Source organism: Caballeronia sordidicola (assembly GCF_000729995.1).
GTDB classification, from domain to species: Bacteria; Pseudomonadota; Gammaproteobacteria; order Burkholderiales; family Burkholderiaceae; genus Caballeronia; species Caballeronia sordidicola_A.
The window spans coordinates 1-53,654 of record NZ_JNFG01000033.1; the positions used below are offsets into that span (position 1 = coordinate 1).

Genomic DNA, 53,654 nt, shown 5'->3' on the forward strand with positions numbered 1-53,654 from the left:
GATCGAAACGTGATCAAATCGGCCGCATCGCTCGCCGTCCCCGGGTGAAAATCGGCGGCGCTCACACATATGCATTCGATGTCAGTCGCTCACCACCCCAATTTCTATCTGCCGCGCAGACTCCTAGGACTAAGTAGTCACGGCCACCATGTGTGCGTGGAATCCGCCCGGCCGCGCCCGATGGATTGGGAGGAGTCGGGCTGCGAAGCCTGCCCTGTTTCGGTATGCTTTCTCTTCGCTCTAACTCCCAATATGTGAACACATCAATCACATATTGAATAATCCAGACACCCGGCTCTAAAATCCGATCACAGCCAAAACAGCTTCACACGCGTCCCAGGGTTTTCCCTTGCACCGTGTGGAACGAAAAAAGCACTCGGAGACAAGTCATGCCAACGTCCGCGACATCAGCGCAATCAGCGCGCTCGCATCTGCACTCGCTTCCACGTGTCTCGCACTCCTTATCGATGATTCCCCGCGTTGTAAGTTGCGTGCCATCGGCCCGATAACTCGCGTCGTGAACGAACGCTCAATCATTCTCAAGCCGCGAACATCGAGTGCCATGACCAAGACCCTGAATCCCATCATCGAGCATGAATTGTCGATGGACCGCACAGCCGGCAGCACGGCGGCGCCCGAGGCAGAAGCAGCAAACGAAGCGGCCGAGCCGAGCGAAGCCCAAGCATCTGCCGCAGCACTACTCGATCTCACGCCGCAGCAAGCCGGCACGCAAACCCTGCTGCGCGGCCTCGCGATTCTCGAAGCTGCAGCAGGCGGCGCGCGCGATCTGCGCAGCATCGGCGCGGCGCTCGGGACGACGCGCAGCACGACGCATCGCCTGGTGAGCTCGCTGGTGCAGGCGCGCTATCTGCGCCAGGTCGGCGGCGGTTATTTGCTCGGCCCCAAGCTGATCGAACTCGGCACCATCGCGCTCGAACAAATGCCGCTCACCGCGGTCGCGCGTCCGCATCTGCAAGTGCTGGCCGAGCACACGCACGACACCATCCACCTCGGCGTGCGCGACGGTGACGACGTCCTCTACATCGACAAGATTCCCGGCACACGCGGCCTCGAAATGCGCTCGCGGGTCGGTCACCGGATGCCGCTGGCATCGACGGGAATCGGCAAGGCGATGATGCTCGACCTGCCACCCGAGACGTGGAAGAAGCTGGTGGAAGCGTCGCATCGCGTGCTCGCGAAGGTGAGTTTCAAGCCCGATCACCAGCCGGATATCGATACCTTCATCCAGCGCATGACGCGTTATTCGCAAGGCGGTTTCACCTTCGATCTCGAGGAAAACGAAGCGTCGATTCGCTGCGTCGCGGCGCCGGTGCGCGACGCGTCGGGGGCGATCGTAGCGGCGCTGTCGGTGGCGAGCACGATTCCCTACATGCCGTCCGAGCGCATGGAGGAACTGATTCCGGTCGTGCAGCGCGAAGCGCGCGCGATCTCGCAAGAACTCGGCTGGCGTGTCCCGCAGCCCACAACGCGCAGGATCAAACGATGACGCGGATCGACACATCGGCCGAGACGCAACCTGCCCGCGCCGAAAAAGCGCCGCCGGCTCTGATAGCACTCGACTGGGGCACCACGGCGCTAAGAGCCTATCTCCTCGACGCAAGCGGCGCGGTGCTGGATACGCGGGCATCGTCGGCGGGCATCATGAATTTGCCGAAGCCCGCAGCGGAAGGCGGTTTCGACGCCGTATTCGATGCAACCTGCGGCGCATGGCTCGCCAACGATGCATCGCTTCCGGTGCTCGCGGCGGGCATGGTCGGCAGCGCACAAGGCTGGTTGGAAGCGCCGTACGTGTCCACACCCGCCGATCCCGCCGCGCTGGTTGCGGGCATCGTGCGCGTGACGACGCTCAAGGGTGTCACCGTTCACATCGTTCCGGGTGTGCTTGAAGATGGCGCGTTGCCGAACGTGATGCGCGGTGAAGAAACGCAGATCTTCGGTGCGCTCGCCAGCGACGCCACGCTCGACCAGCAACCGCACGGCGGACTGATCGGCTTGCCGGGAACGCATGCGAAGTGGGCGGTTGTGTCGAAGGGACGGATCGAACGGTTCTACACGTTCATGACCGGCGAGACCTTCGCCGCGCTTCGCGATCACACCATCCTCGGCCGCACGATGCGCGCAACCGACAAGCACGATCTGGACGCGTTTATTCGCGGCGTCGATACCGCCAAAAACGATGGCGACGCCGGTTTGCTCGCCACGATTTTCAGCACCCGAACGCTGGGACTGACCGGGCAACTGCAGCCGGAGCAACAAGCGGATTACCTCTCGGGCCTGTTGATCGGCCACGAACTACGCGGTCTTAACGAAGTGCTCGCGCGTGAGCAAGCAGAGCTCGCGGGCAAGGCATTAAGGCTGATCGGCAACGATGCGCTTTGCGAACGATATCGCTACGCGCTCGCCCGCTTCGGTTGCCACGATGCGCGGACCGTCGCGCATGCGACCGAGCGCGGTTTGCATCGGATCGCGCTGCAGGCCGGTCTGATCCCGGCGAGCTCAAGCGCAACTAATTAGGAGCAGGACCATGGCAATCGATATCAACCTTCCCGCGCCCTACGCGCCACACGCCGGCCTCGCCGCTGCGTTCGAACTGTGTCCGCTGATCGCGATCCTGCGCGGCGTGACGCCGGCGGACGCCGCTGACCACGGCCGCGCGTTGTACGAAGCGGGTTTCCGGATCATGGAAGTGCCGTTGAATTCGCCGCAGCCGTTCGACAGCATCGCGGCGATCCGTCAGGTGCTGCCCGCTGACGCCATCGTCGGGGCGGGTACGGTCCTGCATCCGGATTACGTCGCGCAAGTGAAACAGGCTGGCGGCGAGTTGATCGTGATGCCGCATAGCGATGGCGATGTGGTCCGCGCCGCGAAAGCGCAAGGACTTGCCTGCGCACCGGGTGTCGCCACGCCGAACGAAGCGTTTCTCGCGCTGAAGAACGGGGCGGACGTGCTGAAGATGTTCCCCGCCGAGCAGCTTGGCTCGCACGTGGTGAAGGCGTGGCGCGCGGTGATCGCGGCGCAAGTGCCGCTCGTGCCGGTCGGCGGAATCTCGCCGGACAACATGGGGCCGTTCCTCACCGCAGGCGCGAATGGCTTTGGTCTCGGCTCGGCGCTCTACAAGCCAGGTCAGACCGCAGCAACCACGGCATCGCACGCGAAGGCGTACATCAATGGACTAGCCGTGGCGCGAGGCCAGAAGAAATGACCCGGCTCGCAGGCAAGGTCGCGGTCATCACCGGCGCCGGGCGTGGCATCGGCGCGGCGATTGCCAGTGCGTTCGTTCGTGAAGGCGCGGCCGTGGTGTTGGCGGAACTCGATATTGCATTAGCGCGTGAAACGGCAGCACGGATCGGATCGGCGGACAACGTGCTCGCGGTGCAAACCGACGTGACGCGAAGCGCATCGGTGCAGAACGCGGTCAGCGAAGCTGAAGCGAAGTTTGGCCCGGTCGACGTGCTGGTGAACAACGCGGGCATCAACGTGTTTTGTGATCCTCTGACCATGACCGACGACGACTGGCGCCGCTGCTTCGCCGTTGATCTCGACGGCGTCTGGAACGGTTGCCGCGCCGTGTTGCCGGGCATGGTCGAACGCGGGCGCGGCAGCATCGTGAATATTGCTTCTACGCACGCGTTCAAGATCATCCCGGGTTGTTTTCCGTACCCGGTGGCGAAGCACGGCGTGATTGGATTGACGCGGGCGTTGGGTATCGAATACGCGGGGCGGCAGGTGCGCGTGAATGCGATTGCGCCGGGTTACATCGAGACGCAACTCACGCACGACTGGTGGAACGAACAGGCCGATCCGGCCAAAGCGAAACGGGCAACGCTCGATCTGCAACCGATGAAGCGCATCGGCCAGCCGGAGGAAGTGGCCATGACCGCCGTGTTCCTTGCATCTGACGAAGCGCCGTTTATCAACGCGAGTTGCATCACGGTGGATGGCGGGCGCTCGGCGCTGTATCACGACTGAACAGGTAGACGGAAACGCCCAGGATAAGCAGCAAAGGATGACGCACTGGCCGTGGTGCGAAATCACTACAACAAGACGCGGCCAATACCTTCGTACCAACTAGACAGATCAAGTCAGGAGACAGACCATGAAACGCAGAATGTTCCTCACCCTCGTTGCCACGGCCACGGCAGCCAGCGCGACCTTGTTCACGGCGCCGGTGGCGCAAGCCGCCGATGACGTCAAGATCGGCTTCCTGGTCAAGCAGCCGGAAGAACCCTGGTTCCAGGACGAATGGAAGTTCGCCGAAGCGGCGGCCAAGGAAAAGGGCTTCACACTGGTGAAGATCGGCGCACCGTCGGGTGAAAAGGTGATGAGCGCGATCGATAACCTCGCCGCGCAAAAGGCCCAGGGTTTCGTGATCTGCACGCCTGACGTCAAGCTCGGACCGGGCATTGTTGCAAAGGCAAAAGCGGCCGGACTGAAGATGATGACGGTCGATGACCGCCTGGTCGACGGTTCGGGCAAGCCGATTGAATCTGTGCCTTACATGGGCATTTCGGCGTTCAACATCGGCAAGCAGGTCGGTGATGGAATTGCTGCCGAGATCAAGAAGCGCGGCTGGAAGCCGGAAGAAACGGGCGCTATCGACGTGACGTATGAACAGCTTCCGACCGCCCATGACCGCACCGCTGGTGCTGTAGAAGCGCTGGTTGCATCGGGCTTCCCGAAGGCCAATATCGTGATGGCGCCGCAAGCCAAGACCGATACCGAAAACGCCTTCAACGCAGCGAACATCGCGTTGACGAAAAACACCCAGTTCAAGCATTGGGTGGCGTTCGGCCTGAACGACGAGGCCGTGCTCGGCGCAGTGCGTGCTGCAGAAGGCCGTGGCTTCAAGGCGGACAACATGATTGGCGTGGGCATCGGCGGCTCGGATTCGGCGTTGAACGAGTTCAAGAAACCGAACCCGACCGGCTTCTACGGCACGGTGATCATCAGCCCGAAGCGTCATGGCGAGGAAACGTCGGAACTCATGTATACGTGGATCAAGGACGGCAAGGAACCTCCGCTCGTGACGCTGACCACCGGCATGTTGGCGACGCGTGACAACGTAGGCGAAGTGCGCGAAAAGATGGGCCTGGCATCGAAGTAAGGCTGTTCCGTAGTGCAACACCACGGACCGCGGCGTGCCGACATGAGGCGCTGCGGTCTGCATGAAACATAAGGAGGCGATGTGTCAGCGACGCTGCGTTTTGACAATATCGGTAAGGTTTTTCCAGGCGTGCGCGCGCTCGACGGCGTGTCGTTCGACGTCAACGCCGGCGAAGTGCACGGCTTGATGGGCGAGAACGGCGCGGGCAAATCGACTTTGCTGAAAGTGCTGGGCGGTGAATATCAGCCGGATTCCGGGCGTGTCCTGATCGATGGAAACGAGGTGAAGTTCGCTAGCGCGGCCGCATCGATTGCGGCGGGTATCGCGGTGATTCACCAGGAGTTGCAGTACGTGCCCGATCTCACGGTCGCCGAGAACCTGCTGCTAGGTTCCTTGCCGAACACGTTCGGCTGGGTGCATAAGCGCGAAGGGAAGAAGCATGTCCGCGAGCGGCTCTTGCAAATGGGTGTCGATCTCGACCCGAACGCGAAGCTCAAGAAGCTTTCCATCGCGCAACGGCAGATGGTGGAAATCTGCAAGGCGCTGCTGCGTAACGCACGCGTGATTGCGCTCGATGAACCCACGTCGTCGCTGTCGCATCGCGAGACGGAAGTGCTGTTCAAGCTTGTGCGCGAGTTGAAAGCGGACAACCGCGCGCTGATCTACATCTCGCACCGCATGGACGAAATTTACGAGCTGTGCAATACGTGCACGATTTTCCGCGATGGCCGCAAGATCGCGTCGCACGCGAATCTGGCCGAGGTTCCGCGCGATACGCTCGTGCAGGAAATGGTCGGGCGTGAAATTTCGGATATCTACGATTACAAGCCACGCAAGCTCGGCGATGTGCGCTTCGCCGTGAAGAATGTGGAAGGTCACGCGCTGCGTGAACCGGTGAGTTTTGAAGTGCGCCGGGGCGAGATTGTCGGCTTCTTCGGGCTCGTGGGCGCGGGGCGCAGCGAACTGATGCACCTGGTCTACGGCGCGGACCATAAGAAGGCCGGCACGATCATGCTCGATGGCCAGCCGATCAAGGTTCGCAGCGCGGGCGAAGCGATCAGGCACGGCATCGTGATGTGTCCTGAGGACCGGAAAGAAGAGGGCATCGTGGCCATGGCTTCGGTGTCCGAGAACATCAATATCTCGTGCCGCCGGCATTACCTGCGCGCCGGGCTGTTCCTGGACCGCAAGAAAGAAGCTGCCACCGCCGACCGTTTCATCCAGTTGTTGAAGATCAAGACGCCGAGCCGCAGGCAGAAAATTCGCTTCCTCTCCGGCGGCAATCAGCAAAAAACCATTCTGTCGCGCTGGCTCGCAGAGCCGGAACTGAAAGTCGTGATCCTCGATGAACCCACGCGCGGCATTGACGTGGGCGCGAAGCACGAGATCTACAACGTGATCTATCAACTGGCCGAACGCGGCTGCGCGATCGTGATGATTTCGTCCGAGTTGCCGGAAGTGCTGGGCGTATCGGACAGGATCGTGGTGATGCGGCAAGGGCGTATCGCGGGCGAATTGCCGCGCGGGAACGCGACCGAAAAATCAGTGCTGAATCTTGCGCTGCCTGTGCAATCCGAACCGACTGCGCAGGCAGCCTGAAGTAAAAAAGTGGAGATGGAGGACATCATGGAAGTCAGGGAAAACATTACCAACACGCTGGTGCCGGCAAAGAACGACAAGCAGAGATGGTGGCAGCAGATCACCGAATACAGCCTCGTCGTGATCTTCGTCTTGATGTTCATCACGATGTCGCTCACGGTCGATCACTTCTTCTCCATCGAGAACATGCTCGGCCTGGCGTTGTCGATTTCGCAGATCGGCATGGTCGCTTGCACGATGATGTTCTGCCTCGCCTCGCGCGATTTCGACTTGTCGGTCGGCTCCACGGTGGCGTTCGCCGGCGTGCTCTGCGCGATGGTTTTGAACGCCACGGGCAACACGTTTATCGCGATTATCGCGGCGGTGGCAGCGGGTTCGGCCATCGGCTTTGTGAACGGCGCGGTGATTGCGTACTTGCGGATCAACGCGTTGATTACTACGCTGGCTACCATGGAAGTGGTGCGCGGGCTTGGGTTCATCGTGTCGCATGGGCAGGCGGTGGGCGTATCGTCGGATACGTTTATCGCGCTCGGCGGCTTGACCATGTTCGGTGTCTCGCTGCCGATCTGGGTCACGCTGGCGTGTTTCATCGTGTTCGGCGTGCTGCTGAATCAGACCGTGTACGGGCGTAATACGCTCGCGATCGGCGGTAACCCGGAAGCGTCACGGTTGGCTGGTATCAATGTGGAACGCACGCGCATCTGGATCTTCCTGATCCAGGGCGCAGTGGCCGCGCTGGCCGGGGTGATCCTGGCGTCGCGGATTACGTCGGGACAACCGAACGCCGCAGACGGCTTCGAGCTCAACGTGATTTCCGCGTGCGTACTCGGCGGCGTGTCGCTGCTCGGTGGCCGCGCCACCATCTCGGGCGTGGTGATCGGCGTGTTGATCATGGGTACGGTCGAGAACGTGATGAACCTGATGAACATCGACGCGTTCTATCAGTACCTCGTGCGCGGCGCGATCCTGCTCGCCGCGGTGCTGCTCGACCAGTTGAAGAATCGCGGTTCACGGGACTAAATTCGCGCGACTAAATTCACGCGACTAAATGAGAGGTTAGGGACAGATGGCTAGTTCAGTCGATAAAACCTTCGCACGCTATCCGAGCCTCGCCGGCAAGGTAGTGCTGATTACCGGCGGCGCGACGGGTATTGGCGCCGCGTTCGTCGAGCATTTCTTCGATCAGGGCGCGAAGGTCGCGTTCTTCGATATCGATACTAACGCCGGTGAAGCGCTCGCCGATCAGCTCGGCGCGGATCTGGCCAACGGGCAATCCCGGCCGATGTTCCTGCGCGTGGACCTGACGAATATCGACGCGTTGCGCAAAGGCATTGCCGATGTACGCACCACGCTGGGGCGCATCGGCGTGCTGGTGAACAACGCGGCGAACGACCGGCGCCACAAGATCGAGGACGTGACGCCGGAGTCCTACGACGCGGGGATTGCGGTGAATGTTCGCCATCAGTTCTTCGCGGCGCAGGCAGTGATCGACGATATGAAGCAGCTCGGCGGCGGGTCGATCGTGAATCTCGGCTCGATTAGCTGGATGCTTAAACAGGGCAATTTTCCGGTTTACGTCACGGCGAAATCGGCCGTGCAAGGCATGACGAATGGCCTCGCGCGGGATCTCGGCCCGTTCAATATCCGGGTGAATACGCTCGTTCCGGGCTGGGTGATGACGGAAAAACAACGCCGCTTGTGGCTCGACGAATCCGGCAAGCGCGCGATCAAAGAGGGCCAGTGCATTGATGCGGAATTGCTGCCCGAGCATCTTGCACGGGCAGCGCTGTTCCTGGCATCGGACGACAGCAGCATGATGACCGCGCAGGAAGTGGTCATCGACGGGGGCTGGGCATGAAAGCGCATCTGCTGGTCGACAGCAAATGCGCGCTGGGAGAAGGCGCGACGTGGTGCGCCGACACCGGGCGTTTTTACTGGACGGACATTGAAGGCAGGCGTTTGTGGCGCTACGACCCGCGCGATGCCAGCCGCGTTTCGTTCGACATGCCGGAACGGCTTGCATGCTTCGCGTTATGCGCCGATGCTGACGTGCTGCTGCTCGGTCTTGCTTCGCGGCTGGCGTTTTTCGATCTGGAGACTGGCGCGATCGAAACGATCATGCCGGTGGAAGCCGATCTGCCGACGCGCATCAACGACGGTAAATGCGACCGTCAGGGGCGTTTTGTGTTCGGGACGAAACACGACGTGGCGAAGGCGGAGAAGATTGGCGGGTTTTATCGGTTGAACCTGGATTTGTCGCTCGAGCGTTTGCCGCTCGGCGATTGCGCGATTTCGAACAGCATCGCGTTCAGCCCGGACGGCTCGCGCATGTATTACTGCGATTCCCCGGAGCGCCTGATTCGCGCGTGTGATTACGATTCGTTTGCCAACCAGCGCGTGTTTGTTGAGCTTTCGGACGCAAGCGGCGAGCCGGATGGTTCCGCGGTTGATCGCGATGGCGGCCTGTGGAACGCGCAGTGGGGCGGCAACCGCGTGGTGCGTTATGACGCCGATGGCCGGGAAACGGCGCGTATTGACGTGCCGACGGCGCAGCCGAGCTGCGTCGCGTTCGGTGGCGCGCAACTCGGCACGGTGTATATCACGAGCGCTCGAGTCGGATTGGACGCGGACGCGTTGCAGGACGATCCGCACGCGGGCGCGGTGTTTATTGCGACGCCGTCGGCAAGGGGTATCGCCGAGCCGGTGTTTCGCGGGTATAGCCGGACGCGCTGAGCAGGCACGCGCTTAGCAGGTAGGCATGGCGCTCCACGCGTCGCGCCGCAGGTTTGCGTATCAAGTTGCAAGCAAAAAACGAGGCGGCGTGCACGACGCGCTGCCCGCAGCTTCCCGGGCACGCTGGAGCCTCAGGCCAGGACCACGGGATTGATCGCCTCTCGTTCGGAGTCAGCCATATGACCGTTGCCCGCTCAGCAGGAAGCTCCACGCCACCACCGGCGTCGTCCCGGCCAGCAGTGCCGACCCGCCGCTCCAAGCTTGCCGCTGCAACGGAACCGCCGATTCGCCCGGGGCCGGCCACATCGGTCGTCGCGATGGGCGGTCCAGGCGTCAACGGTTGCATCACCCTCGCCAACGCACAACTCCGCCTCGATATCGCGCCGGCTCTCGGCGGCGGCATCACCCGTTTCGACTGGCGCAGCGATGGCGCGCTCGTGCCGATCTTCCGGCCGTGCCTCGCGCCGAGCGCGGCTACGGATCCGAATGAGCTCGCGTGTTATCCGCTGCTGCCGTATTCGAATCGCATCGGCGGCGGGCGGTTTCAGTTTCTCGGCCGCGGTGTCGATGTGCCGTGTAACCGGCCCGGCGAGCCGTTGCCGCTGCATGGCGACGGCTGGCTTGGCGCGTGGGACGTGGCGTCGGAGAATTCGACGCATGTGCGCTTAACGCTTGATCGCCGCGATGGCGCGCCGTATTCGTACACGGCGAGCCAGTCGTTCACGCTCGAAGCGTCGACGCTCGTGGTGACGCTTTTTGTCGAAAATACCGGGCGCGAAGCGTTGCCGTTCGGGCTGGGATTGCATCCGTTCCTGACCCGCGAAGCCGATACCGAGTTGTCCGCCGCAGCCGATGGCTTGTGGCTCTGCGGCGACGATTTCCTGCCGATCCGTCACGTTCCGGCGCCGCCGGCGTGGCAATTCGGCGTGGCTTACCCCATGCCCGCCGCGATGGTGAATAACGCGTTCACCGGATGGAGCGGGCGCACGAGCGTGATGTGGCCGAAGCGGCGCTTGTCGCTGACCATTTGCGCCGATACCGATTACTACGTGCTCTACGCACCGGCTGGCCAGAATTTCTTTTGTTTCGAGCCCGTCGATCACCCGATCAATGCTGTGAATCTGCCCGGTGGGGGCGCCGCGAACGGCATGACGGTGCTGGCACCGGGAGAAAGCCTGACGCGGGAGTTCAGCTTTACCGTCGAAAGGTCGGGGGAAGCCAAGCGGCGTGGGCGGCCGAAGCAGCCCGCGGGGCAGAAAGCGCGCAAGACGGCTGCGACGATGCGGTGAGTGGTCATAGGCGCGCGAGACGCGGGCGAGGGCGGTGCGGTGAGGCTGTCATTGAGCGCGCATCACTTGGGCGAGGGTGAGGGCGCGAGCGCGGCTATGCGTTAGCTGTTAGCGGTGAGTCCTTAGCCGCGCGTCCAGTAACAACGCCGCGCCGCGTTAAAATACCGGATCGCTTATTTGCCCTCTCGCCCCGGATGCCCATGTCGTTTATCGAATCGCTCAATGCCGCCTGGTCGCGGACCCAGTCTTTGCTCTGTGTCGGGCTTGACCCGGAACCTTCACGGTTTCCGGGTGCATTGAACGGACGTGCTGATTCGATCTTCGACTTTTGCCGCGACATTGTCGACGCTACGGCGCCGTATGCCTGCTCATTCAAACCGCAGATCGCGTATTTTTCGGCGCACCGTGCCGAGGATCAACTCGAGCAGCTGATAGCGCATATTCACGCTGAGCATCCCGGGTTGCCGGTGATCCTGGATGCCAAACGCGGTGATATCGGCAGCACCGCCGAGCAATATGCAATCGAAGCGTTTGATCGATATAAAGCCGATGCCGTCACGGTTAATCCGTATATGGGGTTCGATTCAGTTCAGCCGTATCTGGAACATGACGGGAAGGGCGTGATCGTCTTGTGCCGCACGTCGAATGCCGGTGGCTCGGATCTGCAGTTTCTTAACGTCGATGGAACGCCGCTTTATCAGATCGTGGCGCGGCTCGCCGCCGAGAAGTGGAACGCGAGCGGACAGTTGGGACTGGTGGTTGGGGCGACTTTTCCGCGTGAGATCGAAGTCGTCCGTTCGATTGTTGGGGAGATGCCGCTCTTGATTCCGGGCATTGGCGCTCAAGGCGGTGACGTTGAAGCAACGGTCCGTGCCGGGCGCGATTCTTCAGGTAAAGGCGGGATGCTGATTAATTCTTCGCGCGCGATTATCTATGCCGGTAAGGGCGATGATTTTGCCCATGCTGCGGCCAAAGCGGCGCGCCGGACTCGCGACGCTATTAGTGCGGTGAGTTGATGTTGCCGCACGCTTAACAGTGCCGGTCTCGAATCAGCACGACCGGCAGCGACCCATTGGTCCTTCGCTTTCCGCGAAGCGGTCGCTCATCCTGCCTGCATTGGATTAGCCTCCGCTTCTACGCAGCGGTCAGCATCAATCTGAAGCCTGATAAGCGCATGCCGTTGGCCGCGACCGACACCCTATGCTCTCACTTCGACGGGTCAGGAAGCGAGCGGCGCCGAATGGTTTTGCTTTTGTCATGTGGTCAAAATGAAGAAGCCCGCGATGCCGATTGGCGTGTCGCGGGCTTGGTACTACGCGTGCGGTTTTTGCGTTACGCGAACGACATTTCAAGACTGATGCCTGAATAATTGACGCGTGGTGCGACCTCGCGGCCATCGCCCTTCTCGAAGTACACAATGCCGTACCTTTCCATTGTCTTAAGCGTGCGCGAGAGGTTGGACTTAGCCCGTCCAGACGTCTCAGCCAGCTCCGTCAATGAAGCCGGGTTCGTCTTGGCGATCAGCGCGAGCAACGCCTGATTCTTTCCCGACAGCACCTGTGCGAACGACTCAGGCGACGAAAACCAGATTTTCGGCTCGTCGGGAGACGGCTTGTATTCGCCCCGCGCGATTGCCATCGTCCGCGCCTTGAATTGCTCCATCGGGGCAATCCCGACTTTCAGGATGTGTTCGTTAATCATCGCTCTCGCTCCTTTCCTTCATCAATGTTTCGACTTCGGTCCAGAAGTCTGCAAGCAACGTCGCGGCATCCATGTAATCGTAAAACCGGATGCGCTCGCCGGCGTGCTTGTGGTCGTACTCGATTCGCGTTCTGGCACCCGGGCCTGAACCCTCCCGGATCGGATGTGCGTTATCAAATCCCAACAGGCGAGTACCGTTTTCGTCATGCAGCGTTAGCGAATACTTCAACCCGTGCGGGCGCTCCGTTGTTGCGTCGATTCGCGCTACTTCAAATTTCACCCAACAACACCCGGTGTCGTCGACGGTGTACATCACGCCGTCAAACTCGAGCAGGGTGTCCAAGCAGGGTGTCCAGGCTGTGGTCTCGGTCTGTCATCAAATATATAGGTTATCATCAGATGACAACAAAGACAAGGAACTCACCGGTTACCGGGAAAAACCGGGCGTGTGCGCGGCCCTGATGCGCGATTTGCCTCGTTTCCTCGCTAGGACTGCAAGGCCTTGAATGCAGTGCATGTTTCCTGAACTCGAAGCGCTACATTTGAACTGCGCGCTCAATCTCCTCAAGCGCGGCTTCCATCGCATCTCCGCTCGTGCAATCCACAACCCGCCGCCCTTCGATCCCCCTCAACCACGTCAGTTGCCGCTTGCATAACTGCCGCGTCGCGAACACGCCTTTATTGCGCATCGTCGGGTAATCGATTTGCCTGTCCAGATATTCCCAAGCCTGCCGATACCCCACGCATCGCATCGATGGCATCGCCGGCGATAAATCCCCGCGCGCCCGAAGCCGTTCTACTTCTTCCAGCAATCCACTTTCGAGCATCAGATCAAACCGTTTTTCGATCCGCTTGTGCAGCACGCTTCTATCCGATGGCTCTAGCGCAACCGGAACGAATTCAGGTGCATTTTCCTGCGTCTTTTTCGGATCTTTCAATATGGCAGAGAGGGGTCTGCCGGTCAGCATGAACACTTCCAGCGCGCGCTGGATTCGCTGCGAATCATTGGGCGGAAGCCGGGCCGCTGTCTCAGGGTCGATTAAAGCCAACCGCGCATGCACCGCAGGCCAGCCATCCCGCGCCGCTTCCGCGTCGAGGTCAGCACGCATCTCAGGATTCGCTTCCGGCAAATCATTTAATCCGCGCGTCAAAGCCATGTAATACAACATCGTGCCGCCGACCAATAACGGGATTCGGCCGCGACCTTCAATCTCCGCCACCAGCTTCAAAGCGTCATTCCGAAACTGCGCCGCAGAATAAGCTTCAGTCGGATCGATGATATCGATCAGATGATGCGGCGCCAGTGCGCGTTCTTCCGCAGTCGGCTTCGCAGTACCAATATCCATTCCGCGATAAACCAGCGCCGAATCCACGCTGATAATCTCCACCGGAAAGCGCTGCGCAAATGCCAGCGCAGCCGCCGTCTTCCCCGATGCCGTCGGCCCCAGCAAACAAGCAATACGCCGCGCGCTCATTGGCCGCGCATGAAAAGTCGATCGAGATCGCCGAGCGTCAACTGGAACCAGGTCGGGCGGCCGTGATTGCACTGGTCGCCGCGCTCGGTGGCTTCCATCTGGCGTAACAGGCCGTTCATTTCGTCCAGCGTCAGCCGACGGTTTGCCCGGACCGCGTGATGGCAGGCCAGCGTGCCCAGCAATTCATGCTGGCGCTCGGTCAATACCCGCGAGCCGCCGTACGCCTGCAAATCCGAAATCACTGCACGCGCCAGAGACTGCAAATCGGCATCTTTCAGCAGGGCGGGGACTGCGCGGATCGCAATCGAACCCGGCGACAGAATTGCCAAGTCGAATCCCAACGCGTCCAGTACTTCGCGCTCTTCCTCGACCACGCCCATTTCAACAGCATCGACGGTCATCGTCACCGGAATCAGCAGCGGCTGCACCGCGATTGCCCGGTCAGCCAGCGAGTTCTTGAACTGCTCGTACAGGATCCGCTCGTGGGCCGCATGCATGTCCACGATGATCAGTCCCTGCGCGTTCTGCGCCAGCACGTAGATGCCATGAATCTGGCCCAGCGCGAAGCCCAGCGGCTGCTCGTCAGCAACGATATCCGGCGCACCCGGCATTGAGGCATAGAGCGGCGCGCTGGCCTGGTTCGGCGAGTAGGCGTCTGTCGTGCCCACGCCAGCGGCAAGCGTCGTGCCCTGGGGCATGCCGGCGTTCACGTCGCGGCGGCCGAACAACGCGTCGTACAGCGCCAGCGGCTGCGCTACCGGCAGATTGCCCTGCGTCATCCGCGATTGCCGCAGCCAGTTCGTGCCGTTGTCGGCCTTCTGCGACGATTCGCCAAGCACGCCTGCGCCCGCATAAGGCCGTGCACTAAACGATGCGATTCCCGTCGGCTCCAGTTGCGCGGCATGACCACCAGCCGTCGTTTCCGGCGATGCCCCCGCGTTGCGCGCCAACGCGCGCTGCACGGCGTGAAACACGTACTGATGGATCGAGCGTGAATCGCGGAAACGCACTTCGATCTTCGACGGATGCACGTTCACATCGACGGATTCCGGCGGCAGATCGAGAAACAGCACATACGACGGATAGCGGTTGCCGTGCAGCACATCCTCATACGCGGCGCGTACGGCGTGCGTCAGCAGCTTGTCGCGCACGAAGCGGCCATTGACGAAGAAGTACTGCTGGTCGGCGCGGCCGCGGCTCGCCGTCGGCAGGCCGGCGCAGCCATACACGGCCAGTGGTCCCGCGCGTTCGTCGAGCGGCAGATGCGCGGTGGCGAAGACATCGCCGAGAATTTTCGCCACGCGCGTGGACGGGTCCGACGCGTTCCAGTGCTCGACGGCCTTACCGTTATGAATCACCGATATCGCGATGTCCGGCCTTGCCAGCGCGACGCGCCGGATCACTTCCAGGCAATGCCCGAGTTCGGTTTGCTCGCTTTTCAGGAATTTGCGGCGCGCGGGCGTGTTGAAGTACAGCTCGCGCACTTCCATTGTCGTGCCGATAGTCCCGGCCGCCGGCGAGATCGCGCCGGTCTGGGCGTCGATCCGGGTCGCATGCGCGCACGCCGCCGTCCGGCTGGTGATGAAAAGCTCGGCCACCGATGCAATCGACGCCAGCGCTTCTCCGCGAAACCCAAGCGACGCCACGGCTTCCAGCTCGGCAAGCGAGCGGATCTTGCTGGTGGCGTGGCGCAACAACGCCAAAGGAAGTTCGGCGGGAGGAATGCCGCAGCCATCGTCGACGATCATGATGCGCTTCACCCCGCCTTCGTCGAGCGTGATCCGCAAGCTCGACGCGCCGGCGTCCAGCGCGTTTTCGAGCAATTCCTTCACCACGGACGCCGGCCGTTCGACCACTTCGCCCGCTGCGATCTGGCTGATCAGCTGGTCGGGCAACTGCTGAATGGCGCGCGGCAAGCGCCCGGCGGGGGCGGGGGAGTGGGATATCGTGTCGGATGAATCGATGAGATCGGGCATGCCGAAATTATAAAGCTTCGCGCCGGTGAACGATTTCGCGGCCGTCCGGTCTCGTACTACGCGTTGGCCAGGTGGGCTGTTGTACGCGTTCCGAAGCGGCGCAAAAAGGCCCGAATAGCGTTAAATCCAGCCAATGAACCCACGCTCCGCCAATTTTCCGACGTCGAGTTCGGTATCATGGCGCGACTGTTTTTATCGCAACGTCTTTGCAACGATGTGCCGATGCATGCACGTTGCCGCTCCAAATTTCCTGCTAATTCCATTCTGATCGAGGCCCGCTTTTGGATACGCTGCTGTCATTCCTGAGTCTTATTCTCCATATCGACAAATCGCTCGGTTTTTTCATCCAGCATTACGGCGGCTGGGTGTACGCGGTGCTGTTCCTGATCGTTTTCTGTGAAACGGGGCTCGTGGTGTTTCCGTTCCTGCCGGGCGATTCGCTGCTGTTCATCGGCGGCGCGTTCGCGGCAAGCGGATCAATGGATCTCGGCGCGCTGATCGTGCTGTTGCTGATCGCGGCCATCCTCGGGAACACGGTGAATTACTGGATTGGCCGCGCGATTGGCCCCAAGGTATTCGATACCCACATTCCCGTGCTCGAACGTTTCCTCGATCGCGAAGCGCTCCGCAAGACGCAAGGTTTCTACGCGCGGCACGGCGGCAAAACCATCGTGCTCGCGCGCTTCGTGCCGATCGTGCGGACGTTCGCGCCATTCGTGGCAGGCGCATCAGCGATGAAAGCCTCGCGTTTTCAATTGTTCAACATACTCGGCGCACTGATCTGGGTATTGCTGCTCGTGTTGCTCGGTTATTTCTTCGGCAATATCCCGTTTATTCGCCAGTACCTGAACGTGATCGCGCTGGTCGGCGTGTGCGCGGCGATCGTGCCCATTGCGCTGGGCGCATTGTGGAAAGTCATGCGGCGTAAAGCGGGTAATTGAGCTGGATAGAGTTGGATTGATCGGTTCGAAAGCGCTTTCGAAGTCGCCGGGCCGGCACTTTGAAAGCGCGTATATCACGGGCACGGTACTCGGCCCGCTGGCGTCTTCGCCGCCAAAACGTAAAAGGTTAGAATGCCGAATTGTCGGCTCGGTGGTTCGATTATCGAGATGAACGATTCCGGCGTTTCGTGAACAAACGTTAATGTTTTATGCTGGCGAAGGTTGGCGAGGTCTTATAGCTGATGTTGGAACGAACAAGAAGTGGAGTGGGAGCGGCGTGTCACTTGCGTCGTCTCAGGCTGGCGGTGGTGGTGCTGGGTGTCACGGCGCTACTCGCCGGCTGCGGAATTTTTGGCTGCGGCGGCAGTGCAACGAACGGCGGGGCTTTCGGCGGATGTGGCGCCGGCATGCGGTTCTGAGCGCCTGGATGCAGCCCGGAAATATCGATAACAGGAAGTCAGGGAAAACGGCAAGCATGGCGGTATCGCGTTCAGATAATTCAGCATGGGCCGTCAACGGCCGCGGGGGAGTGCTCAGCGCGCTCGTTTCTATTGGCGTGGCGGTATCCATCGCCGGTTGCTCGACGGCGATGACGCCCGCGCCCATCGTCGAGCAGTCGACGGGCGGCACGAGCTCGCCTTCGTCGATCTCCACTACGCCCCCGGGCGCCGGGTCAGTCGCGGGACCGGTCGCCATCGCGCCGCCGGTGCAGGCGGATGCCGGGCCGGGGTTTTATCGCGTGAAGCCGGGCGATACGCTTTATGGCATCGCGCGCGCGCAAAAACAGCGTCCGTCCGATCTTATCAAGTGGAACAACCTGCCTGAAAGCAAGCAGGTCAACATCGACCAGTTGTTGCGCGTGGCGCCACCGGGCAGCACCGGCACGGCCGGCAACAGCGACGACTGGAGCAAACAGGCTGCGGCGTCGGCGGCAGCGTCGAAAGCCGGGCCGCCGATCATTGGCGCACCTGCGACGGCGAGCAATAACGGTCCCGCGCCTGACACCAGCACGCCTCAGATCAATTCGAAGGGCGCGTGGCTCACGTGGCCGGCAGAAGGCGACGTGATCACGAAGTTCGGCGAGGGCGGCAGCAAGGGTATCGATATTGGCGGCAAGCTCGGCGAACCGGTGAAAGCCGCGGCGGCGGGCCGAGTCGTCTATGCGGGCAGCGGTCTGCGCGCTTATGGGCAGATGATCATCGTGAAGCACAGCAACGACTTCCTGACCGCGTACGCACACAACGGCAAGCTGCTCGTGAAGGAAGGCGATACCGTCCGCCAGGGCGCGACCATCGCAGAAATGGGGACGGGGCCGAGCAACAAGCCGTTGCTTCACTTCGAACTGCGCAAGTCGGGGCAGGCTGTGGATCCGGTGCCGTCCCTGAAGAAGGCCGGGTGATGAGCACGGCACGCACGGCGCATGCAACGGGAGCCACGCTGACATGAAAAGGCTCCTGCTCGCTGCCGCGTGCGTGTCCGCTGTGCTGCTTGCCGGCTGCAACGACCAGCAAAACGCGGACGCCATGAACAAGCTCAAAGCGTTTTTCAACGCCGTCAAACCCGACACCTTGCTGCTCAAGGACCTGACGCCGGGAGTCACGACCGAGGCGCAGATTCGCGACCAGATGGGCGAACCGGAAACGGCTCGAACCTTCACCGACGGCTCGAAGCGCCTCGAATATCCGCGCGGCCCGGCGGGCACGAATACCTATTTCGTCGATATCGATGCAAACGGCAAGTTCACCGCCGTCACGCAGGTCCTGACGGCGGAGAACATTGCCAAGGTACGGCCCGGCATGACGCAGGACGAAGTGCGGCGCTTGCTGGGCAAGCCGACGACCATCGCCGAATATCCGCTCAAGAAAGAGCGTGTGTGGAGCTGGCATTGGGAGGAGGGCGGCGTGACCCGCGACGCTATGTTCAATGCGCATTTCGGCCCCGATGGTATTGTGACGACCACGTCGCGATCGGAAGCATTAGGCGGTGGCAAGCATTGAGCTGCGCGGCGGGGCGTTTCAATATCGGCAGCCATACTGATGGATCATCAAAAATCAAAACGCGCGCTTGAGTACGAGGGGTTGATGGCGCTTGCGGCGCGTCATCGCGCAGAGCGGGCGGTAACGTTTGAGACACTCGAAACGGCCGACGCGGGCTGGCAATGCGGCCGCGGACATGCATGGGACGATGGCTTGAGCGCCGCGCAGAACGTGCGCTGCATGAACTGCGCGTCGCAGCGCCGCGAGCAACACACGGCGCGGCTGAAGGCGCTGGCAGAGGAGCGGGGTGGACGGTTGTTATCGGCGAGTTACGTCGATGCCATCACGCCATTGCGATGGGAATGCGCGTTCGGGCATAGCTGGGATGCGCAAGCGGACATTGCCACGCGACGCTGGTGTGCGGAGTGCAGGCGTAGAGGCGTGTACGACGCCCCGACACCGTATCGCACAGAAGAAGCGATTGCACGCGACGGCCATTGACTCTGGCCCTACGACGCCCACGCCCACGCGCAAAATTATTTTCGATTTATCCGGAATAGACGGGAAAAAAATGGGTTCGCCCTAGTACCAACCCGTTAAACACTCTGGAGTCGAAAATGAAAAAGATCGCCCTGTTCGTGATGTCCGCTGCTGTACTCGCATCTTCAAGTGCATTCGCCCAGGCTCAAGGCCTGACCCGCGCGGAAGTCCGCCAGCAACTCGTTGAAGCGCAACAAGACGGCTCGCAACTTGTCAGCAACGCGTCGTATCCCGATGTGGCTCGCATTTATACGAATCAGGTCGCGCAATCCAGGCAGGGCACATCGGCCTATGGTGGCGTGGTGGCGGGTTCGAGCGTGAGCTCGTCGCATTTTGCGAATGTCGGCAGCCCGAGTCATGAAACCTGTGTCGGGCCGTACAGCTTCTGCAACATCTATGCGGGTTCGTGATGGGCGCGTGGACGACTCGTTCATGGTTAGTTTGAGCCGCTCGCACGAATTATCGTAGTAGGATCAGTTGAGGGACGGTGTCGGAGTCGCACCATACGATCGCGTTTTGTCCGTGGTTCGTACCTAGTTGTTTGGCATCACTAAGTGTCAGGCCAAGGACCAGGAAGCTCGGCTCACCCGGCCATGTTCCCGACGGATGCTCGCCGAGTCCCTCGATGAAGCGTAGCTTCATAAGGCCAAGCTGCTCGGCAAGCGTAGCTTGTCGGACCGCGTTGACCGTTGCAGCGGTCAATGTGCTGAACGGATTCGACGCGGTGATAAACGCGCTGCAGTCGACGCCAAAAGCCCGATGAAGTTTGGCGAGATCGGGATTGGCGTGGCCTATGTGCAGCGTCGTCGGGGCATCACCCAGGACACGATATTGCGTTTCCATATAAGCCCGGCGCGTGTCCGGGTCGATGACCGATTTGAACTGCAAAGCAATCTCCTTGCTCCAGGGTGAACGAAGGCCGGGCATGTGATTGCCCCCGACTTGTGCGACACACCCGACTGCGTTCTGCAGAAATCGTATCAGACCGCATCGCGCGCCGTTGCGTGCGCGTTTTCGCGTCGGGCGTTCGATACAAACTCCGGATCTTCAAAGGTTCCGCCCTCCATTGTGAGCGCTGCGGAGCAAGCGGCACCGGTGCGATAAGAGCAGTTCTGTTCCCTACCGTTGGTTCGGTGTGAAAGTCCCGAGTCAGGGCGTCCACCCAGCTAGCGCGCATCTCGGAAAAATCTCACGCGAAATATGTAGGATATACTTTACATGCGAGGTGCCGCGTTTTCTCCCGTTCCGCCGCAGAGGCAAACATGCAACTTTACGAGATTGGTCAGTCAGTCGCCAAACGGCGGGCGGAACTCGACCTGACGCAAGCGCAGCTCGCGAAGCTTAGCGGGCTCTCCCGGTTCACGGTCAATCAGCTTGAAACCGGTAAGGTGAAGGACCTTGGGATCAACAAACTTATTCCGTTACTCAGCGTTCTTGGGATCGAACTGACGGCAGGTCCGCGGCCTGATCAAAAGGGGCTGTTCAAAGCATCGGTGAGCGCCAATGCGAGCTACAAGGGAAAACTGACGGAAGGCCAACTCGTTCGCGCGCTAGCGACGGGAAAGATACCCCCTGGCTACGAGCCGCAGGTATCCGTCATTCTTGACGAAGTGCCTGTGCCCGTCGTCGTTAAAGCCGTTGAGGAGGCGGCCAGATCATCTGGCATCGCGCCAAAGAAGATCTGGAAAAATCTCGCGACCTGGTCAAAAGAGCTGCATCTCTACCGGAGGGTGTGGGAATGACGACAGCCTATTCGCCTCATTCGCTTCCGGCCGGGCCGTGGCTAAGCCTGCTGGGCCACGCGTTCACGCTTATCGATGAAATCGCTGAACACGGCCGGGCTGATCCCTTCTGGACCTTCGGTGGCGGCACGGCGCTTATGCTGCGATACGGCCATCGGCTTAGCAAGGACATCGATATTTTGTCCCCGATCCGCAGTATCTGGGCTTCGTGAATCCGCGCATCAGCGACGTTGCTTCAGACATCACGACTGAGTATGAGGAGCATCCGCAATTCGTGAAGCTGCTTCTGCCTGAAGGCGAGATCGACTTCGTTGTTTCTCTGAATCTGACCGACCCCGGATACGATCAATGGACCCTGCTCGATCGCCCGGTGAAAGCGGAGACGGCTGCTGAAATCGTAGCGAAGAAAATGTGGCATCGAGGTGATCGTGCGACCGCGCGTGATCTCTTCGACCTCAGTCTCGTGATTGAGCGTGACCCGGCAGCATTGCTGGCGGCTGGCGAATTCCTGATCCGCCATCGAGACACCTTTCTCGATCAGTTGGCTTCGCGTGACGTGTTTATCCGTCAGGGGTTCTCAGACATTGAGACGCTGAACTACACGCCCACCTTCGACTATGCCGTTACTCTCGCGACTGAATTTTTGCGAGCGATTCCCGGGGAAGAACCGCTGCACAAACCACGATTGCGCCGACGTTGATTGAATGCTTTTATTGCGCTGAGAGCCGCAAAAAAGACTGCGATCGTGATTGATGGCGCGCTGGAGGAGCCGACCGACTTGCTCATCACGATAGAAGAACAATCGGTTCGCTGACGGCGAATCATGATGCAACGAGCGCGCTGTGAGTGTGCAGTAGCCCGAACCCAGATCACGAATCTTAGTTCCGCTTCCCCAACGAGAAAAGGGCTCAGCTTGCGCTGAGCCCTTCATGTCTTTGGTAGGCCGTACGGGATTCGAACCTGTGACCAACGGATTAAAAGTCCGCTGCTCTACCAGCTGAGCTAACGACCCAAAGAGCCGAAATTATAGTCACATGGACCACAAGTTGTCAACGGAGCGTAAAAATGCATCGCATCGTGGAACGGAGAAAATGCATAAGAAAAGGCCCGTAGCAACCACGCTACGGGCCTTTTCAACGAGAGGCGCGAATTCCAGCTTCGCTTACTTCACTTGCGACATCTTGCTTTCAGCCGACTGCGCGGCTTCCGTTCCACCGTACTGCGAGATGACCTGATCCAACGTCTTTTTCGCGGCGGCTTTCTGACCCTGCTCGATCTGGTTGTTCGCGATTGCGAGCAGCGCATCGGCCGCCCGCGGATGCGTCGGGAAATTCTTCACCAGATTTTGCCAGGTTGCTGTCGATCCCTTGTAATCACGCAGAGCATACTGCGCGTTGCCCAGCCAATATTGCGCGGTCGGCTGGTACGGACTCTCCGGATACTTGGCGACAAACGTCTTGAACGACGCAGCAGCATTCTTGAAGTCGCCGTTACGGAACTGCGTCGATGCCGCGTTGAACGATTCAGTCTCGCCGGGCTGCACCGTCCCTTGCACGCCATCCACCGTCTGCTGCTGCGGTTCGAACTTCTTCAGCCGGCCATCGAGGTCGGTGTAGTAGTCCTTTTGCTGCTTCTGCACCGTCGTCAATTGGTTGGCCAAGTCCTCATTCTGACCTCGAAGCGTAGCGACCTGCTGATTCAACTGGTCAAGACGATTCGATTGATCGAGGATCGTGCGCTGAGCGGCGGACAACTGGCTAGCCAGACTGTCCGTTTTCGTGCGCAAATCGAGCACGGCTTTACGTGCTTCATTGTCGTCAAACAACGCCGCGTGCGCCGACCCGCCGACCACGGCCGAACCTAACAAACAAGCAACTGCGACCGCGCGCAGCGAGGGGAAGCGATACAACATACGGCGACTCACCCGTGACAGGTTACGTTACTGTTGATAAGCGAGGTCAGCGCGGCGATTCTGCGCCCACGACGACTCGTCATGCCCGGTTGCCTGCGGCTTTTCCTTGCCCAGACTCACGGCTTCCATCTGCGAATCAGCCACGCCCAGCAGCGACATCGCGCGACGCACAGCTTCAGCACGCTTCTGGCCCAGCGCCAGGTTGTACTCGCTCGTGCCGCGTTCGTCGGTGTTGCCCTGGATCAGGACGTGACGGTCCGGATGGCTCTTCAGATACTGCGCGTGTTGTTGCAGCAGCGGCTGATAGTCGTCACGAACAGCGTAGCTGTCGAAGTCGAAGTAAATGCTGCGCTTCGCCAGCGGGCTGTTCGGATCGTTCAGCGGGTCGACGTTGACCTGTTGAACTGCGTTCGCGTCGGGTTGCGTGCCGATCGCGCCTTTGTTTGCACCTTCATCCAGCTTGACGCCTGAATGACATGCGGCCAATGCACCGACCATCGCCACTGCAAAGCCGATACGAATTTTAGACATCATGGTTACTCTCCTTGTGTGTTGCTGCTTAAGTTATTGCGCGAAATTTATTGCATGAACGGGCCCCAGGACGGCTCGCGTACGCTGCCCCCCTGAAGCGACAAGACTTGCCGCGTACGACCATCGGTCGATACGGCAGCCAACACGCCACGCCCGCTCACCTGGGTGGCGTAGAGGATGTACTGACCATTCGCCGCAAAACTGGGCGATTCGTCATTCGTGGTGTCGGTCAGGCCCGTCGCCGTGCCGGACGCGAGGTCCAGCAAATACAGCTTGAAGCCGCCGCCAACACGCGAAATGTACGCAATCTGCTTGCCGTCCGGGCTCACTCGCGGGCTTGTATTGTAGTTGCCCGTGAATGTGACGCGCGTTGCTTGGCCGGCGCTTTCGCCGTTCGCCGACATCTTGTAGATCTGAGGCTGGCCGCCGCGGTCGCTCGTAAAATAAATCGTGTTGCCATCGGGAGAGTAAGCCGGCTCGGTGTCAATCGAGCTGCCCAGTGTCAGGCGACGCAAACCGCTGCCGTCCGCGTTCACCTGGAAAATCTGCGTGTTGCCGGTAGTCGACAGGGCAACCGCAAGCTTGCGGCCGTCCGGTGACCACGCCGGTGCACTGTTATTGCCCTTCTGATTCGATACGATCACACGCTTGCCTGTCGGCAGGTCGTGGATATAAACGACGGGTTTTTTCTTTTCGAACGAGACGTACGCGACCTTGGTGCCGTCAGGCGACCACGCCGGCGAGATGATCGGCTCGGGGCTGGACAGCGCAATGCGTGCGTCCTGGCCATCGGAGTCGGAAATCTGCAACTGGTAGCGGCCGCCGGTCTTGATCACGTATGAGAGGCGCGTCGCGAAAACACCACGATCGCCCAGCAATTTTGCGTAGATATAGTCTGCGACCTTGTGCGCGCTCATCCGCAGACCGCTTTCCGGACTGACGAGCGACAGGCCACCCAGGCTTTGCTGCTTGACCGTGTCGTAGAGACGGAAGCGCACTTCGTACTGGCCATTCGGCAACTTATTCACGCTGCCGGAGACAAATGCGTCCGCACCTTTCGCTTTCCAGCTGCCAAGGTCGACGGAATCTGTTTCCGACACGGGCGACGAGCCGGCATCAATATTCGTAAACTTGCCGCTGCGCGCCAGATCCTGGCGAACGATGGCGCTGATCTGCGCCGGCGAATTCGCTTCGTTGGCAAACGTCGCGGTGGCAATAGGAAATTGGGTAGAACCCACGCCCGTGACAAGCACATTCAACTGCGCGTGGGCAGCGGTACCGGCCGCGATCAGGCAGGATGCAACAAGTGTTTTCAGGCCAAGCTTCGTCATCAAACTCATGTATCTGGTTCCAGAAAAAGCGATTTTTAAACTACCGGCGGCTGCAGAACAGACCGCCGAATGCACAATTCGTTCCCATCGGGGTTCATTGTGCACCGTCGTTTTACCATGTCCGTTCAACCGCCCGCCGGACGCAATGTGATCGTAAACGTGCCGGGCGCCTGGCCGTTCGTGTCCAGCGGCATCGGATCGGAGCGCTGAACAGCGCGCAGCGCAGCCTGATCCCACTGATCGTTGCCGCTCGAGCGTTGTATCGATGACGACAACAGCGTGCCGGTCGATGGCGAAATACGTACCGCGACCACGGTCTCGAGTCCCGCCGTTTCCCCCGCCCACACGATGTTCGGACGCACGCGCCGCTGCACCTTCTCAGCATAGCCCGCCGATGTTGCAGTCCCGCCCGCGCCGTGACCCGTGCCACTCTTGGCCAGTCCGTCGCCGCTTTCGCTCGTGCCGCCACCAGCCTGGCCCTGCAACGCCGCCAGCCGGGCATTGCGTTCCTTATCAAGCTTGGCCTTCGCCTGCGCGTCGGCCTGGGTCTGGGCCTTGGCTTTCGCCTTGGCGTCCGCCTGAGCCTTGGCCTTGGCGTCCGCCTGCTCCTGCGCCTTCGTTTCTGCTTCCTTCTGCTGTTCCGCGGCTTTCGCTGCGTCAGCTTCCTTCTCTTTAGCCTGTTGCGTCTTCTGCTGATCGAGCTTCTGCTGAGCAAGCTGCTTTTGCTTATCGGCTTGTTTCTGCTTGTCCTGGGTCGCTTTTTGCGCCGCTAAAGCAGCTTGCTGCGCGGCTTGTTGTGCCGCGAGTTGCTGCTGACGCTTGGCCTCGGCTTCCTGGTCGGCCTGTTGTTGCGCACGCTGCTGTTCAGCGAGTTGCGCGGCACGCGCCGCCGCTTCCTGCTGTTTACGCTTCTTTTCCTGCAAGGCGATGTCAGCTTCCTCATCTCTCGCCGGCGGCGGCGCGGGCTGCACCTTGATCGGCGGGGCGGGCGGCGGAACAGGGCGGGGCGTAGGCACCGACAGATCCGGGATCTCGGTCCACAGCTCTGCCTCGGCGCCAGCCGGGGTGTTGTTTTGCCAGTTGACGCCGTGGTACAGGAGGATGCCAAGCAACACGTGCATTAGCGCGGCGAGCGCGAACGCCTTCCATGTCCCGCGTTCACGCGGCGGACGGGTGGGGCGCGCGCTGGTCCGCGCGCCAGGATGCCCGCTGGGCTGCCGATTCATCATTGCGATTTGACTAACAATCCGACTCGTTTAACGCCCCGCGCTTTCATATCGGACATCACGTTCATGACGACTTCATATTTCACGGTCTTGTCGGCGGCAATCACGACGGGCTGGTCGGGATGCGACTCCTGCCGATTCAGCACGAAGGTCTTGAGGTCACCTTCCGTCATGCTCTGCTGTTGCGACGCGCCGCCGTCGTCCTTGTAGCGCACGGTCATGCTGCCGTCGGCCTTGATATTCACCACGACCGGGGGCGTTTGCTCCTGCGGCGCTGCGTTGCCGACCGTCGGCAGGTTGATGATGGAAGGCGAGACGAGCGGCGCGGTCACCATGAAAATGACGAGCAGCACGAGCATCACGTCGATGTACGGCACGACGTTGATGTCGGACATGGCGCGCCGTGAACTGCCGCGCATGCTGGAACGCATTGGACCTCCGGCCATTCTGAACTCCTTAGTGAGCCTGACGCTGCAAGATGTTCGAGAACTCTTCGATAAACGTTTCGAAGCGGATCGCGAGGCGGTCGATATCGTGTGCGTAGCGGTTATACGCCACCACCGCCGGAATCGCGGCGAACAGGCCGATTGCCGTGGCCACAAGCGCTTCGGCAATACCCGGCGCCACGTTCGCAAGCGTTGCCTGCTGTACGTTAGCGAGGCCGCGGAACGAATTCATGATCCCCCAGACCGTGCCGAACAAACCGATATACGGACTGACCGAACCCACCGATGCGAGAAACGCGAGGTTCACTTCGAGCACATCCATTTCACGCTGGAACGCAGCGCGCATCGCGCGGCGGGAACCGTCGAGGATGGCCGCCGGATCGTTCATGCGGCGTTCTTTGCCTTTCAGGAACTCACGCATGCCCGATTCGAAGATCCGTTCCAGCGCGCCAATTGTGTGGCGGTTGTTGGCAGCGCTTTGATAAAGCGCCTGCAGGTCGCCGCCCGACCAGAAATCGCGTTCGAAGCGCTCGGTCTGATTCCGTGCGCGCCGAATGGCAAACCACTTGCGGATGATGTAAGTCCACGACAGCACCGACAGCAGCAGCAACAGCGCCATGACGGCCTGCGCCAACAGGCTGGCATGGATGACGAGAGAAATGATCGACAGGTCTTGTGTAGTGTTCATAAAAGTCCGCTGTTACGTCCCAAAGGGGCGTCCGAAGTGCACTAGCCGGGAACTGTCAGGTTTTCGACAAACGACTGAAAGCGTAGACCGGTCCTGGGAGCACATGCTCGGTACTTCTGTGCCTGCACGCCCGATGGCACGCAGGCTCGATTCAGTTCAGTTCAGGTCTTGATGGAGTCAAAGGGTCTTTGTCTACATGGGTTTTTCTGAACAAGATGATTTAAACGGTGCCGGCATCGGCATGGTTGACGCGTTGTCTGCAACCGATTTTTGCGGTCCGCGACGTAATCCGTCGAGCACCGATGCGGGAATCCCGACCGGGCGGATGGCGCCAAGACTGACCGACGCCACCTTGATGTCGCCTGAAGCCAGCAAGGTGCCGTCCCGCCACGCTTCCTGATGGAAATCCACCGATGCCCGGCCAATACGCTCGATCCGGCTTACCACATGAATGACATCGTCGAGGCGCGCGGGCGCCGAGTATTCCAGCGCCGTGCGCTTGACGACGAACAATACGCCGTCCGACTCGGCCAGCACACGCTGGTCGATGCCGCACGCCCGTAACCATTCAGTGCGTGCCCGTTCGAAAAACTTCAGGTAGTTCGCGTAGAAGACGATGCCGCCGGCGTCCGTGTCTTCGTAATAGACCCGAAGCGGCCAATCGAAGGTCAAGAGGCGGTTCGCCTGTTGAGGCTCGCTGGTGGACATGTTCATCCGCGCATTTTACCGGAAGCTGCAAAGCGACCGTCGAAACGTGCTGGCGGCCGCTGCTTTCCGTCAACTATCAGGTGAACGCCTGGCGTAATCACTTCGTTCGGATCAGCCGCGATGCACGGTCAGCGAGCCGAACGACTGCGCGACCGGCATCAACTCGATCGTGTTGATATTCACGTGCGCCGGTCGCGTGGCGATCCAGTAAATGGAATCGGCAATGTCCTCGGCCGTCAGCGGTTGCACGTCCTTATAGACGTTGGCGGCTTTCGTGTCGTCGCCCTTGAAGCGGACGTTGGAGAATTCCGTGCCGCCACACAGCCCGGGTTCGATGTCGGTTACGCGCAACGCCGTGCCGGTCAGGTCTGCCCGCAAATTCAGGCTGAACTGGCGCACGAACGCTTTAGTCGCGCCGTACACGTTGCCGCCCGGATAGGGGTAGGACGCTGCGATCGAGCTTAGATTGAACACGTGCCCGCGATTGCGTTCGACCATGCCAGGCAATAACGCGTGCGTGACCGTGACGAGGCCCTTGCAGTTGGTATCGATCATGTTGTTCCAGTCGTCCAGGCTCGCGCGCTGTGCCGGTTCCAGGCCGAGCGCCAGGCCGGCATTGTTGACGAGCACGTCGATCTGGGAAAAAGCGTCCGGGAGCGCTGCGATAGCCGCTTTGATCGCCGATTCGTCGCGAACGTCGAGTTCGACGGGCAGCAGCGCGTCGCCGAGTTCCTGCGATAGCGCCAGCAGGCGGTCTTTGCGGCGCGCGGTTGCGATCACGCGATGGCCGCCTTTTACAAACGTGCGGGCAATGGCTGCGCCGAAGCCGGCGGAAGCGCCAGTGACAAATACGATCATGTGCGGGTTCCGGTTGTAATGTTGATTGTCAGGTTACGGAAAGGGAGTTTTCGCGCGCGGCGCCCGGCGCTCGGGCGCTTGCGGGAAAGCCGGACAGCGTACTTCCATTGCTGCGACGCGGCAAGTTGCCAGTTTTTATGTCGTGCGCAATTCAATCCGACCCGACAAGACCGGCTACCTGGCGCAAATTCCGCTCCCGGGATGCAATTTTAGCCCCTGGACGACGCTTGCACGCGGCGGCCGGCGGTACTTTATGGCCTTGGAAGCGCCTGTTTAAGGCGCTTTTCGGCAGTTGCCTATTCTCAGGCGGCCCATTAAACTAGGGCGCTCCAGCCCTGCGTAACTGGCGACAAGGATCTTCGGATCCAAGGTGGATTAACCCACCGTGAAGCGCAGGGTGTCGTTTTGCCGTTCGCCTGGGCAGCTGAGATCCGCACGCGCTCGTTGCGTTGCCGGTGGCTGTCCGTCTCGCGTAACGGAGCTTCTCTCTTCCGCCTCGCTTGGGACCCATCGTGCTTCGCGCTCCAGCGGCGCGGTGCATATGCGCACGCGCGATCCGGTCAACTGGCATCCATTCAACGGAAAACGTATGTTTGATAAAGCCCAAAGTACTATCGCCCAAGTCGATCCGGAATTGTTTGCGGCGATCGAGCTGGAAAACCGTCGGCAGGAAGATCACATCGAGCTGATCGCGTCGGAAAACTACACGAGCCCGGCCGTCATGGCCGCTCAAGGCTCGCAACTCACGAACAAATACGCGGAAGGTTACCCGGGCAAGCGCTATTACGGTGGCTGCGAGTACGTCGATATTGTCGAGCAACTGGCTATCGACCGTGTGAAGCAGCTGTTCGGCGCTGAAGCCGCCAACGTGCAGCCGAATTCTGGCTCGCAAGCCAATCAGGGTGTGTTCTTCGCCATGCTCAAGCCTGGCGACACCATCATGGGCATGAGCCTGGCCGAAGGCGGCCACCTCACGCACGGCTCGCCGGTGAACATGTCGGGCAAGTGGTTCAACGTGGTCAGCTACGGCCTGAACGAAGCCGAAGATATTGACTACGACAAGACCGAAGAGCTGGCTAAAACGCACAAGCCGAAGTTGATCGTTGGGGGCGCATCGGCGTTCGCACTGAAGATCGATTTCGAACGGTTGTCGAAGATCGCGAAGAGCGTCGGCGCTTATTTCATGGTCGACATGGCGCATTACGCCGGCCTGATCGCGGCCGGTGTTTATCCGAACCCGGTGCCGTTCGCGGATTTCGTCACGACCACGACCCACAAGAGCCTGCGTGGCCCGCGCGGCGGCGTGATCCTGATGAAGGCCGAGTACGAGAAACAAATCAACTCGGCCATTTTCCCGGGCATTCAAGGTGGTCCGCTGATGCACGTGATTGCCGGCAAGGCTGTTGCGTTCAAGGAAGCGTTGTCGCCGGAATTCAAGGTCTATCAGCAGCAAGTCGCGGACAACGCACGCGTGCTGGCCGAAACGCTGGTGAAGCGCGGTTTGCGGATCGTCTCCGGACGTACCGAAAGCCACGTGATGCTGGTCGACCTGCGGGCGAAGCACATCACCGGCAAGGCGGCGGAAGCTGCGCTCGGCAAGGCGCACATTACAGTGAACAAGAACGCGATTCCGAACGACCCGGAAAAGCCGTTCGTCACCAGCGGCGTGCGTATCGGTTCGCCGGCCATGACCACGCGCGGTTTCGGTGTGGCTGAGGCCGAGCAGGTGGGTAACCTGTTTGCCGACGTGCTGGACGCGCCGGAAGACGAAGCCAACCTCGAGCGCGTACGCGCGAAGGTTGCCGCGTTGACCAAGCAATTCCCGGTCTACGGCTAAGCCATGCGCTGCCCCTTCTGCCGGCACGAGGACACGCAAGTGGCGGATTCGCGCGTGTCGGAAGACGGGGCGGCGATTCGCCGGCGGCGGCGTTGCCCCGCTTGCGACAAGCGTTTCACCACTTATGAACGCGTGGAACTCGCGTTGCCGTCCGTAGTAAAGAAGGATGGCAGCCGCACCGAGTTCGATCGCGCGAAGATTGTGGCGAGCATGCAACTGGCGCTGCGCAAGCGCCCGGTTGCGGCAGACGCCATTGACGCCGCCGTTGCGCGGATCGAATACCAGTTGCTTGGCAGCGGCGAACGCGAAGTTCGCAGCGACCGTCTGGGCGAACTCGTGATGAACGAGCTGCGCCAGTTGGACACCATTGCGTACGTGCGTTTTGCGTCGGTCTACAAACGCTTCGAAGACGTGTCCGAATTCGAAGACGTGCTCGAGGAATTCCGGCGCACCGCGCCGCGCAAATCCAGTCCTCGCAAGCGCTGAGCGTTTCTGCATTTTCCTTTCCTTTCTTGCTTGAATCCAGTGATCGTTTCGACAGTATGTCGAGGCTTTTGCACGTCCGATAGTCGACCGATCGGCTAATGGCGGACATCGAAAATTCTCTTCAGATTGAGTGTTGGCCCAGTTCAATCGATAAGGGATGCAGATGAATTTGAGATGTTTATCAGGCTTCACGCTGGTCGAGCTCGCGGTCGTGCTTGCCGTTATCGCTGTCGTTGCCACGTTCGCTACGCCGTCCGTTGTCGTCTGGCACAAGCGGGATCAGATTGATGCACGGGCGCGCACAATGATGTCCACCCTCACGCTGGCGTGCTCGGAAGCGATCCGGCGCGGCGCACGCGTGACCTTGTGCCGGATCGATGTCGCGCACGCGTGTCTCGCGGCCAGCAAAGCCTGCGACGGCGGCTTGACGGATTGGTCATGCGGATGGGCGCTATTCGCCGAGCGAGGCGGCGCGCGCGTGCTGTTGAGAATGCAGCCAGCGGCGAGCGGCATTGCTATTGGCGGCACGGGGAGTGAGTTGTCGTTCACGCCGCCCTCGGGCCAGGTGATCGGCGGCTTTCGCAGCTTCGACTTCAGTGCGCGCGACAACGCGTTGGCGTCGCTTGGAGCGCGCGGGCGCCGCTGCATCCGGCTCGCGGCCGGCGGCCGGCCCCGGTTAACGCAAGGCGCGTGTGGGGCGGCGGCATGACACGTCCATTGCGTAAGGTTGGACGGGGTGATTCGCTGATCGAAGTCCTGATCGCGATGTCGCTGACGGCTATTACGGCGCTCGGAATTATCGGCTCGCAAATGTGGCTGGCTCGCAACGAACGTTCGCTGATGGCGCGGGAGCTGGCAACGTCGATTGCGGATTCCGTTGCAGAGGGAATACGTCGCGATACAGATCGCGATCCGGTCGTGACGCAATGGCGTACGCGAGCCGCGGCGCAGTTGCCCGATGGCGATGTCGACGTGCTGGGCCGTGGCGATGGTTTGCACATTGCAGTCGTGAAATGGCGAGCGCAGGCATCGAGTGACGGTGAAGCTGTGTGTGCGGAGCCGAGCGTGGGCGCAAAGCTCGCCTGCGTGACCGTGGCGTTCGCACGATGAGCGCTTCCAGATATTTGCAGCGCGGCCATACGTTGCTCGAGCTATCAATCTCCGTGGCGCTCGGCTTGCTGATCGTTCTCGCGACAATTTCGTTGTATCGCGGGCAGCGGTCTGCCTACGACCATGCAACGGAAACAACGCGCCTGCGCGACGCAGCAAGCACCGCCCTCGACCTGATTGGCCAGCAAGTGCAGATGGCGGGTTTCGTGCCGGCCGGCACTGGGCAGGCAGACCGGATGCCGCCGTTGTTCGGATGCTCCTCAGGCCGCCCAACTGGTAGCGACGCCGCGCCCGCGTGCGAGGCACTCGCGAGCCGTTCCGACGGCATCGTTGTCCGCTATGCCGCCGATACGATCTCGACGTGGCCGTCGTCGTCCGGCTTGCCGACAGACTGTCTCGGGCAGATATCGGCGGGTGAGTGGATCGTTAACCGCTATTACGCGAAGGCGAGTTCGTCCACGGTCGAGCCGGAGTTGTATTGCGAAGGAAGCGGCAAGCCCGGCACCGGGCAGCCGCTGGTCGAGGGGATTGAACGGATCAAGTTCGGCTATTGGCTGAAAGATGCATCGTTCTCGGTTGAGGCAGCGGCGATCTCGCAGGACCGCTGGTCGCTGGTCGTCGCCGTGGATGTGTGTTTGGTCGTTCGAGGAGACAGTCCGAGCGCGACGGCTCGCCCGCGTTATGCCGATTGCGATGGTGCGTCGGTCGTGTCCGCGGACGGTCGCATCCGGCAAGTTTTCCGGCGTCGCATCGCACTGCGCAATGTAGCGAACTCACCGAACACTCCGGCAGTGGCATCGTCATGAACAAACGTACCCGCTTAGGTATCCGCCTACGTAGACGCTCACGCGGCATTGCGTTGCCGATCGTCCTGCTGATGTCGTCGATGTTACTGGTCACCGCCGTCGCATGGCTTGAGGCGGCGCTCGTCAGCGCGCGAGTAACCACCAATTTGGGTGAGCGCGTGCAGGCGTTTCACAGCGCCGACAGCGCGTTGATCCGCTGCGCCAGCATCGCGCTCGACTCGCTGCCCGCACTAAAAAGCCTCACCGGTCCGCTTGCCGCTGAACCAAATAAATGGCGGCTGAAGGCTTCGTTCGAAGGTGCATCGGCGAGTGCTGTGATGCCGTTTGCATCGTGGCCATACGCGATACGACCGCCCCAATGCCTGATCGAAGCATGGCCGGCGCGGACCAGCGATCAAGCCGGCGCTATTTTGATTACCGCCCGCGGTTTCGGCCGGATGCCGGACAACGAGTCGTGGTTACAGCAGGAGATTGAAATGGGTGAAAACGGCATCGTGCGGCACTGGCGACGCATTGTCGCAAAGCCGTTTCAAGAGGGTTCGCCATGACCACGATAGACAAGATAGACAAGGGCTTCACGCTGCTCGAACTGATGATTACGCTCGGCGTGGCGGCGATCATCGCGACATTCGCCATGCCGGTTTATCGGGAACAGGTGGCAAGAGGGCATCGGCTGGATGCGGTGACCGCGCTTTATCGCGCCGCTCAATATGTGGAGAGCACGCGAACGGTGTCGAGCAATGACTCGGTTGCCAAGCTGCCCGTTGGCTTCGATCAAGCGCCCGCGCTGGGCACAGCTGTCTACGTGTTGCGTATGCTCGGCGAGTCGGAGCAGAACGGCGGGTATTCGATTGAAGCGCAGCCGGTCGACGCGAACGACACGTGCGGGATCTATTCGCTGGACGCGACGGGCGTCAGGTCAAATCGGTCGGTTGAAAAACTCACGCCGCCCAAAGTGGCGGCGTGCTGGAGCGGCAAATGAGCGAATTGAACCCACGCACCGTGCAGTCCGGATGCCCGGGCCTGGCGTGTCAGGCGTCCGGATCGACGGCAACGTCGGGGGATGACGGCTTGTCCGGACTCGACTTGATCTGTTGCCATACGCGATACGCTTCCCACCCGACCAGGCCAAGACCGCCCCACTTGAGTATCGGTTTCGCGCTCGCTAGCAGCCGTGAGCGGACGGGTTTCGTGAGCACCAGCGAAGCAAGAGAGCTCACGACGGGATATTGCTTGAGCAACAGCCCCAGGCCACCCGCGCCGCTAAACAGGCCGCTCAGTCCGCCAAGCCGGCTCATGAATCCGCTGCCTCCCGCTCCCCGGCCGCGTTTGCGGCGCCCCGGCATCAGCAAATTAAGGACACTGAAATGCGAGAATTTGTAACGCAGATCGGCGCTGGCCTGCGCGAGTTCCATGCGCTCGACGTCCGCCCGCGCGATCAGCAGTTCCTTACGCAATGCGCGCATGTGGGGTGTGCTCAGCTTGTGCGCGGTCGCTCGCTTCTGAGCTTTGAAGGTGTCGTCGTTGTGACTCATGGCGTGGCGGGCTCTTGGAAAGTCGTCGATGAATACTGTTTTGTCGTACTCGTACTACTGGGGCGTCGCCATGAGGTGAGCCCTTCGCGCGCATCACTTGAACGTGTCGCGGTCCTTTTTGAACTCGGCGATCGTGCTGTCGAAGACGTTAGGGGCATTGATCAGGCCGGCGCGCGCGCGAACGGCGCAAAACACGGCAACCAGCGCGTACGCAACCGTGATCCCCGCAAGCGATTGCCACCGGTACGTGTCCCAGAACGCGATCGCGACCAGCACGGTGAGCGTAATGAGCGCCATCATGGTGAGCATCATGGCGGCAAGACCGAGGAAGAGCACGCCGATCAGCCGCTCCTTTTCCTCAGCGAGATCGATGCCGATCAGTTCCAGGCGAGTTTCGAAAATGGCGAACACGGAGCTGACGATGCGGCGCAAGGGCCCTTGGGGATCGTGCTGAGATTGCCTTTCTGTCGTCATGGCTTGAGCGCGAGGAGCGCGTTATTTTTGGCGCGAAGATTTCCGGCCGGGGCGGCTACGCGCTCCGGCCGGTCTATTAATCTGGACGCCGGTCAGGAAAACTCCGGCGGTCCAAGGCAGTCACGGTTTTCACCAGTCAGGTTAGCTCGGGATACCCGGCAAACAGCGGCAAGCAAATGGGCTAACCCGGGGCCAACCGGCCTCTGGGATTGGTGAAGATTAGCGACGATTGATCAACAATCCAACGACGACGCCCAGACCTGCAGCAATCCCGATTGATGCCCATGGGCGTTCGTGAACGAAGTCGTCGGTAGCACGAGCAGCTTTCTTGCCTTTTTCGATCACCACGACTTGCACGTCGGCGGCCTTCTCCTTCGCTTGTTTCAAGCGGGTCAGAGCGGTCTCGCGCAACTCGGATGCACGCTCGCCCGTGGCGCTTGCGGCCTGTTTCAACAGGTCTTCAGCGTCTGCGAGAACGGTTTTGATATCCGACATGAATCGCTCCTTATTGATTTCTGACATTGATGGCTCCACACAGGTGAGGCAACGCCAATCGTACCAAAGAAGCGCTCGTTTATTGGCGTCCATCCGGCCCCTGGATCAAACCATGCAGGTTTTGTTCCTGCTGTCACAAAGCTTGTCACGGGACCGTCAAAAAGGGAATCGCACCAGCGCGTAGGAGCGGCCATTAAATGCACGTCGCACACATTGGTGCAGGGAATGACGCCACTCCGGCCGGCGAAAATTTCCGTCAAACCCGAAAAATTACAAAAACGCATGACGATGTGACGGAAAGTTTGTTCGTTGTGCAGGTCTAGTCCCTTATGCTTTGACTTTTTGCCGGGCCTGACGCGTCGGGACGACCCCGATCGGTCTGGCTGAGCCGGACGAAGTCGGGACCAAATCGGGACGAATCCCGGGCCAACTCCCGGGCCGAAACCCGCCGGACAAGACCCAGATACCTGCAACCAACCTGTACCAGACCTGCGCCGTGTGACGAACAACACGGCGCATCACTTCGAGGAGAGACACATCATGAGCTTGCGTCTAGGCGACACGGCGCCCGATTTCGAACAGGATTCCAGCGTTGGCCGTATCAAGTTTCACGAATGGCTAGGCGACAGCTGGGGCGTGCTGTTTTCACATCCGGCAAATTTCACGCCTGTCTGCACCACGGAACTCGGCCTGACCGCGAAGCTCGCGGGCGAGTTCGAGAAACGTAATGTGAAGGCAATTGCGTTGTCGGTTGATAACGTGGAGTCGCACAAGGAGTGGATCAAGGACATCAACGAAACGCAGGCCGCGAGTGTCGGTTTTCCGATCCTGGCCGATGGCGACCGGAAGGTGTCCGAGCTCTACGACATGATTCATCCGAACGCGAATGCCACGTTGACCGTGCGCTCGCTTTTTGTCATCGATCCAAAGAAGAAGGTTCGCCTGACCATTACGTACCCGGCGAGCACCGGCCGGAACTTCGATGAAGTCCTGCGCGTGATCGATTCCCTGCAACTGACCGACAGCCATTCGGTCGCAACGCCCGGTAACTGGAAGCAGGGCGACGATGTGATCATCGTGCCGTCGCTGCAAGACCCGGAGGAGATCAAGCGCAAATTTCCGAAGGGCTACAAGGCAGTGCGCCCGTACCTGCGCTTCACGCCGCAGCCGGACAAGTAAGCGCTGGCCGGAACTAGCAGCAAGGAGCAAGTAAAAATGCAAAAAGCCAACGCATGAAACGCGTTGGCTTTTTGCTTTCCGGGCAACCCGCAGAGAATCCCGATTCAACGAACCTCAGAAAAACGCCTGAATCCCCGTCTGAGCGCGTCCGAGGATCAGCGCGTGGATGTCGTGTGTGCCTTCATACGTGTTCACCACTTCCAGATTCACCAAATGGCGCGCCACGCCAAATTCGTCCGAAATACCGTTGCCGCCGAGCATGTCGCGCGCCAGTCGCGCGATATCAAGCGCCTTGCCGCACGAATTGCGTTTCATGATCGACGTGATTTCGACGGCCGCCGTGCCTTCGTCCTTCATGCGGCCCAGACGCAGAACGCCTTGCAGCCCAAGGGTGATTTCCGTTTGCATATCGGCAAGTTTCTTTTGAATCAACTGGTTGGCTGCAAGCGGCCGGCCGAATTGCTTGCGATCCAGCGTGTATTGCCGTGCCATGTGCCAGCATGCTTCGGCTGCACCGAGCGCGCCCCAGGCAATACCGTAGCGCGCCGAATTCAGGCAGGTGAACGGGCCTTTGAGGCCGCTCACGTTCGGCATCAGGTTTTCTTCCGGGACGAAGACCTCGTCCATCACGATCTCACCGGTAATCGATGCCCGCAAGCCAACCTTGCCGTGAATGGCCGGTGCGCTCAAGCCCTTCCAGCCTTTTTCCAGGATGAAACCGCGAATCAGATCGCGGCCTTCCTCTTCCAGCTTTGCCCACACGACGAACACATCGGCGATGGGTGAATTCGAGATCCACATTTTCTGGCCGGAGATCGAAAACCCGCCGTCCACCTTTTTGGCGCGCGTTGTCATGCTGGCCGGGTCGGAACCGGCGTTCGGCTCGGTGAGCCCGAAACAGCCGATCCACTCGCCCGTCGCCAGCTTCGGCAGATATTTTTGCTTTTGCGCTTCGGTGCCGAATGCGTTGATCGGCACCATGACGAGCGACGATTGCACTGACATCATCGACCGGTAGCCCGAATCCACGCGTTCAACTTCGCGAGCGATCAGGCCATAGCTGACGTAGTTGAGGCCGGGACCGCCGTACTCTTCGGGAATGGTGGGTCCGAGCAGGCCGAGTTCGCCCATCTCACGGAAGATCGCCACGTCCGTGTGTTCGTTGCGGAACGCGTCGAGCACGCGCGGCTGCAACTTGTCCTGCGCGTAAGCGTACGCGGCGTCGCGGATCATGCGTTCTTCGTCGCTGAGTTGCTGGTCGAGCAGCAACGGATCTTCCCAGCTAAAACGGGCGTCATCGGCCATGTTGTATCTCCTGTTTCCTCTGTTCCTGATCTTAGGACTTGACTGATGTTCCGCTAAGCGGAACAATGTTTTGCAAATAAGAACCGAGTCTAGCATCCGATGCCAATAACTTCCATCCGAAATTCCGAGCCTTCGAAGCCTTCCGAAACTCCCGATTCATCAGAAGGAATCGATGAGCGCAAGTTTGTCGTCGCGCTGGCGCGTGGCCTGGAGATGCTGCGAGCGTTTCGTCCGGGCGAGACCTTGCTGGGCAATCGTGATTTCGTCGATAGAACCGGCCTGCCCAAAGCCACCGTCAACCGCCTTGCCTACACGCTGACCACGCTCGGTTATCTCCGTTTTGACGAACCGGCCGGCAAATACGCGCTCGACACAGGCGTGTTGTCGCTGGGATTCGCTTTGCTGGCAGGCGCCGATGCGCTCGAACTCGCGCGTCCGCACATGCGGGTTCTCGCACGGGAAATTGGGGCGGCGGTGTCGTTGGGATGCCGCGACGGGCTCGACATGATCTATCTGGAAACCATCCGCAGCGAGACGGCGCTGACGCTAGGCCTTGCTCCCGGCTCACGGCTGTCCATGCTGACCAGCTCAATGGGCCGCGCGTATCTGGCGGTGCAGAAACCGGACCAGCGGGCGGCTTTGCTCGAAGAACTCGGCGCGGCGGCGGTGAAAAATGGTGAAGACGGCGCGCGGCTCGTGAAGGCGGCGCAAGAGGCTATCGACGATTACGCCCGCGATGGCTGCTGTTATTCGTTTCGTGACTGGCATGCCGACGTGAACGCAATCGCGGCGCCGTTACGCGATATCCGCAACGGGCGATGGCTGGTGCTGAGCAGCAGCGGCCCGGCATCATCAATGGATGAAGCCTATTTCCGCAATATTGTTGCGCCCAAGCTACGGACGCTGGCGGCGCGACTGGCGTGAAAGAACGCTGATTGAGCCCGGATAAAGCCGCTTAATAGTGAAATCGAGCCGAAATCGGTCAAAAAGTGATTTAGAAATAACATCCCAAAAACACGGCTCTTAGAACATAATTCGATGAAACAGCCGCAGGGAGACTAAAAAATGACCGGGTTCTCGCTGGACGCAACGGATTGCCGTATTTTGTCGGTGCTGCAAGAAGATGGTCGCATCAGCAACCTTGATCTGGCTGAGCGGATTTCGCTATCGCCGTCAGCGTGTCTGCGCCGCATGCGGCTGCTCGAGGAAGAAGGGGTGATCGCGAGCTATCGCGCGTGCCTGGACCGGGAGCGGCTAGGCGTGGAACTGGAGGCGTTCGTCCATGTTTCCATGCGCAACGACCAGGAAAACTGGCACGAGAAATTCGCGGCCGCCGTGCGGGAATGGCCGGAAGTGGTGGGTGCGTTTGTGGTGACCGGCGACACCCACTACGTGCTGCGCGTGCTTGCATACAATCTCAAGCACTACTCCGACTTCATCCTCAGCAAGCTTTACAAGGCGCCGGGTGTGATCGATATCCGCTCGAACATCGTGCTTCAGACCATGAAGGACGAAGCGGGCGTACCGGTCGCCCTGATCGACCGAACCGGTAGCGTGTCTTAACCCAAGCGCGTGACAAGTCGGACAAGCCCGTCACAGCGATCCAAGTCCATGAAATTGCCCCGCCTGAAACACCAGCGGGGCAATTTCCGCTGCATTCTCGTGCACGCCGCATCGCTCCACCTGACCCACGAAGATCACGTGATCGCCTTCCTGATAACGGCTACGGTTGTGGCATTCGAACCACGCGAGCGCACCGTCGAGCACCGGCATGCCGGTGTCGCCCGCGGCATGTGACACCCCGGCAAAACGGTCACCCTTGACCGTCGCAAAGCGTTTGCAAAGATCGACTTGCGTCGATGCGAGCACGTTGATGACGTAGTGGCTATTGGCCTGGAATACGGACATCGACGCGGATTTGGTCGCGAGGCTCCACAGCACGAGCGGCGGATCGAGCGAAACAGAGTTGAACGAACTGGCGGTAATGCCGATCAACTGGCCGGACTCGGCGCGCGTGGTGATGACGGTGACGCCGGTGGCAAACTGGCTAAGTGCGTCGCGGAAAGAGCTGGCGTCGAAATTCGGTGGATTAGCGCGTTTCATCGGGATGGGTTCAGGTTCGACGGTATCGGCGAAATCCAGGCGGCATAAATTAGCGATACAAGAAGCCGGATGAAGTTTTCGAAGTCATCGGAAGATAGGCGATTGTTACGATTCTATCGGAATCGGCCCGTTCGCCTCTGTGCTAAAGGCCGTACAGGCAACGCGGACAACCGAAAACCAGTAAGCTGGAAGGGTTGATTCACACGCTTCCGCACGCATTTGACAGGTCTCGCGGAACACGAACCAGGAGCCAGCATGACGCAACATGACGAGCAGGCAAAGCGCGAAACGGCCACCATTGGCGGCGGGTGCTTTTGGTGTACCGAAGCGGTTTTTTTAGGCGTTGAAGGCGTGCTGTCGGTGGAATCGGGTTATGCCGGCGGCCAAAAGAAGGACCCAACGTACGAGCAGGTCTGCGACGGCACGACCGGGCACGCCGAAGTCATCAAGGTGGAATTCGATCCGGCGGTGATCGGGTATCGCAACGTGCTGGAGATTTTCTTTGCGACCCACGATCCGACGCAACTCAACCGGCAAGGCAATGACGTTGGCACGCAGTACCGGTCGTCGATCTTCACGCACTCCGATGAACAGCGAAAGATCGCGCTGGAAGTGATCGATGAATTGCAGAAAGAAGGCGTCTTCGACGGCAAGATCGTCACCGAAGTCACGCCGCTGAACGGAAATTATTTTCCGGCCGAGGACTATCACCAGAACTACTTCGAGCAGCATCCGAATCAGGGATATTGCGCGTTCGTGGTCGCGCCAAAGGTGGCGAAGTTCAGGCAGAAGTTCGCGCATCGGCTGAAACGCTGAGGGCTTGAACGGCATATAAGGCAAGACGGGCTTCGCGAAATCGAAGCCCGTTTTTTATTCCCGCGGCATCCCTGCCGCCAGATACTGCGCGATCTTGAAACACGTTAGCGGCGCCGAACCCTCCGCCTTGTTGTTCACCGCGATCACCACCGGCTGCCCTGCGAGCGCGTAGCGCAGCGCGAGTTCGGCGAGTGCTTCGTGCGTGTCGGGGTCTTCATCAACGAGTTTATCGAACGGTTCGTACTTCGCTTTCGCCTGCTCGTATTTGAAGCCGCCGTGCAGACTCCAGCGCACGATCAGCGGCCCCAGTCCACCTTCATCCAATAGCGCGAGCGCCTTAGCCTGACGCCGGGGATCGGGCATGCGTGCATGAATGCCGATGCAATATCGCACCTTCGCATCACGCAGCACGCGGATAAACCGCGGCGTCAGCATGATGGCGTCACGCAATTCCACCGCGTAGCAACTTTCACCCGGCAGCGATGGCAATGCGTTGAGAAACACGGACAGGCGCTCGAGGAACGCGGTTGGATCGACGATCAGCGCGTCCGGCAACGGCGGAATCTGGAACACGAGCGCGCCGGCTTTTTCACCCAGGCCGGCCATGCACGGCTGGACGAATTCATCGATGGCGATGCGCACGTTCAGGAACGCGGGGTTATCGCCGGCGGGTGCGCCTTTGTCGCCGCGGACGGTGGCATCGGTGACGGAAGCCGGCGCTTTCACGATGAAGCGGAAATGGGCCGGCACCTGGTTCGCGTAGCGCGCATAGTCCGCCACCGATAATGGCCCGTAGAACGAACGGTCTATCGATACACAGCGCAGCAGCGGATGCGCGCCGAGCGCGTTGAGGCCATCGCGGGAAAGCTTCGCGGACGAGTATTCGTCGCCATAGACGATGTCGCGCCAGCCGGGAAACGACCACGTCGACGGGCCAATATGAACGGTGTCGGGGAGACGGAGAGCTAACGCGTGATGGTCGGGCACGGCGAGTGCGGGCAAGACGCCGCCACGTGATTTTGCTTTTGGGAGAGACTCGGTCGCCGCTTTGCTCGTCTGTGTTGCCGGCTCTTCCACCGCCCCGAACAGGTCGACCTGCAACACGGATTGTGCGTGCAGTTCCACGCCCGCATCCAGTTCGTCACTGGATGCGGGTTCATCGGAAGCGGGCAGGTCAGGCGTTGAACTCAGAGCGATTTATCGTAGATATACCGGCGCGACCACGGCAGCGTTTTCGCGCTTCGACCGGCCTTGCGGCAGACAATTTGATAAATGGACACGTCGTCGTTCTCGAATGCGTACGCACAACCCGCCAGATACACGCGCCAGATGCGGAATTTTTCATCGTCGACGAGCGCCTTTGCTTGCTCCGCCTTCGCCTCGAAATTTTCCGCCCAGAGGTCGAGCGTGCGCGCGTAATGACGGCGCAAGCTTTCCACGTCGACGGCTTCGAGGCCGCCTTCCTGCAGCGCCTGGAGCGCAAGCCCGATGTGCGGCAGTTCGCCGTCCGGGAACACGTACCGGTCGATGAACTCGCCGCCGCCCAACGCCGTCTCGCCGCTGTTGAAGTCGGTCGACGTGATGCCGTGGTTCATGGCAATGCCGTCGTCGACCAGCAGTTCGCGCACCTTGGTGAAGTAACCGGGCAGGTTCTTGCGGCCGACGTGCTCGAACATGCCGACGCTGGTGATCCGGTCGAACTGGCCTTGTATGTCGCGATAATCCTGCAGGCGGATCTCGATCTGACCTTCGAGTCCGGCGTCCTTCACGCGTTTCGTGGCGAGATCGAACTGGTTCTGCGAGAGCGTGACGCCCACGCATTTCGCACCGAATTTCTGCGCGGCGCGCAAGACGAGCGCACCCCAGCCGCAGCCGATGTCGAGCAGGCGCTGGCCCGGTTGCAACTGGATCTTCGTGAGGATGTGGTCGATCTTCTTGATCTGCGCGGTCGCGAGGTCTTCATCGCCGTTCTCGAAATATGCGCAGGAGTAGACCATGTTCTTGTCGAGCCACAGCTCGTAGAACTCGTTCGATACATCGTAGTGGTACTGAATGGCTTTCTTGTCCGACGCCTTCGAATGAGTGAAGTAGCGCCGCACGCGCGCCAGCTTGCTCGCGCCCGTGACAGTGTTCTTGGCCAGCCCGTAGCTGATATTGATGATGTCCGACAGCTTGCCTTCGATGTCGATCTTGCCCTTCACATAGGCTTCACCGAGGTTGTCGAGACTCGGTTCGAGCAGATAGGGCAGGGCGGTCGCGCTCTTCACATGCAGCGTAACCTGCGGTGCCGCGAAACTTCCGAAGTCATGTTGCTGTCCATCCCACAGTACCAGCCGGGCGGGCAGGTTCGCCCGGTCCCGAATGTCCTGCACCCACTGCGTCAGCTTTTTCTCCCAAAACATGCTCGTTCTCCGCGCTCAGATGAAAATGAAGCTAAACCGGGTCGATTGCACTGCACGTTTTCCACATTGTTCGCGAGGCCTTGTCGCTTGCCCTTAGTCCGTTGCCCTTCCCCTCCCGGACACGCCGCAACGAGACGCGTTTTTAACGCGGGTCCAGTCAATGCGGGCTCACGAGGAACCCGGCGAAGGTCGAACTCTTGCTAAGGCTAAGGCGATAAGCGGACGATTTGCCATTGCTGGCCATTACCGCCAAGCGTAGGTGCAGCACGTTTATAGACGACACGGTCATGCAACCGTGACGGACGGCCCTGCCAGAATTCGATGGTGTCGGGAACGAGCCGGTAGCCGCCCCAATGTGGCGGACGCGGCGGGTTGTCACCGTATTTTGCAATCAATTCGCGCTCGCGGGCCTCAAGCACCGCGCGGCTTTCGATCACTTCACTCTGCTCCGACGCCCACGCGCCTATTCGCGATCCAAGCGGGCGCGACGCGAAATACGCATCGCTATCTTCCGGACTTGTCTTGACGACGGAGCCCTCGATACGCACCTGGCGTTCGAGTTCAATCCAGTAAAACAGTAGGCTCGCGGCGGGGTTGCTCGCGAGTTCATGACCCTTGCGGCTGAGGTAATTCGTGAAAAAAACGAACCCTCGGTCGTCGACGCCCTTGATCAGTACGATGCGCGCTGAAGGGTGGCCACGCTCGTCGACGGTCGCGAGCGTCATGGTATTGGGTTCGGGTAATTGTGCGTCGAGCGCCTGCGCGAACCACGTTTCGAATTGTCGAATTGGATTGGGATCCACGTCGGATGTTTCCAACGATCCGACGGAATAATTCTTTCTAAGATCGGCGAGGGTCATCATTTTTTATGCAAACGCTTCAATCGCATTAGTATAGCCAAGGTCTTCAAATTCTGCGCTTTACCGCCAATGTCCCTTTGATCTTCAATGATTTAGATCATGTTCCCGGGCGACAGAATTTGATGCAATTCGGCAGTTATTTTCATTTTGCTTTCAAAAAACTGGCCGATGATTTCTTACGTCCAATCTTCGATAAGGCAGAATACGCAATTCAGCGAATTCCTGCTGATCTCCGGTTCTATCGTTGCGATAGAGCGTCAGTGCGGACCGGTGCCGCGAGGCACTGTTGTCATGCTTTCTTGATGCCTTCTTGCTTTGTTTTTGCTTGTTTTGCCGACCCGCTGCCCACCTCATCATGACCGCTTTTCCTGCCTCCGCCGACACTTTAAATCTTACCCCCGCCACGCCGGAGTTTGAAGCCGCCGACCGCGCCCGGCGCTTTGGCGGCGTGGCGCGCTTGTATGGTCCGGCCGGGCTCGCGGCGTTCGAACGCGCGCATGTGGCAGTGATCGGGATTGGCGGCGTGGGCTCGTGGACGGTCGAAGCGCTGGCGCGCAATGCGATCGGTCGCCTGACGCTGATCGATCTCGACAACGTGGCCGAAAGCAATACGAACCGCCAGGTGCACGCGCTGGACGGCAACTACGGCAAGGCCAAGGTGAGCGCAATGGCCGAGCGCATTCACCTGATCGACCCGGCGTGCCGGGTGGAGCAGGTCGAAGATTTTATCGAGCCCGCCAACTTCAATTCTGTGCTGGGCGGCGGTTTCGATTTCGTGATCGATGCAATTGACAGCGTGCGTACGAAAACGGCGCTAATTGCGTGGTGTGTTGAGCATGGACAGCCAATGATCACCGTTGGCGGGGCGGGTGGGCAATTGGATCCGACGCGGATTCGTATCGACGATCTGGCGCTCACGATCCAGGACCCGTTGCTCTCGAAGGTGCGCGGGCAACTGCGCAAATTGCACGGCTTTCCGCGTGGGCCAAAAGCGAAGTTCAAGGTGAGTGCGGTCTATTCCGACGAGCCGCTGATCTACCCCGAAGCACCTTCGGGGAACGCTAGCGAAGCGGCCGGCACGGAAGAAACGGTGCCCACTGCTATGGGACCGGTTGGACTAAACTGCGCTGGATTCGGATCGAGCGTCTGCGTGACAGCCAGTTTCGGATTCGCCGCTGCCGCATATGTCTTGAGGGAAATCGCGAAACGCGGTTGAACATTGAGCGTAACTCGAAAAAATGGCCGTTTTCAAAACGGCCATTTTCTAAACGCCTTCTCGCAAAAATATCGATTTAAACTATTTGAAAGGTTTTGGCTCCGGGCATTAATGCGTTAGTTAATTGCTGCGCTTAATTTGCGGCGCCATTGCGAAACCACTTCCGGCTGATGCGCGGCCAGGCCGAACACCGACAGCATGGTCTTGCGGCCTACGTCGTCCATGAACGCGCGGTCGCGCGTCACGATCGCGAACAAATGCTCCAGCGCGCCGTTGTAATCTCGACCGGCTATCAAACGGTTGGCCAGCGCAAAACGGGCTTCCAGATCGTCCTGATTGGCGTTCACGGCGTCGATCAAGGCGTCGGCGGGTGGAAGGCTGGCCGCGGCATCGGCGGCGTCCAGTTCGGTCTTTAGCGCGTTGTAGCGCGCATCGATCCCTTGCGTGGTTTTCGGTGACAACAGCTTCTCTTCATCGCGCGCTTCGTCCGTACGGCCTGCTGCGAGCAGCCACTCGATCAGGTCCAGCCGCGCGTCGTCATAACCGGGATCAAGTGCCAGCGTCGCCTTGACATGGTCAATGGCGAGATCGGTGTCGCCTGCCGCGTACGCCGCGTGCGCGGCACTGCGCTCGGCTTCCGCGCCGTCCGGTACCAGCTTGTCGATGAATTCACGCAGCTGACCTTCCGGCAGCACGCCGATGAACTGGTCGACCGCGTGGCCGTCTGCGAACGCGACGACGTGCGGAATGCTGCGTACCTGAAAATGCTGCGCCAGTTCCGGATTTTCATCGACATTCACTTTCACCAGCTTCCACTTGCCCGCGCCTTCCGCTTCCAGCCGCTCGAGCATCGGGCCGAGCGTCTTGCATGGACCGCACCACGGCGCCCAGAAATCGACGAGCACCGGCGCAAGCGTGGACGCGGCGATTACGTCCTGTTCGAACGTGGCGAGTGTTGTATCCATGGTGTTCCTCCAGAAACGCGTAAACGATGTCTCATTATCTTGGGGCAAGCCGGCCGAGTTCAACCGGCTGCATGCCTGATTCAGCGGCGGCCTCGGGCTTCAATCCCTGAGGCTCGTAAGCCTCATAAACCTCATAAGCCTCAGGCTTCCGGCGGATTAGCCGAGCGGCGCGGCGGCGGCAACGGGATAAACTCCGTTTCGCCGGGGACCTGCCCGATCCGCTGCTCGCTCCACGCGAGTTTTGCGGCCTCGATTTTTTCCCTCGAACTCGAGACGAAATTCCACTCGATGAAGCGCGGACCGTCCAGCGGCGCACCGCCGAGCAGCATGGCGATAGCGCCTTCCGCGCTGCGCAGATCGGCGGCAAACCCCGGCTTCAGCACGGCCATTTGGCCCGCGGGCAGCACGTCTCCGTCAATGGAGAGATCGCCTTCCAGCAGGTAGACCCCGCGTTCCTCATGTTCCGTATCGAGCGTCACCGCGCTGTTCGCTGAAAATTGCGCCGCGACATAGAGAGTGGGGGAGAACGTGGTGGTCGGCGCCGTTTCGCCGAACGCGCTGCCGGCGATCACCCGCAACGTCACGCCATTGCGTTCGAGTTGCGGCAGCGTCGCGGCCGGATGATGCTCGAACGACGGCGCGCATTCCTCTTCCGCTACGGGCAACGCGACCCACGTCTGGATGCCGTGCATGTTCTGCCCGGCGGCGCGTTCCTCGTCGGGCGTGCGTTCCGAATGCACGATGCCACCGCCGGCCGTCATCCAGTTCACGTCGCCGGGCGAGATCTTCTGGACTGAGCCGACGCTGTCGCGATGCATGATCGCCCCCTCGAAGAGATACGTGACGGTCGCGAGGCCTATGTGCGGATGGGGGCGCACGTCCAGCCCTACCCCAGGCACAAGCGTTGCAGGGCCAATATGGTCGAAGAAAATGAACGGTCCGATAGTGCGGGCGGCCAGCGCAGGCAGTACCCGACGCACCATAAGGTTGCCGACGTCGTGCTCATGCGGCTTGAGAAACGCTTGGATTGTGGAAGACATGGGGACGTCCGGATTGCGTACTTGGAGATGCAATTCTACTGGGCGCCGTGTGTCAGCACGCAAGCGGTATCGGAGCGATAGGCCATTCGGCCGATGTTCAAACCGGATCATGGCGACGCTGACGAGCATGGCGACCTGGGACCCGTGCAACTTTCGATGACCGTCTCGATGGACCTTTCCGATGGACTTTTCCGCCTAGCCTAGACAGGAGCTTCACAATGACTAAGACCACACTTTTAATCGCCGTTGCCGCCGGACTTTTCGCCACTGCCGGTGCTTATGCCCAAACATCGAGCGGCAATTCGTCGAACGCGGCGTCCATGCCCACCGCATCGCCGATGCAAAGCGCCGACACGTCCGACGGCGCATCCGCGCCGATGAAAAAGCATCACAAGATGCACAAGCAGTCGTCGACCGGCCAGTCGGCCAACCCGAGCAAGACGCCTGCCGTAGAAACGGGCGCCAGTGCCGCGACAGAGAATGGTCAAAGCAAGTAGGTCAGGGTGCCGCGGGCGTTTCGAGAGGTAATGTTTCAAAGAAAAAGCGCTTGCGCCCTGACCGGCGCGAGCGCTTTTTTCTATGGCATGTGACGCGGGATCGCCTCGTCCGAATGGGCTATGGCGTGAGTTTGTGCAACAAATTTGCAAAATCGTCCGCTAAAGTGTCTAACTGCGTTCGCCCGCACCAGCCTTAATCCGCCTGCAGGCCAGCGCGAACGAACCTGTCCCTTTACGTCATGCGGCTCTTGGCGAGCGGCGGGTTGGCCGCAAAATACCGCTTGATGCCTTTCATGATCGCGGTAGCCATCTGGTCGCGGTAAGCGTCGTCGTTCAGGCGCTGCTCCTCTTCGGGGTTACTGATAAACGCGGTTTCCACCAGGATTGATGGAATATCCGGTGCTTTTAACACCGCGAAACCGGCTTGTTCCACCGAGCCCTTGTGCAGCTTGTTGATGTCGCCAATCTCGTTCAACACGAAATTGCCATAGCGCATGGAGTCGCGAATCTGCGCTGTGGTGGACATGTCGAACAACGCCCGGTTGACGCTCGCGTCCTGCGTCGTCACATTGATTCCGCCAATGGAGTCCGACGAGTTTTCCTTGTTCGCCATCCAGCGCGCGGCCGCACTCGAAGCACCGTGATCGGAGAGTGCGAACACCGACGAACCCCGCGCCGAGGGCGTGGTGAACGCATCGGCGTGAATGGAAACGAACAGGTCCGCGCCCACGCGACGCGCCTTCTGCACACGCACGTTGAGAGGCACGAAGAAGTCGGCGTCGCGCGTCATCATCGCGCGCATGTTCGGCTGCGCATCGATCTTCGCGCGCAGCTTCTTCGCGACATCGAGCGCAATGTGCTTCTCGTACGTTCCGCCGCTGCCGATCGCGCCCGGATCTTCGCCGCCGTGGCCCGGGTCGATCGCAACCGTGAGCAGGCGCGTTGTGCCGGATTTGTTGCTCTTCGGGTTGGCGAAACCGTAGTCGTCGGTCGTGCTGCTGCCGGACGAGTCGTCCTGGTTCGCCAACGCCGTAGGCGGCGCCGGCTTGACTGTGGGACGGGGCTTCGGAATCGCTGCAATAGGCGGGACGGGTGCGGGCGTTGACGGTGCGCGCGGCAGATCGGACTGCGCGTACTTCTGGAAAAACTCGTCCGTGTTGTCCGGCGCGTTCGCTTTCGGCGGCGTGGTGGGGCCGCTCAGCGCGGCGGGCGGCGGCGACGGATTCGGGTTGGTCTGATCGAAGGTCTGTTGCTTGTGCTCGGACTGAGCGAGCAAATCCATCAGCGGGTCGGGTGCAACGGCCGGATACAGATCGAAGACCAGCCGATACTTGTAGCTGCCAATCGGCGTCAGCGTGAACACTTGCGGCTTCACCGACCCCTTCAGGTCGAACACCATGCGCACCACGTGAGGCTGATATTGCCCGATGCGCACCGACTGGATCTGCGGGTCGTTCGGCGTGATCTTCGAGACGAGATCCTTCAGTTCCTGATCGAGGTCGAGTCCATTCAGGTCGACCACGAGCCGGTCCGGACCCTGCAGCAGTTGCTGGGTGTTTTGCAGCGGCTGATCGGACTCGATCGTGACCCGCGTGTAATCGCGGGCAGGCCACACGCGCACGCCGAGCACCGAACTCGCGTAGGCGAGCTTCGGTCCGAGCAGCGCGAGGGCGATAGTCGAAGCACCCGCGCGCAGCACCTGGCGCCGCCGCCAGTTGTGCGAGACCGTGGCGGTCGATTCGATCGAATGAAACGGCTTGATCAACAGCTTTCGAGACATGACTTTCCTGTTTCGCTAAACGCGCGCGCTATCAGCACGCGGCCTTCGCCTTCCTGTTCCAGCGTGAATTCGAGATCCGGCACACCCAGCAGTCCGCCAGCGCGTTGCGGCCATTCGACCAGGCAGATCGCGCCTGCATCGAAGTATTCGCGAAAGCCGGCATCAGCCCATTCGGCTGGATCGGCGAAGCGGTAAAGATCGAAGTGATAGAGCTCGAGCGGACCCGTTTCCGTTGCAAGCGAATAGGGTTCGACAAGCGTGTAAGTGGGACTGCGCACGCGGCCCGCATGACCGAGCGCGCGCAGCGTCGCACGCACTAACGTGGTCTTGCCCGCGCCCAGGTCGCCGATCAACTGGACCTGCAAACCGGGAAAACGTTCGTTCGGGGTGCTCGAATATTTCAGGCGGACCTGCAGGATCGCTTGCGCAAAGCGGCCACCGAAGGCGAGCGTCGCGTCTTCGTCGGGCAGGTCGAAGCGGCGTTCGAGCAGCGCGGCGGGAGGGTTTGAAAACGATCGAGTGAGGCTGTCGGGCATTCTCGTAAAATGTCGTGATGAACCGTTTGCCGGAACACCCTGTGGAACGCGAGAGCGCGTCAGACGACGCCGTCGCGGACCCGCGCTACTTCAGACTTGACGACGAAGCCGCGCTGGCTGAACTCGCGCTACGCATCAAGGCGTGGGGGCACGAGCTGGGGTTCTCTGCGGTCGGCGTCAGCGACGCCGACTTGACGGAAGCCGAAGAAGGCCTGGCTTCATGGCTCGAAGCAGGCTATCACGGCGAGATGGATTATATGGCCAAACATGGGATGAAACGCGCGAGGCCAGCCGAGCTTGTGGCCGGCACGCGACGTGTTATTACAGTTCGAATGGCCTATTTGCCGGCATCGACGCTCCACGGCAAGGCGCGCGAAAGTGCCGCGACAGCCGACGGTCAGGCAATCGACTGGCGCGCAGCCGAATGGGCTCGAATAGGCGATCCTGCGGCAGCTGTGGTGTCGGTCTACGCTCGCGGACGCGATTATCACAAGGTCATGCGCAGCCGCTTGCAGCAGTTGGCCGATCGCATAGAAGGCGAGATTGGTGCGTACGGGTACCGCGTATTTACGGATTCCGCGCCTGTTCTCGAGGTCGAGCTGGCGCAAAAGGCGGGTAACGGCTGGCGTGGAAAACACACGCTGTTGTTGGAAAGCGATGCCGGGTCGCTGTTTTTTATCGGCGAGATTCTGGTGGATATTGCGCTTCCGCCCGACGCTTTGACCCATCCCGATCAAGCGCCCGAACACGACGGCGCGCATTGCGGAAGCTGCACACGGTGCATCGATGTCTGCCCGACCGGGGCGATCGTCGCGCCGTATCGCGTGGATGCGCGCCGCTGTATTTCGTATCTGACCATCGAGTTGAAGGGAAGCATTCCCGAAGATATGCGGCCGCTGATCGGCAATCGGGTTTATGGTTGCGACGATTGCCAGCTCGTATGTCCGTGGAACAAGTTCGCGCAGGCCGCGCCGGTCGCGGATTTCGATGTACGCCACGGGCTCGATCGCGCGTCGCTCGTGATGTTGTTCGGCTGGAGCGCCCATGATTTCGATGAACGCATGCAGGGCAGCGCGATTCGCCGTATCGGACATGCGCAATGGTTGCGTAATATTGCGGTGGCGATGGGCAACGCGTTGCGCTCGCCGGTTTTGGGCGCCGATGAGCGCTCGGCAATCCGCGATGCATTGAATGCCCGCGCCGCGGATGCTTCAGAGCTGGTCCGCGAACACGTCGAATGGGCGCTGCGCCAGGAAGCATGACCGGACGTATGACCGCACGCTTACAGGAAAAATCAATGGAAGTGACCGAGGTAGAACGCGCGCCGGAACTCGTGTCGAGCAGCGCATCGATCGATCTCTTTTGCGACGCGCTCTGGCTCGAGCATGGTCTCGCGAAGAACTCGCTCGAAGCGTACCGGCGCGATTTGCGCTTGTTCTCCGAGTGGTTATCGAAGACGCGCGGGGGCACCGTCGATACCGCCACCGAAGCCGACATGAACGGCTATCTCGCCGCCCGCCGTGCGGACAAAGCGACGTCCGCGAACCGCCGGTTATCGGTCTTCAGGCGCTACTACGCGTGGGCGTTGCGAGAACATCGAGCGCCCGCCGATCCTACGCTTAAGCTGCGTTCGGCCAAACAGCCGCCGCGCTTTCCCAAGACGTTGAACGAAGCCCAAGTCGAGGCGCTGCTGAACGCGCCCGATGTGGAAACCGCGCTTGGGCTTCGCGACCGGACCATGCTCGAACTGATGTACGCGAGCGGCCTGCGCGTGACTGAACTCGTGACGTTGAAGACCGTGGAAGTGGGCTTGAACGAAGGCGTGGTGCGCGTGATGGGCAAGGGGTCGAAGGAGCGTCTTATTCCGTTCGGGGCGGTTGCGCACGACTGGATCGAGCGATATCTGCGCGAATCCCGGCCGGTATTGCTTGGCGCCCGCGCCGCCGATGCGCTGTTTGTCACCACGCGCGGCGAAGGTATGACGCGCCAGCAGTTCTGGAACATCATCAAGCGCCACGCGCTCACCGCCGACGTGCGCGCGCCGCTCTCACCGCACACCCTGCGGCATGCGTTCGCCACGCACTTGCTGAATCACGGCGCCGATTTGCGTGTGGTGCAAATGCTGCTCGGCCATACCGATATCACCACGACGCAGATTTACACGCACGTCGCACGTGAGCGGCTGAAGACGCTGCATCACGACCACCATCCGCGCGGTTGAAGACGCATGTTTAAAGCTGCTCCCTGAGCTTGTGTTTCAACAGCTTCCCCGTCGATGCTGCCGGCAGCGCCGCCAGCACGCGGATCTCGGCGGGGCGCTTGTAGGGCGCAAGACGATCGGCGCACCACTGGACGATATCGTCGGGCAGCGCATGCACCGACGGCAGCAATTCGACGAACGCAATCACTTCCTCGTTGCCCTCGACTGCGCGCCCGATCACCGCGGATTGCAGTACATCGGGGTGTGAATTCAGCACGTTCTCGACTTCAGCCGGATACACGTTGAAGCCCGATCGGATGATCAGTTCCTTGCTGCGCCCGACGATATACAGCGCACCATCCTGGGCCTGACGCGCGAGGTCGCCGGTTCGGAGCCAGCCATCTTCCGTGACCGTCGCCCGCGTCTGCGCTTCATTGCGGTAGTACCCGAGCATCACGTTCGGCCCGCGCACCCACAATTCACCGACTTCACCCGGCGCCACATCCACGCCATCCAGCGCCACAAACCGCAGTTCGATACCCGGTATAGGGTCGCCTGCCGAGCAGTCATCGCGCGGTGCGTCGAGCATGGTCTGCGATATGGTCGGGCTGCTTTCCGTCATGCCATAACCGTTGTGCAGCGGTACCTTGTACAAGCCTTCGACGCGCGATTTCAGCGCGGCATCGAGCGCAGACCCGCCGGAATACGCGAAACGCAACGCAGGCGCGCGCCACGGCGTACCGCTTGTCTGCACGTGTTCGACGAGCTTCGCGTGCATGGCCGGCACGCCCTGGAAGATCGACACGTTTTCTTCGGCCAACGCCCTTCGCACGGTATCGGGGGCGAAGCGTGGGGCAAGCCGGAGCGTTGCCCCTGCGTATAGGCTGCCGAGACAGACCGACGCCAGCCCGTAGATATGCGTAATCGGCAGCACGGCGTACACCAGGTCTTCGGGCGTCACGCGCCGCAATGTGCTGGACATGGCCGCGATAAACAACACGTTGCGATGCGACAGCATCACCCCCTTCGGCGCGCCAGTCGTGCCCGTGGTGTAGATCAGCGCGGCGCATTGACGGGTGGGATCGGTTTCAACGGGCTCGGGTGACACGGTTTCATCGACGATAAAGCGCCACGCGCCCACGTTTGTTGCAGCTGCCGCTTCGGCAGCGTTCAACCGATCCGCATGATTCGCAGCATCCTTCGATGCATCGATGG

General features: G+C 60.6%; 60 protein-coding genes, 1 tRNA gene and 1 riboswitch (1 of these 62 running past the window's edge). Of the genes, 34 read left to right on the top strand and 27 right to left on the bottom strand.

Translation table 11 applies throughout. The features are described 5' to 3' along the window. Window positions 1–562: 562 nt before the first annotated feature. The 11 genes from FH08_RS0126840 (at window position 563) to pyrF (ending at window position 11,762) form a co-directional block, all read left to right on the top strand. Window positions 563–1,507, top strand: coding sequence for an IclR family transcriptional regulator (locus FH08_RS0126840; RefSeq protein ID WP_035567238.1), 945 nt, complete (start codon window positions 563–565; stop codon window positions 1,505–1,507). Then, window positions 1,504–2,535: a 2-dehydro-3-deoxygalactonokinase gene (locus FH08_RS0126845; protein ID WP_051888573.1), complete on the top strand. Its 1,032-nt coding sequence runs from the start codon at window positions 1,504–1,506 to the stop codon at window positions 2,533–2,535. The genes FH08_RS0126840 and FH08_RS0126845 overlap by 4 nt, the downstream gene beginning before the upstream one ends. Before the next feature lie 10 nt (window positions 2,536–2,545). Further along, a complete protein-coding gene (locus FH08_RS0126850; RefSeq protein ID WP_031361322.1) occupies window positions 2,546–3,223 on the top strand; it encodes a 2-dehydro-3-deoxy-6-phosphogalactonate aldolase in 678 nt (225 codons plus the stop codon). Continuing rightward, window positions 3,220–3,990 carry an SDR family oxidoreductase gene (locus FH08_RS0126855; protein WP_031361323.1) on the top strand — a complete coding sequence of 257 codons (771 nt, stop codon included), beginning with the start codon at window positions 3,220–3,222 and terminating at the stop codon, window positions 3,988–3,990. Before FH08_RS0126850 ends, FH08_RS0126855 begins: the two co-directional genes overlap by 4 nt. A gap of 127 nt (window positions 3,991–4,117) precedes the next feature. Then, window positions 4,118–5,125 carry an arabinose ABC transporter substrate-binding protein gene (locus FH08_RS0126860; RefSeq protein WP_031361324.1) on the top strand — a complete coding sequence of 336 codons (1,008 nt, stop codon included), beginning with the start codon at window positions 4,118–4,120 and terminating at the stop codon, window positions 5,123–5,125. Window positions 5,126–5,206: 81 nt separating this feature from the next. Next, window positions 5,207–6,724 carry an L-arabinose ABC transporter ATP-binding protein AraG gene (araG, locus tag FH08_RS0126865; RefSeq protein ID WP_031361325.1) on the top strand — a complete coding sequence of 506 codons (1,518 nt, stop codon included), beginning with the start codon at window positions 5,207–5,209 and terminating at the stop codon, window positions 6,722–6,724. A gap of 27 nt (window positions 6,725–6,751) precedes the next feature. Then, window positions 6,752–7,744 carry an L-arabinose ABC transporter permease AraH gene (gene araH, locus FH08_RS0126870; RefSeq protein ID WP_031361326.1) on the top strand — a complete coding sequence of 331 codons (993 nt, stop codon included), beginning with the start codon at window positions 6,752–6,754 and terminating at the stop codon, window positions 7,742–7,744. Window positions 7,745–7,790: 46 nt separating this feature from the next. Next, the gene (locus FH08_RS0126875; RefSeq protein ID WP_031361327.1) at window positions 7,791–8,582 is read left to right on the top strand and encodes an SDR family NAD(P)-dependent oxidoreductase; all 792 of its coding nucleotides are present in this window, start codon (window positions 7,791–7,793) and stop codon (window positions 8,580–8,582) included. Further along, entirely contained in the window at window positions 8,579–9,457 is an 879-nt protein-coding gene (locus FH08_RS0126880; protein ID WP_031361328.1) for an SMP-30/gluconolactonase/LRE family protein, read from the top strand. The genes FH08_RS0126875 and FH08_RS0126880 overlap by 4 nt, the downstream gene beginning before the upstream one ends. Before the next feature lie 179 nt (window positions 9,458–9,636). After that, window positions 9,637–10,746: an aldose 1-epimerase gene (locus FH08_RS0126885; RefSeq protein ID WP_051888574.1), complete on the top strand. Its 1,110-nt coding sequence runs from the start codon at window positions 9,637–9,639 to the stop codon at window positions 10,744–10,746. 200 nt (window positions 10,747–10,946) lie between these two features. Next, window positions 10,947–11,762, top strand: coding sequence for an orotidine-5'-phosphate decarboxylase (pyrF, locus tag FH08_RS0126890; RefSeq protein WP_031361330.1), 816 nt, complete (start codon window positions 10,947–10,949; stop codon window positions 11,760–11,762). A gap of 316 nt (window positions 11,763–12,078) precedes the next feature. Here the strand turns inward: pyrF and FH08_RS0126895 are convergent, their stop codons facing one another. The 4 genes from FH08_RS0126895 to mutL form a co-directional block, all read right to left on the bottom strand. Continuing rightward, window positions 12,079–12,447: a helix-turn-helix domain-containing protein gene (locus tag FH08_RS0126895; RefSeq protein ID WP_031361331.1), complete on the bottom strand. Its 369-nt coding sequence runs from the start codon at window positions 12,445–12,447 to the stop codon at window positions 12,079–12,081. Beyond that, window positions 12,440–12,790, bottom strand: a complete 351-nt coding sequence (locus FH08_RS0126900; RefSeq protein ID WP_031361332.1) for a toxin-antitoxin system TumE family protein — start codon at window positions 12,788–12,790, stop codon at window positions 12,440–12,442. The genes FH08_RS0126895 and FH08_RS0126900 overlap by 8 nt, the downstream gene beginning before the upstream one ends. 193 nt (window positions 12,791–12,983) lie before the next feature. Continuing rightward, window positions 12,984–13,922, bottom strand: coding sequence for a tRNA (adenosine(37)-N6)-dimethylallyltransferase MiaA (gene miaA / locus FH08_RS0126905; protein ID WP_031361333.1), 939 nt, complete (start codon window positions 13,920–13,922; stop codon window positions 12,984–12,986). Then, window positions 13,919–15,898 carry a DNA mismatch repair endonuclease MutL gene (mutL, locus tag FH08_RS0126910; RefSeq protein WP_031361334.1) on the bottom strand — a complete coding sequence of 660 codons (1,980 nt, stop codon included), beginning with the start codon at window positions 15,896–15,898 and terminating at the stop codon, window positions 13,919–13,921. The genes miaA and mutL overlap by 4 nt, the downstream gene beginning before the upstream one ends. Window positions 15,899–16,179: 281 nt before the next feature. On the opposite strand from mutL, the gene FH08_RS0126915 reads away from it, so the two are divergent. From FH08_RS0126915 to FH08_RS0126935, 5 genes are all read left to right on the top strand, one after another. Continuing rightward, complete coding sequence (locus FH08_RS0126915; protein ID WP_031361335.1) at window positions 16,180–16,839, top strand: VTT domain-containing protein; 660 nt, start codon at window positions 16,180–16,182, stop codon at window positions 16,837–16,839. Window positions 16,840–17,266: 427 nt separating this feature from the next. Further along, on the top strand, window positions 17,267–18,238 hold the full coding sequence (locus FH08_RS0126920; protein ID WP_235210512.1) for a peptidoglycan DD-metalloendopeptidase family protein: 972 nt from the start codon (window positions 17,267–17,269) through the stop codon (window positions 18,236–18,238). A 43-nt stretch (window positions 18,239–18,281) separates the two neighbouring features. After that, on the top strand, window positions 18,282–18,836 hold the full coding sequence (gene bamE / locus FH08_RS0126925; protein WP_031361337.1) for an outer membrane protein assembly factor BamE domain-containing protein: 555 nt from the start codon (window positions 18,282–18,284) through the stop codon (window positions 18,834–18,836). Between the two features lie 39 nt (window positions 18,837–18,875). Further along, window positions 18,876–19,316 carry a hypothetical protein gene (locus FH08_RS0126930; protein ID WP_051888575.1) on the top strand — a complete coding sequence of 147 codons (441 nt, stop codon included), beginning with the start codon at window positions 18,876–18,878 and terminating at the stop codon, window positions 19,314–19,316. Window positions 19,317–19,432: 116 nt separating this feature from the next. Further along, complete coding sequence (locus FH08_RS0126935) at window positions 19,433–19,765, top strand: DUF4148 domain-containing protein (protein ID WP_031361339.1); 333 nt, start codon at window positions 19,433–19,435, stop codon at window positions 19,763–19,765. Between the two features lie 49 nt (window positions 19,766–19,814). On the opposite strand, the gene FH08_RS0126940 is transcribed toward FH08_RS0126935, so the two are convergent. After that, window positions 19,815–20,243, bottom strand: a complete 429-nt coding sequence (locus FH08_RS0126940; protein WP_031361340.1) for a DUF3293 domain-containing protein — start codon at window positions 20,241–20,243, stop codon at window positions 19,815–19,817. 374 nt (window positions 20,244–20,617) lie between these two features. Here FH08_RS0126940 and FH08_RS0126950 point away from each other — a divergent pair, with 374 nt between their 5' ends. From FH08_RS0126950 to FH08_RS48615, 3 genes are read left to right on the top strand one after another with little or no spacing between them, the layout of a single operon-like run. Further along, window positions 20,618–21,097, top strand: coding sequence for a helix-turn-helix transcriptional regulator (locus FH08_RS0126950; RefSeq protein WP_031361341.1), 480 nt, complete (start codon window positions 20,618–20,620; stop codon window positions 21,095–21,097). Beyond that, entirely contained in the window at window positions 21,094–21,309 is a 216-nt protein-coding gene (locus FH08_RS54170; protein ID WP_326928983.1) for a nucleotidyl transferase AbiEii/AbiGii toxin family protein, read from the top strand. Before FH08_RS0126950 ends, FH08_RS54170 begins: the two co-directional genes overlap by 4 nt. After that, a complete protein-coding gene (locus FH08_RS48615; protein WP_326928984.1) occupies window positions 21,306–21,797 on the top strand; it encodes a nucleotidyl transferase AbiEii/AbiGii toxin family protein in 492 nt (163 codons plus the stop codon). The genes FH08_RS54170 and FH08_RS48615 overlap by 4 nt, the downstream gene beginning before the upstream one ends. 236 nt (window positions 21,798–22,033) lie before the next feature. Here the strand turns inward: FH08_RS48615 and FH08_RS0126965 are convergent. The 9 genes from FH08_RS0126965 to ydfG form a co-directional block, all read right to left on the bottom strand. Continuing rightward, window positions 22,034–22,109, bottom strand: a tRNA-Lys gene (locus tag FH08_RS0126965). A gap of 150 nt (window positions 22,110–22,259) precedes the next feature. Continuing rightward, window positions 22,260–23,009 carry a tol-pal system protein YbgF gene (ybgF, locus tag FH08_RS0126970; RefSeq protein WP_031361342.1) on the bottom strand — a complete coding sequence of 250 codons (750 nt, stop codon included), beginning with the start codon at window positions 23,007–23,009 and terminating at the stop codon, window positions 22,260–22,262. Window positions 23,010–23,036: 27 nt separating this feature from the next. Further along, window positions 23,037–23,543 carry a peptidoglycan-associated lipoprotein Pal gene (pal, locus tag FH08_RS0126975; protein ID WP_031361343.1) on the bottom strand — a complete coding sequence of 169 codons (507 nt, stop codon included), beginning with the start codon at window positions 23,541–23,543 and terminating at the stop codon, window positions 23,037–23,039. Window positions 23,544–23,587: 44 nt separating this feature from the next. Then, on the bottom strand, window positions 23,588–24,880 hold the full coding sequence (tolB, locus tag FH08_RS0126980) for a Tol-Pal system beta propeller repeat protein TolB (RefSeq protein ID WP_031361344.1): 1,293 nt from the start codon (window positions 24,878–24,880) through the stop codon (window positions 23,588–23,590). 116 nt (window positions 24,881–24,996) lie between these two features. Continuing rightward, window positions 24,997–26,097 (bottom strand): cell envelope integrity protein TolA, encoded by a 1,101-nt coding sequence (gene tolA, locus FH08_RS0126985; RefSeq protein ID WP_031361345.1) that lies wholly within the window; start codon window positions 26,095–26,097, stop codon window positions 24,997–24,999. Continuing rightward, on the bottom strand, window positions 26,097–26,543 hold the full coding sequence (tolR, locus tag FH08_RS0126990) for a protein TolR (protein WP_031361346.1): 447 nt from the start codon (window positions 26,541–26,543) through the stop codon (window positions 26,097–26,099). The genes tolA and tolR overlap by 1 nt, the downstream gene beginning before the upstream one ends. Window positions 26,544–26,553: 10 nt before the next feature. Continuing rightward, a complete protein-coding gene (gene tolQ / locus FH08_RS0126995) occupies window positions 26,554–27,231 on the bottom strand; it encodes a protein TolQ (protein WP_031361347.1) in 678 nt (225 codons plus the stop codon). A 192-nt stretch (window positions 27,232–27,423) separates the two neighbouring features. Beyond that, entirely contained in the window at window positions 27,424–27,939 is a 516-nt protein-coding gene (gene ybgC / locus FH08_RS0127000; protein ID WP_051888577.1) for a tol-pal system-associated acyl-CoA thioesterase, read from the bottom strand. A gap of 111 nt (window positions 27,940–28,050) precedes the next feature. Beyond that, entirely contained in the window at window positions 28,051–28,797 is a 747-nt protein-coding gene (gene ydfG, locus FH08_RS0127010; protein ID WP_031361349.1) for a bifunctional NADP-dependent 3-hydroxy acid dehydrogenase/3-hydroxypropionate dehydrogenase YdfG, read from the bottom strand. A gap of 329 nt (window positions 28,798–29,126) precedes the next feature. Further along, window positions 29,127–29,226: riboswitch (ZMP/ZTP riboswitch) on the top strand. Between the two features lie 160 nt (window positions 29,227–29,386). Between ydfG and glyA the strand changes: the two genes are divergently transcribed. From glyA to FH08_RS0127045, 7 genes are all read left to right on the top strand, one after another. Next, on the top strand, window positions 29,387–30,634 hold the full coding sequence (gene glyA, locus FH08_RS0127015; RefSeq protein WP_031361350.1) for a serine hydroxymethyltransferase: 1,248 nt from the start codon (window positions 29,387–29,389) through the stop codon (window positions 30,632–30,634). Between the two features lie 3 nt (window positions 30,635–30,637). After that, on the top strand, window positions 30,638–31,120 hold the full coding sequence (nrdR, locus tag FH08_RS0127020) for a transcriptional regulator NrdR (RefSeq protein ID WP_031361351.1): 483 nt from the start codon (window positions 30,638–30,640) through the stop codon (window positions 31,118–31,120). A 157-nt stretch (window positions 31,121–31,277) separates the two neighbouring features. After that, window positions 31,278–31,829 carry a GspH/FimT family pseudopilin gene (locus tag FH08_RS0127025; RefSeq protein ID WP_031361352.1) on the top strand — a complete coding sequence of 184 codons (552 nt, stop codon included), beginning with the start codon at window positions 31,278–31,280 and terminating at the stop codon, window positions 31,827–31,829. After that, window positions 31,826–32,230 carry a type IV pilus modification PilV family protein gene (locus tag FH08_RS0127030; RefSeq protein ID WP_031361353.1) on the top strand — a complete coding sequence of 135 codons (405 nt, stop codon included), beginning with the start codon at window positions 31,826–31,828 and terminating at the stop codon, window positions 32,228–32,230. The genes FH08_RS0127025 and FH08_RS0127030 overlap by 4 nt, the downstream gene beginning before the upstream one ends. Beyond that, window positions 32,227–33,036, top strand: a complete 810-nt coding sequence (locus tag FH08_RS0127035; RefSeq protein ID WP_031361354.1) for a PilW family protein — start codon at window positions 32,227–32,229, stop codon at window positions 33,034–33,036. The genes FH08_RS0127030 and FH08_RS0127035 overlap by 4 nt, the downstream gene beginning before the upstream one ends. Beyond that, on the top strand, window positions 33,033–33,584 hold the full coding sequence (locus tag FH08_RS0127040; protein WP_035567228.1) for a pilus assembly PilX family protein: 552 nt from the start codon (window positions 33,033–33,035) through the stop codon (window positions 33,582–33,584). The genes FH08_RS0127035 and FH08_RS0127040 overlap by 4 nt, the downstream gene beginning before the upstream one ends. Further along, entirely contained in the window at window positions 33,581–34,018 is a 438-nt protein-coding gene (locus FH08_RS0127045) for a type IV pilin protein (protein WP_031361356.1), read from the top strand. The genes FH08_RS0127040 and FH08_RS0127045 overlap by 4 nt, the downstream gene beginning before the upstream one ends. Before the next feature lie 49 nt (window positions 34,019–34,067). On the opposite strand, the gene FH08_RS0127050 is transcribed toward FH08_RS0127045, so the two are convergent. From FH08_RS0127050 to FH08_RS0127060, 3 genes are all read right to left on the bottom strand, one after another. Beyond that, window positions 34,068–34,571, bottom strand: coding sequence for a DUF3318 domain-containing protein (locus tag FH08_RS0127050; RefSeq protein WP_031361357.1), 504 nt, complete (start codon window positions 34,569–34,571; stop codon window positions 34,068–34,070). 93 nt (window positions 34,572–34,664) lie between these two features. After that, window positions 34,665–35,045 carry a phage holin family protein gene (locus tag FH08_RS0127055; protein WP_031361358.1) on the bottom strand — a complete coding sequence of 127 codons (381 nt, stop codon included), beginning with the start codon at window positions 35,043–35,045 and terminating at the stop codon, window positions 34,665–34,667. A 219-nt stretch (window positions 35,046–35,264) separates the two neighbouring features. After that, window positions 35,265–35,567: a DUF883 family protein gene (locus tag FH08_RS0127060; RefSeq protein ID WP_031361359.1), complete on the bottom strand. Its 303-nt coding sequence runs from the start codon at window positions 35,565–35,567 to the stop codon at window positions 35,265–35,267. A gap of 513 nt (window positions 35,568–36,080) precedes the next feature. On the opposite strand from FH08_RS0127060, the gene FH08_RS0127070 reads away from it, so the two are divergent. Beyond that, entirely contained in the window at window positions 36,081–36,719 is a 639-nt protein-coding gene (locus tag FH08_RS0127070; RefSeq protein WP_031361360.1) for a peroxiredoxin, read from the top strand. Between the two features lie 114 nt (window positions 36,720–36,833). On the opposite strand, the gene FH08_RS0127075 is transcribed toward FH08_RS0127070, so the two are convergent. Continuing rightward, window positions 36,834–38,024: an acyl-CoA dehydrogenase gene (locus FH08_RS0127075; RefSeq protein ID WP_031361361.1), complete on the bottom strand. Its 1,191-nt coding sequence runs from the start codon at window positions 38,022–38,024 to the stop codon at window positions 36,834–36,836. A 99-nt stretch (window positions 38,025–38,123) separates the two neighbouring features. Between FH08_RS0127075 and FH08_RS0127080 the strand changes: the two genes are divergently transcribed. Together FH08_RS0127080 and FH08_RS0127085 are read left to right on the top strand one after the other, a co-directional pair. Next, window positions 38,124–38,948, top strand: coding sequence for an IclR family transcriptional regulator (locus tag FH08_RS0127080; protein WP_035567229.1), 825 nt, complete (start codon window positions 38,124–38,126; stop codon window positions 38,946–38,948). Window positions 38,949–39,089: 141 nt separating this feature from the next. Then, complete coding sequence (locus tag FH08_RS0127085; RefSeq protein WP_031361363.1) at window positions 39,090–39,587, top strand: Lrp/AsnC family transcriptional regulator; 498 nt, start codon at window positions 39,090–39,092, stop codon at window positions 39,585–39,587. A gap of 30 nt (window positions 39,588–39,617) precedes the next feature. Here the strand turns inward: FH08_RS0127085 and FH08_RS0127090 are convergent, their stop codons facing one another. Next, the gene (locus FH08_RS0127090) at window positions 39,618–40,127 is read right to left on the bottom strand and encodes a flavin reductase family protein (protein ID WP_031361364.1); all 510 of its coding nucleotides are present in this window, start codon (window positions 40,125–40,127) and stop codon (window positions 39,618–39,620) included. 255 nt (window positions 40,128–40,382) lie between these two features. Here FH08_RS0127090 and msrA point away from each other — a divergent pair, with 255 nt between their 5' ends. Further along, on the top strand, window positions 40,383–40,943 hold the full coding sequence (msrA, locus tag FH08_RS0127095) for a peptide-methionine (S)-S-oxide reductase MsrA (protein WP_031361365.1): 561 nt from the start codon (window positions 40,383–40,385) through the stop codon (window positions 40,941–40,943). 54 nt (window positions 40,944–40,997) lie between these two features. Here the strand turns inward: msrA and FH08_RS0127100 are convergent, their stop codons facing one another. The 3 genes from FH08_RS0127100 to pdxH form a co-directional block, all read right to left on the bottom strand. Further along, on the bottom strand, window positions 40,998–42,080 hold the full coding sequence (locus FH08_RS0127100; protein WP_051888578.1) for a DUF72 domain-containing protein: 1,083 nt from the start codon (window positions 42,078–42,080) through the stop codon (window positions 40,998–41,000). Window positions 42,081–42,130: 50 nt separating this feature from the next. Beyond that, a complete protein-coding gene (locus tag FH08_RS0127105) occupies window positions 42,131–43,345 on the bottom strand; it encodes an SAM-dependent methyltransferase (protein WP_031361367.1) in 1,215 nt (404 codons plus the stop codon). A gap of 206 nt (window positions 43,346–43,551) precedes the next feature. Further along, window positions 43,552–44,208 (bottom strand): pyridoxamine 5'-phosphate oxidase, encoded by a 657-nt coding sequence (gene pdxH, locus FH08_RS0127110; protein ID WP_031361368.1) that lies wholly within the window; start codon window positions 44,206–44,208, stop codon window positions 43,552–43,554. Between the two features lie 352 nt (window positions 44,209–44,560). On the opposite strand from pdxH, the gene FH08_RS0127115 reads away from it, so the two are divergent. Further along, window positions 44,561–45,421 carry a tRNA threonylcarbamoyladenosine dehydratase gene (locus FH08_RS0127115; RefSeq protein ID WP_031361369.1) on the top strand — a complete coding sequence of 287 codons (861 nt, stop codon included), beginning with the start codon at window positions 44,561–44,563 and terminating at the stop codon, window positions 45,419–45,421. Between the two features lie 116 nt (window positions 45,422–45,537). On the opposite strand, the gene trxA is transcribed toward FH08_RS0127115, so the two are convergent. Continuing rightward, window positions 45,538–46,386 carry a thioredoxin gene (gene trxA, locus FH08_RS0127120; RefSeq protein ID WP_031361370.1) on the bottom strand — a complete coding sequence of 283 codons (849 nt, stop codon included), beginning with the start codon at window positions 46,384–46,386 and terminating at the stop codon, window positions 45,538–45,540. Between the two features lie 140 nt (window positions 46,387–46,526). Then, a complete protein-coding gene (locus FH08_RS0127125; protein WP_031361371.1) occupies window positions 46,527–47,426 on the bottom strand; it encodes a pirin family protein in 900 nt (299 codons plus the stop codon). Between the two features lie 218 nt (window positions 47,427–47,644). Here FH08_RS0127125 and FH08_RS0127135 point away from each other — a divergent pair, with 218 nt between their 5' ends. Next, complete coding sequence (locus tag FH08_RS0127135; RefSeq protein ID WP_031361372.1) at window positions 47,645–47,923, top strand: hypothetical protein; 279 nt, start codon at window positions 47,645–47,647, stop codon at window positions 47,921–47,923. 232 nt (window positions 47,924–48,155) lie between these two features. Here FH08_RS0127135 and FH08_RS0127140 read toward each other — a convergent pair whose 3' ends face one another. Together FH08_RS0127140 and tsaE are read right to left on the bottom strand one after the other, a co-directional pair. Beyond that, entirely contained in the window at window positions 48,156–49,703 is a 1,548-nt protein-coding gene (locus FH08_RS0127140; RefSeq protein ID WP_031361373.1) for an N-acetylmuramoyl-L-alanine amidase, read from the bottom strand. Next, window positions 49,685–50,239 carry a tRNA (adenosine(37)-N6)-threonylcarbamoyltransferase complex ATPase subunit type 1 TsaE gene (gene tsaE / locus FH08_RS0127145; RefSeq protein ID WP_031361374.1) on the bottom strand — a complete coding sequence of 185 codons (555 nt, stop codon included), beginning with the start codon at window positions 50,237–50,239 and terminating at the stop codon, window positions 49,685–49,687. The genes FH08_RS0127140 and tsaE overlap by 19 nt, the downstream gene beginning before the upstream one ends. Before the next feature lie 17 nt (window positions 50,240–50,256). Here tsaE and queG point away from each other — a divergent pair, with 17 nt between their 5' ends. Together queG and xerD are read left to right on the top strand one after the other, a co-directional pair. Continuing rightward, window positions 50,257–51,501: a tRNA epoxyqueuosine(34) reductase QueG gene (gene queG / locus FH08_RS0127150; RefSeq protein ID WP_031361375.1), complete on the top strand. Its 1,245-nt coding sequence runs from the start codon at window positions 50,257–50,259 to the stop codon at window positions 51,499–51,501. Window positions 51,502–51,536: 35 nt separating this feature from the next. Next, the gene (xerD, locus tag FH08_RS0127155; RefSeq protein WP_031361376.1) at window positions 51,537–52,460 is read left to right on the top strand and encodes a site-specific tyrosine recombinase XerD; all 924 of its coding nucleotides are present in this window, start codon (window positions 51,537–51,539) and stop codon (window positions 52,458–52,460) included. A gap of 10 nt (window positions 52,461–52,470) precedes the next feature. Here the strand turns inward: xerD and FH08_RS0127160 are convergent, their stop codons facing one another. Then, window positions 52,471–53,654 carry the 3' portion of a class I adenylate-forming enzyme family protein gene (locus FH08_RS0127160; protein WP_031361377.1) on the bottom strand. 352 nt of this gene lie beyond the right edge of the window, so only the last 1,184 of its 1,536 coding nucleotides appear in the window; its start codon lies beyond the right edge, outside the window; its stop codon occupies window positions 52,471–52,473.

Excerpts from the sequence above, each read along its gene's own strand:
- FH08_RS0126860 (WP_031361324.1), top strand. The coding sequence starts at position 4,118 with ATGAAACGCAGAATGTTCCTCACCCTCGTTGCCACGGCCACGGCAGCC.
- FH08_RS0127070 (WP_031361360.1), top strand. The coding sequence starts at position 36,081 with ATGAGCTTGCGTCTAGGCGACACGGCGCCCGATTTCGAACAGGATTCC.
- pal (WP_031361343.1), bottom strand. The coding sequence starts at position 23,543 with ATGATGTCTAAAATTCGTATCGGCTTTGCAGTGGCGATGGTCGGTGCA.
- FH08_RS0126850 (WP_031361322.1), top strand. The coding sequence starts at position 2,546 with ATGGCAATCGATATCAACCTTCCCGCGCCCTACGCGCCACACGCCGGC.
- tolR (WP_031361346.1), bottom strand. The coding sequence starts at position 26,543 with ATGGCCGGAGGTCCAATGCGTTCCAGCATGCGCGGCAGTTCACGGCGC.
- FH08_RS0127090 (WP_031361364.1), bottom strand. The coding sequence starts at position 40,127 with ATGAAACGCGCTAATCCACCGAATTTCGACGCCAGCTCTTTCCGCGAC.
- FH08_RS0127135 (WP_031361372.1), top strand. The coding sequence starts at position 47,645 with ATGACTAAGACCACACTTTTAATCGCCGTTGCCGCCGGACTTTTCGCC.
- FH08_RS0126880 (WP_031361328.1), top strand. The coding sequence starts at position 8,579 with ATGAAAGCGCATCTGCTGGTCGACAGCAAATGCGCGCTGGGAGAAGGC.
- pdxH (WP_031361368.1), bottom strand. The coding sequence starts at position 44,208 with ATGATGACCCTCGCCGATCTTAGAAAGAATTATTCCGTCGGATCGTTG.
- FH08_RS0126920 (WP_235210512.1), top strand. The coding sequence starts at position 17,267 with ATGCAGCCCGGAAATATCGATAACAGGAAGTCAGGGAAAACGGCAAGC.
- ydfG (WP_031361349.1), bottom strand. The coding sequence starts at position 28,797 with ATGATCGTATTTGTCACTGGCGCTTCCGCCGGCTTCGGCGCAGCCATT.
- FH08_RS0127125 (WP_031361371.1), bottom strand. The coding sequence starts at position 47,426 with ATGTCTTCCACAATCCAAGCGTTTCTCAAGCCGCATGAGCACGACGTC.
- FH08_RS0127050 (WP_031361357.1), bottom strand. The coding sequence starts at position 34,571 with ATGAGTCACAACGACGACACCTTCAAAGCTCAGAAGCGAGCGACCGCG.
- FH08_RS0126855 (WP_031361323.1), top strand. The coding sequence starts at position 3,220 with ATGACCCGGCTCGCAGGCAAGGTCGCGGTCATCACCGGCGCCGGGCGT.
- FH08_RS0127105 (WP_031361367.1), bottom strand. The coding sequence starts at position 43,345 with ATGTTTTGGGAGAAAAAGCTGACGCAGTGGGTGCAGGACATTCGGGAC.
- araH (WP_031361326.1), top strand. The coding sequence starts at position 6,752 with ATGGAAGTCAGGGAAAACATTACCAACACGCTGGTGCCGGCAAAGAAC.
- FH08_RS0127035 (WP_031361354.1), top strand. The coding sequence starts at position 32,227 with ATGAGCGCTTCCAGATATTTGCAGCGCGGCCATACGTTGCTCGAGCTA.
- FH08_RS0127055 (WP_031361358.1), bottom strand. The coding sequence starts at position 35,045 with ATGACGACAGAAAGGCAATCTCAGCACGATCCCCAAGGGCCCTTGCGC.
- FH08_RS0127080 (WP_035567229.1), top strand. The coding sequence starts at position 38,124 with ATGCCAATAACTTCCATCCGAAATTCCGAGCCTTCGAAGCCTTCCGAA.
- tsaE (WP_031361374.1), bottom strand. The coding sequence starts at position 50,239 with ATGCCCGACAGCCTCACTCGATCGTTTTCAAACCCTCCCGCCGCGCTG.
- FH08_RS0126845 (WP_051888573.1), top strand. The coding sequence starts at position 1,504 with ATGACGCGGATCGACACATCGGCCGAGACGCAACCTGCCCGCGCCGAA.
- xerD (WP_031361376.1), top strand. The coding sequence starts at position 51,537 with ATGGAAGTGACCGAGGTAGAACGCGCGCCGGAACTCGTGTCGAGCAGC.
- ybgC (WP_051888577.1), bottom strand. The coding sequence starts at position 27,939 with ATGTCCACCAGCGAGCCTCAACAGGCGAACCGCCTCTTGACCTTCGAT.
- mutL (WP_031361334.1), bottom strand. The coding sequence starts at position 15,898 with ATGCCCGATCTCATCGATTCATCCGACACGATATCCCACTCCCCCGCC.
- FH08_RS0127085 (WP_031361363.1), top strand. The coding sequence starts at position 39,090 with ATGACCGGGTTCTCGCTGGACGCAACGGATTGCCGTATTTTGTCGGTG.
- FH08_RS0127025 (WP_031361352.1), top strand. The coding sequence starts at position 31,278 with ATGCAGATGAATTTGAGATGTTTATCAGGCTTCACGCTGGTCGAGCTC.
- FH08_RS0127040 (WP_035567228.1), top strand. The coding sequence starts at position 33,033 with ATGAACAAACGTACCCGCTTAGGTATCCGCCTACGTAGACGCTCACGC.
- FH08_RS0127115 (WP_031361369.1), top strand. The coding sequence starts at position 44,561 with ATGACCGCTTTTCCTGCCTCCGCCGACACTTTAAATCTTACCCCCGCC.
- FH08_RS0126935 (WP_031361339.1), top strand. The coding sequence starts at position 19,433 with ATGAAAAAGATCGCCCTGTTCGTGATGTCCGCTGCTGTACTCGCATCT.
- FH08_RS0126950 (WP_031361341.1), top strand. The coding sequence starts at position 20,618 with ATGCAACTTTACGAGATTGGTCAGTCAGTCGCCAAACGGCGGGCGGAA.
- FH08_RS0127075 (WP_031361361.1), bottom strand. The coding sequence starts at position 38,024 with ATGGCCGATGACGCCCGTTTTAGCTGGGAAGATCCGTTGCTGCTCGAC.
- ybgF (WP_031361342.1), bottom strand. The coding sequence starts at position 23,009 with ATGTTGTATCGCTTCCCCTCGCTGCGCGCGGTCGCAGTTGCTTGTTTG.
- FH08_RS0127140 (WP_031361373.1), bottom strand. The coding sequence starts at position 49,703 with ATGTCTCGAAAGCTGTTGATCAAGCCGTTTCATTCGATCGAATCGACC.
- FH08_RS0126875 (WP_031361327.1), top strand. The coding sequence starts at position 7,791 with ATGGCTAGTTCAGTCGATAAAACCTTCGCACGCTATCCGAGCCTCGCC.
- FH08_RS0127060 (WP_031361359.1), bottom strand. The coding sequence starts at position 35,567 with ATGTCAGAAATCAATAAGGAGCGATTCATGTCGGATATCAAAACCGTT.
- FH08_RS0126840 (WP_035567238.1), top strand. The coding sequence starts at position 563 with ATGACCAAGACCCTGAATCCCATCATCGAGCATGAATTGTCGATGGAC.
- trxA (WP_031361370.1), bottom strand. The coding sequence starts at position 46,386 with ATGGATACAACACTCGCCACGTTCGAACAGGACGTAATCGCCGCGTCC.
- FH08_RS54170 (WP_326928983.1), top strand. The coding sequence starts at position 21,094 with ATGACGACAGCCTATTCGCCTCATTCGCTTCCGGCCGGGCCGTGGCTA.
- pyrF (WP_031361330.1), top strand. The coding sequence starts at position 10,947 with ATGTCGTTTATCGAATCGCTCAATGCCGCCTGGTCGCGGACCCAGTCT.
- tolQ (WP_031361347.1), bottom strand. The coding sequence starts at position 27,231 with ATGAACACTACACAAGACCTGTCGATCATTTCTCTCGTCATCCATGCC.
- FH08_RS0126885 (WP_051888574.1), top strand. The coding sequence starts at position 9,637 with ATGACCGTTGCCCGCTCAGCAGGAAGCTCCACGCCACCACCGGCGTCG.
- tolA (WP_031361345.1), bottom strand. The coding sequence starts at position 26,097 with ATGAATCGGCAGCCCAGCGGGCATCCTGGCGCGCGGACCAGCGCGCGC.
- glyA (WP_031361350.1), top strand. The coding sequence starts at position 29,387 with ATGTTTGATAAAGCCCAAAGTACTATCGCCCAAGTCGATCCGGAATTG.
- FH08_RS0126930 (WP_051888575.1), top strand. The coding sequence starts at position 18,876 with ATGGATCATCAAAAATCAAAACGCGCGCTTGAGTACGAGGGGTTGATG.
- FH08_RS0126895 (WP_031361331.1), bottom strand. The coding sequence starts at position 12,447 with ATGATTAACGAACACATCCTGAAAGTCGGGATTGCCCCGATGGAGCAA.
- miaA (WP_031361333.1), bottom strand. The coding sequence starts at position 13,922 with ATGAGCGCGCGGCGTATTGCTTGTTTGCTGGGGCCGACGGCATCGGGG.
- bamE (WP_031361337.1), top strand. The coding sequence starts at position 18,282 with ATGAAAAGGCTCCTGCTCGCTGCCGCGTGCGTGTCCGCTGTGCTGCTT.
- nrdR (WP_031361351.1), top strand. The coding sequence starts at position 30,638 with ATGCGCTGCCCCTTCTGCCGGCACGAGGACACGCAAGTGGCGGATTCG.
- FH08_RS0127045 (WP_031361356.1), top strand. The coding sequence starts at position 33,581 with ATGACCACGATAGACAAGATAGACAAGGGCTTCACGCTGCTCGAACTG.
- queG (WP_031361375.1), top strand. The coding sequence starts at position 50,257 with ATGAACCGTTTGCCGGAACACCCTGTGGAACGCGAGAGCGCGTCAGAC.
- msrA (WP_031361365.1), top strand. The coding sequence starts at position 40,383 with ATGACGCAACATGACGAGCAGGCAAAGCGCGAAACGGCCACCATTGGC.
- tolB (WP_031361344.1), bottom strand. The coding sequence starts at position 24,880 with ATGAGTTTGATGACGAAGCTTGGCCTGAAAACACTTGTTGCATCCTGC.
- FH08_RS0127030 (WP_031361353.1), top strand. The coding sequence starts at position 31,826 with ATGACACGTCCATTGCGTAAGGTTGGACGGGGTGATTCGCTGATCGAA.